General features: G+C 68.5%; 47 protein-coding genes and 9 pseudogenes (2 of these 56 cut by a window edge). 34 read left to right on the top strand and 22 right to left on the bottom strand.

The annotated features are described in order from the left end of the window. The 3 genes from AC3IYJ_RS01150 to AC3IYJ_RS01140 form a co-directional block, all read left to right on the top strand. Positions 1–845, top strand: partial view of an APC family permease gene (locus AC3IYJ_RS01150; protein ID WP_489399450.1) — the 3' portion only. It extends 568 nt beyond the left edge of the window; only the last 845 of its 1,413 coding nucleotides appear in the window; its start codon lies off the left edge, out of view; it ends in the stop codon at positions 843–845. 188 nt (positions 846–1,033) lie between these two features. Continuing rightward, a complete protein-coding gene (locus AC3IYJ_RS01145) occupies positions 1,034–1,987 on the top strand; it encodes a hypothetical protein (protein WP_489399449.1) in 954 nt (317 codons plus the stop codon). Between the two features lie 251 nt (positions 1,988–2,238). Then, a complete protein-coding gene (locus AC3IYJ_RS01140) occupies positions 2,239–3,393 on the top strand; it encodes a N(5)-(carboxyethyl)ornithine synthase (protein WP_489399448.1) in 1,155 nt (384 codons plus the stop codon). Between the two features lie 773 nt (positions 3,394–4,166). On the opposite strand, the gene AC3IYJ_RS01135 is transcribed toward AC3IYJ_RS01140, so the two are convergent. Then, positions 4,167–4,526, bottom strand: coding sequence for a hypothetical protein (locus tag AC3IYJ_RS01135; protein ID WP_489399447.1), 360 nt, complete (start codon positions 4,524–4,526; stop codon positions 4,167–4,169). Positions 4,527–5,724: 1,198 nt separating this feature from the next. On the opposite strand from AC3IYJ_RS01135, the gene AC3IYJ_RS01130 reads away from it, so the two are divergent. The 3 genes from AC3IYJ_RS01130 to AC3IYJ_RS01120 all read left to right on the top strand — a co-directional run bounded on the left by AC3IYJ_RS01130 (position 5,725) and on the right by AC3IYJ_RS01120 (position 8,406). Next, the gene (locus AC3IYJ_RS01130; protein ID WP_489399446.1) at positions 5,725–5,892 is read left to right on the top strand and encodes a hypothetical protein; all 168 of its coding nucleotides are present in this window, start codon (positions 5,725–5,727) and stop codon (positions 5,890–5,892) included. A gap of 988 nt (positions 5,893–6,880) precedes the next feature. Continuing rightward, complete coding sequence (locus AC3IYJ_RS01125) at positions 6,881–7,585, top strand: PP2C family protein-serine/threonine phosphatase (protein WP_489399445.1); 705 nt, start codon at positions 6,881–6,883, stop codon at positions 7,583–7,585. A gap of 152 nt (positions 7,586–7,737) precedes the next feature. Further along, on the top strand, positions 7,738–8,406 hold the full coding sequence (locus AC3IYJ_RS01120) for a hypothetical protein (protein ID WP_489399444.1): 669 nt from the start codon (positions 7,738–7,740) through the stop codon (positions 8,404–8,406). 23 nt (positions 8,407–8,429) lie between these two features. Here AC3IYJ_RS01120 and AC3IYJ_RS01115 read toward each other — a convergent pair. The 3 genes and pseudogenes from AC3IYJ_RS01115 to AC3IYJ_RS01105 all read right to left on the bottom strand — a co-directional run. Further along, positions 8,430–8,546 (bottom strand): annotated as a pseudogene (locus tag AC3IYJ_RS01115) (IS21-like element helper ATPase IstB); the annotation flags it as partial. Positions 8,547–8,772: 226 nt separating this feature from the next. Then, positions 8,773–9,117 (bottom strand): annotated as a pseudogene (locus AC3IYJ_RS01110) (hypothetical protein); the annotation flags it as partial. Between the two features lie 214 nt (positions 9,118–9,331). After that, entirely contained in the window at positions 9,332–9,811 is a 480-nt protein-coding gene (locus AC3IYJ_RS01105; protein WP_489399443.1) for a MarR family transcriptional regulator, read from the bottom strand. 58 nt (positions 9,812–9,869) lie between these two features. Here AC3IYJ_RS01105 and AC3IYJ_RS01100 point away from each other — a divergent pair, with 58 nt between their 5' ends. The 6 genes from AC3IYJ_RS01100 to AC3IYJ_RS01075 all read left to right on the top strand — a co-directional run bounded on the left by AC3IYJ_RS01100 (position 9,870) and on the right by AC3IYJ_RS01075 (position 16,156). Further along, positions 9,870–11,069 (top strand): FAD-dependent monooxygenase, encoded by a 1,200-nt coding sequence (locus AC3IYJ_RS01100; protein WP_489399442.1) that lies wholly within the window; start codon positions 9,870–9,872, stop codon positions 11,067–11,069. 635 nt (positions 11,070–11,704) lie between these two features. After that, positions 11,705–12,163, top strand: coding sequence for a hypothetical protein (locus AC3IYJ_RS01095; RefSeq protein WP_489399441.1), 459 nt, complete (start codon positions 11,705–11,707; stop codon positions 12,161–12,163). A gap of 21 nt (positions 12,164–12,184) precedes the next feature. Further along, positions 12,185–12,637, top strand: coding sequence for a hypothetical protein (locus tag AC3IYJ_RS01090; protein ID WP_489399440.1), 453 nt, complete (start codon positions 12,185–12,187; stop codon positions 12,635–12,637). Between the two features lie 324 nt (positions 12,638–12,961). Next, entirely contained in the window at positions 12,962–13,804 is an 843-nt protein-coding gene (locus AC3IYJ_RS01085; protein WP_489399439.1) for a patatin-like phospholipase family protein, read from the top strand. Positions 13,805–14,188: 384 nt separating this feature from the next. Continuing rightward, positions 14,189–15,391: a cytochrome P450 family protein gene (locus AC3IYJ_RS01080; RefSeq protein ID WP_489399438.1), complete on the top strand. Its 1,203-nt coding sequence runs from the start codon at positions 14,189–14,191 to the stop codon at positions 15,389–15,391. 93 nt (positions 15,392–15,484) lie between these two features. After that, positions 15,485–16,156: a TetR/AcrR family transcriptional regulator gene (locus AC3IYJ_RS01075; RefSeq protein ID WP_489399437.1), complete on the top strand. Its 672-nt coding sequence runs from the start codon at positions 15,485–15,487 to the stop codon at positions 16,154–16,156. A 43-nt stretch (positions 16,157–16,199) separates the two neighbouring features. On the opposite strand, the gene AC3IYJ_RS01070 is transcribed toward AC3IYJ_RS01075, so the two are convergent. After that, positions 16,200–16,367: a hypothetical protein gene (locus AC3IYJ_RS01070; RefSeq protein ID WP_489399436.1), complete on the bottom strand. Its 168-nt coding sequence runs from the start codon at positions 16,365–16,367 to the stop codon at positions 16,200–16,202. A gap of 582 nt (positions 16,368–16,949) precedes the next feature. On the opposite strand from AC3IYJ_RS01070, the gene AC3IYJ_RS01065 reads away from it, so the two are divergent. After that, positions 16,950–17,597, top strand: coding sequence for a nucleoside/nucleotide kinase family protein (locus tag AC3IYJ_RS01065; RefSeq protein ID WP_489399435.1), 648 nt, complete (start codon positions 16,950–16,952; stop codon positions 17,595–17,597). Between the two features lie 214 nt (positions 17,598–17,811). Here AC3IYJ_RS01065 and AC3IYJ_RS01060 read toward each other — a convergent pair whose 3' ends face one another. Continuing rightward, complete coding sequence (locus AC3IYJ_RS01060; RefSeq protein WP_489399434.1) at positions 17,812–19,173, bottom strand: hypothetical protein; 1,362 nt, start codon at positions 19,171–19,173, stop codon at positions 17,812–17,814. Positions 19,174–20,822: 1,649 nt separating this feature from the next. On the opposite strand from AC3IYJ_RS01060, the gene AC3IYJ_RS01055 reads away from it, so the two are divergent. Continuing rightward, positions 20,823–21,098, top strand: a complete 276-nt coding sequence (locus tag AC3IYJ_RS01055; RefSeq protein WP_489399433.1) for a hypothetical protein — start codon at positions 20,823–20,825, stop codon at positions 21,096–21,098. Positions 21,099–22,230: 1,132 nt separating this feature from the next. Further along, on the top strand, positions 22,231–23,703 hold the full coding sequence (locus AC3IYJ_RS01050; RefSeq protein ID WP_489399432.1) for a sialidase family protein: 1,473 nt from the start codon (positions 22,231–22,233) through the stop codon (positions 23,701–23,703). Positions 23,704–23,765: 62 nt separating this feature from the next. Here the strand turns inward: AC3IYJ_RS01050 and AC3IYJ_RS01045 are convergent, their stop codons facing one another. Further along, positions 23,766–23,981 (bottom strand): three-helix bundle dimerization domain-containing protein, encoded by a 216-nt coding sequence (locus AC3IYJ_RS01045; protein WP_489399431.1) that lies wholly within the window; start codon positions 23,979–23,981, stop codon positions 23,766–23,768. A gap of 379 nt (positions 23,982–24,360) precedes the next feature. On the opposite strand from AC3IYJ_RS01045, the gene AC3IYJ_RS01040 reads away from it, so the two are divergent. Together AC3IYJ_RS01040 and AC3IYJ_RS01035 are read left to right on the top strand one after the other, a co-directional pair. After that, a complete protein-coding gene (locus AC3IYJ_RS01040) occupies positions 24,361–24,738 on the top strand; it encodes a hypothetical protein (protein WP_489399430.1) in 378 nt (125 codons plus the stop codon). A gap of 58 nt (positions 24,739–24,796) precedes the next feature. Continuing rightward, positions 24,797–24,940, top strand: a pseudogene (locus tag AC3IYJ_RS01035) (SpoIIE family protein phosphatase); the annotation flags it as partial. Positions 24,941–25,142: 202 nt separating this feature from the next. Here AC3IYJ_RS01035 and AC3IYJ_RS01030 read toward each other — a convergent pair. Continuing rightward, positions 25,143–25,352, bottom strand: a complete 210-nt coding sequence (locus AC3IYJ_RS01030; RefSeq protein ID WP_489399429.1) for a ferredoxin — start codon at positions 25,350–25,352, stop codon at positions 25,143–25,145. Between the two features lie 78 nt (positions 25,353–25,430). Between AC3IYJ_RS01030 and AC3IYJ_RS01025 the strand changes: the two are divergent. Next, positions 25,431–25,931: pseudogene (locus tag AC3IYJ_RS01025) on the top strand (aldehyde dehydrogenase family protein); the annotation flags it as partial. 283 nt (positions 25,932–26,214) lie between these two features. On the opposite strand, the gene AC3IYJ_RS01020 reads toward AC3IYJ_RS01025, so the two are convergent. After that, complete coding sequence (locus AC3IYJ_RS01020) at positions 26,215–27,039, bottom strand: 2OG-Fe dioxygenase family protein (protein ID WP_489399428.1); 825 nt, start codon at positions 27,037–27,039, stop codon at positions 26,215–26,217. A gap of 769 nt (positions 27,040–27,808) precedes the next feature. Next, positions 27,809–28,759 (bottom strand): hypothetical protein, encoded by a 951-nt coding sequence (locus AC3IYJ_RS01015; RefSeq protein WP_489399427.1) that lies wholly within the window; start codon positions 28,757–28,759, stop codon positions 27,809–27,811. 520 nt (positions 28,760–29,279) lie between these two features. Between AC3IYJ_RS01015 and AC3IYJ_RS01010 the strand changes: the two are divergent. The 6 genes and pseudogenes from AC3IYJ_RS01010 to AC3IYJ_RS00985 form a co-directional block, all read left to right on the top strand. Then, positions 29,280–29,516 (top strand): annotated as a pseudogene (locus tag AC3IYJ_RS01010) (transposase); the annotation flags it as partial. Positions 29,517–31,145: 1,629 nt separating this feature from the next. Beyond that, positions 31,146–31,595, top strand: a complete 450-nt coding sequence (locus AC3IYJ_RS01005) for a hypothetical protein (protein ID WP_489399426.1) — start codon at positions 31,146–31,148, stop codon at positions 31,593–31,595. A 471-nt stretch (positions 31,596–32,066) separates the two neighbouring features. Next, positions 32,067–32,839: pseudogene (locus AC3IYJ_RS01000) on the top strand (IS630 family transposase); the annotation flags it as partial. 417 nt (positions 32,840–33,256) lie between these two features. Then, the gene (locus AC3IYJ_RS00995; protein WP_489399425.1) at positions 33,257–33,457 is read left to right on the top strand and encodes a DUF5988 family protein; all 201 of its coding nucleotides are present in this window, start codon (positions 33,257–33,259) and stop codon (positions 33,455–33,457) included. Between the two features lie 211 nt (positions 33,458–33,668). Then, positions 33,669–37,577: an acyltransferase domain-containing protein gene (locus tag AC3IYJ_RS00990; protein WP_489399424.1), complete on the top strand. Its 3,909-nt coding sequence runs from the start codon at positions 33,669–33,671 to the stop codon at positions 37,575–37,577. An 8-nt stretch (positions 37,578–37,585) separates the two neighbouring features. Next, a complete protein-coding gene (locus tag AC3IYJ_RS00985) occupies positions 37,586–38,143 on the top strand; it encodes a carboxymuconolactone decarboxylase family protein (RefSeq protein WP_489399423.1) in 558 nt (185 codons plus the stop codon). 402 nt (positions 38,144–38,545) lie between these two features. Here the strand turns inward: AC3IYJ_RS00985 and AC3IYJ_RS00980 are convergent, their stop codons facing one another. Together AC3IYJ_RS00980 and AC3IYJ_RS00975 are read right to left on the bottom strand one after the other, a co-directional pair. Next, on the bottom strand, positions 38,546–39,547 hold the full coding sequence (locus tag AC3IYJ_RS00980) for a thiamine pyrophosphate-dependent enzyme (protein ID WP_489399422.1): 1,002 nt from the start codon (positions 39,545–39,547) through the stop codon (positions 38,546–38,548). 42 nt (positions 39,548–39,589) lie between these two features. Next, complete coding sequence (locus AC3IYJ_RS00975) at positions 39,590–40,288, bottom strand: thiamine pyrophosphate-binding protein (RefSeq protein WP_489399421.1); 699 nt, start codon at positions 40,286–40,288, stop codon at positions 39,590–39,592. 336 nt (positions 40,289–40,624) lie between these two features. On the opposite strand from AC3IYJ_RS00975, the gene AC3IYJ_RS00970 reads away from it, so the two are divergent. Then, entirely contained in the window at positions 40,625–41,050 is a 426-nt protein-coding gene (locus tag AC3IYJ_RS00970) for an IS3 family transposase (protein WP_489399420.1), read from the top strand. Positions 41,051–41,154: 104 nt separating this feature from the next. On the opposite strand, the gene AC3IYJ_RS00965 is transcribed toward AC3IYJ_RS00970, so the two are convergent. Both AC3IYJ_RS00965 and AC3IYJ_RS00960 read right to left on the bottom strand, forming a co-directional pair. Then, a complete protein-coding gene (locus tag AC3IYJ_RS00965; RefSeq protein ID WP_489399419.1) occupies positions 41,155–42,108 on the bottom strand; it encodes a hypothetical protein in 954 nt (317 codons plus the stop codon). Beyond that, positions 42,108–42,494, bottom strand: a complete 387-nt coding sequence (locus AC3IYJ_RS00960; RefSeq protein WP_489399418.1) for a hypothetical protein — start codon at positions 42,492–42,494, stop codon at positions 42,108–42,110. Before AC3IYJ_RS00960 ends, AC3IYJ_RS00965 begins: the two co-directional genes overlap by 1 nt. Before the next feature lie 99 nt (positions 42,495–42,593). Between AC3IYJ_RS00960 and AC3IYJ_RS00955 the strand changes: the two genes are divergently transcribed. Then, positions 42,594–45,452, top strand: a complete 2,859-nt coding sequence (locus tag AC3IYJ_RS00955) for a CHAT domain-containing protein (protein ID WP_489399417.1) — start codon at positions 42,594–42,596, stop codon at positions 45,450–45,452. On the opposite strand, the gene AC3IYJ_RS00950 is transcribed toward AC3IYJ_RS00955, so the two are convergent. Further along, positions 45,431–45,799 (bottom strand): IS3 family transposase, encoded by a 369-nt coding sequence (locus AC3IYJ_RS00950; RefSeq protein ID WP_489399416.1) that lies wholly within the window; start codon positions 45,797–45,799, stop codon positions 45,431–45,433. The two genes, AC3IYJ_RS00955 and AC3IYJ_RS00950, sit on opposite strands and share 22 nt — an antisense overlap. Beyond that, positions 45,796–46,050, bottom strand: a complete 255-nt coding sequence (locus tag AC3IYJ_RS00945; protein WP_489399415.1) for a hypothetical protein — start codon at positions 46,048–46,050, stop codon at positions 45,796–45,798. Before AC3IYJ_RS00945 ends, AC3IYJ_RS00950 begins: the two co-directional genes overlap by 4 nt. A gap of 501 nt (positions 46,051–46,551) precedes the next feature. Between AC3IYJ_RS00945 and AC3IYJ_RS00940 the strand changes: the two genes are divergently transcribed. From AC3IYJ_RS00940 to AC3IYJ_RS00925, 4 genes are all read left to right on the top strand, one after another. Continuing rightward, complete coding sequence (locus AC3IYJ_RS00940) at positions 46,552–47,232, top strand: hypothetical protein (RefSeq protein WP_489399414.1); 681 nt, start codon at positions 46,552–46,554, stop codon at positions 47,230–47,232. Further along, positions 47,229–48,038: a Tn3 family transposase gene (locus tag AC3IYJ_RS00935; RefSeq protein WP_489399413.1), complete on the top strand. Its 810-nt coding sequence runs from the start codon at positions 47,229–47,231 to the stop codon at positions 48,036–48,038. The genes AC3IYJ_RS00940 and AC3IYJ_RS00935 overlap by 4 nt, the downstream gene beginning before the upstream one ends. Positions 48,039–48,103: 65 nt before the next feature. After that, positions 48,104–48,895, top strand: a complete 792-nt coding sequence (locus tag AC3IYJ_RS00930; RefSeq protein ID WP_489399412.1) for a transporter substrate-binding domain-containing protein — start codon at positions 48,104–48,106, stop codon at positions 48,893–48,895. A gap of 227 nt (positions 48,896–49,122) precedes the next feature. Continuing rightward, entirely contained in the window at positions 49,123–49,401 is a 279-nt protein-coding gene (locus tag AC3IYJ_RS00925; RefSeq protein ID WP_489399411.1) for a hypothetical protein, read from the top strand. A 221-nt stretch (positions 49,402–49,622) separates the two neighbouring features. Here the strand turns inward: AC3IYJ_RS00925 and AC3IYJ_RS00920 are convergent, their stop codons facing one another. Beyond that, positions 49,623–49,883, bottom strand: a complete 261-nt coding sequence (locus AC3IYJ_RS00920; protein WP_489399410.1) for a DUF6225 family protein — start codon at positions 49,881–49,883, stop codon at positions 49,623–49,625. Between the two features lie 375 nt (positions 49,884–50,258). Between AC3IYJ_RS00920 and AC3IYJ_RS00915 the strand changes: the two genes are divergently transcribed. Then, positions 50,259–51,074, top strand: coding sequence for a hypothetical protein (locus tag AC3IYJ_RS00915; protein WP_489399409.1), 816 nt, complete (start codon positions 50,259–50,261; stop codon positions 51,072–51,074). A 233-nt stretch (positions 51,075–51,307) separates the two neighbouring features. On the opposite strand, the gene AC3IYJ_RS00910 is transcribed toward AC3IYJ_RS00915, so the two are convergent. Then, on the bottom strand, positions 51,308–52,999 hold the full coding sequence (locus tag AC3IYJ_RS00910) for an ISAzo13 family transposase (RefSeq protein WP_489399408.1): 1,692 nt from the start codon (positions 52,997–52,999) through the stop codon (positions 51,308–51,310). A 1,116-nt stretch (positions 53,000–54,115) separates the two neighbouring features. Here AC3IYJ_RS00910 and AC3IYJ_RS00905 point away from each other — a divergent pair. Beyond that, complete coding sequence (locus AC3IYJ_RS00905) at positions 54,116–55,390, top strand: protein-glutamine gamma-glutamyltransferase (RefSeq protein ID WP_489399407.1); 1,275 nt, start codon at positions 54,116–54,118, stop codon at positions 55,388–55,390. Here the strand turns inward: AC3IYJ_RS00905 and AC3IYJ_RS00900 are convergent. Further along, positions 55,329–55,685: an IS110 family transposase gene (locus AC3IYJ_RS00900; RefSeq protein ID WP_489402647.1), complete on the bottom strand. Its 357-nt coding sequence runs from the start codon at positions 55,683–55,685 to the stop codon at positions 55,329–55,331. The two genes, AC3IYJ_RS00905 and AC3IYJ_RS00900, sit on opposite strands and share 62 nt — an antisense overlap. 136 nt (positions 55,686–55,821) lie before the next feature. Next, positions 55,822–56,129: pseudogene (locus AC3IYJ_RS00895) on the bottom strand (ATP-binding protein); the annotation flags it as partial. Here AC3IYJ_RS00895 and AC3IYJ_RS00890 point away from each other — a divergent pair. After that, positions 56,103–56,189, top strand: a pseudogene (locus tag AC3IYJ_RS00890) (IS5/IS1182 family transposase); the annotation flags it as partial. The pseudogenes AC3IYJ_RS00895 and AC3IYJ_RS00890 sit on opposite strands and share 27 nt — an antisense overlap. A gap of 123 nt (positions 56,190–56,312) precedes the next feature. Here AC3IYJ_RS00890 and AC3IYJ_RS00885 read toward each other — a convergent pair. Further along, complete coding sequence (locus tag AC3IYJ_RS00885; protein ID WP_489399406.1) at positions 56,313–56,567, bottom strand: hypothetical protein; 255 nt, start codon at positions 56,565–56,567, stop codon at positions 56,313–56,315. Between the two features lie 453 nt (positions 56,568–57,020). Here AC3IYJ_RS00885 and AC3IYJ_RS00880 point away from each other — a divergent pair, with 453 nt between their 5' ends. Further along, the gene (locus AC3IYJ_RS00880) at positions 57,021–57,395 is read left to right on the top strand and encodes a hypothetical protein (protein ID WP_489403078.1); all 375 of its coding nucleotides are present in this window, start codon (positions 57,021–57,023) and stop codon (positions 57,393–57,395) included. 68 nt (positions 57,396–57,463) lie between these two features. On the opposite strand, the pseudogene AC3IYJ_RS00875 reads toward AC3IYJ_RS00880, so the two are convergent. Next, positions 57,464–57,671 (bottom strand): annotated as a pseudogene (locus tag AC3IYJ_RS00875) (transposase) (its annotated part continues 53 nt past the right edge of the window); the annotation flags it as partial.

The following is a 57,671-nucleotide window of genomic DNA, read 5'->3' as shown; positions in this document are numbered from 1 at the left end:
TCTCGTTCTCCTGGTTCGGCTTCGGCCACTTCGACGGCTCGCACGGCTTCGTCGCCGGCGCGCTGATCGCGGGCGTCAGCTACTGGGGCTGGGACGTCGCCAGCAATCTCAACGAGGAGACCCGCACCAGTCGCCGTTCCTTCGGCCTTGGCGGCCTGATCGGCGTCGCGCTGTCGTTCGCGATCTTCGTCGTCTTCACCATCGCCACCAACATCCTCATCGGTGCGGACGCGGTACGGGAGAACCCGGACGGCTTTCTCTCCGTGCTCGGCGACGCCGTCTGGCCGGGCTGGGGCGGCCGACTGCTCGTCCTCGCCGTCATGCTGTCCATGATCGCCACCCTGGAGACGAGCCTCCTCCAGGCGACCCGCACGCTCTTCGCCATGGGCCGCGACCGCACGATGCCCGCCGTGTTCGGACGCATTCACCGCGACTGGCAGACGCCCTCCGTCGCCACGGCCACCGTGGCGGCCGTGGCGCTCCTCCTCGTCATCGTCTCCGCCACGGCCGGCTCCGGCGCGCAGTTCGTACGGGACGCCGTCAGCGGCATCGGCCTGCACATCGCCTTCTACTACGCCCTCGCCGCCCTGTCGGCCGTGGTCGCCCATCGCCGGGTGCTGTTCAGGTCTGCGGGCACCTTCTTCTTCGTCGGACTGTGGCCGCTCGGCGGAGCTCTGTTCATGATCTGGATCTTCGTCATGTCGATTCCGGAACTGACCGGCAGTGCCCTCACCATCGGCCCCGGGGCGCTCGCGCTGGGCCTGATCCCGATGACCTTCTCCCGGCGGCAGGGCGTCTCGTACTTCCGGCCCAGGCCGCTGGATCCCGAACAGGACGCCTTCTAGGAGGAACAGGGCGCCGGACCGCTCACCGGACCCGGCCTCGCGGCGGAGGAACGGCGGGACGACGTGCTCACCGACTTCTGACGGCACGAAGAGCACGTGCGCCGGCATCCGGCATCCGGCGCCCGGCACCAGCTCCCAGGCCCGCGCCGGCGCGGGCGTCGTCCACCCCACCGATCCGAGGATTGTCCATGGCACCCTGGCCGCGCCGCCGCCGTTCCGGAGCACCGGTCTACGACCAGGCGTTCGGCGACCGAAGCCTGGAACAGTGCCGCCAGGACATGGTGATGGGCCGCTGGGAAGGGGCCCGCGATCTCCTGGCCGAGCACCCGACGGGCGACTGGGACCGGCGCGCCCACCGCATCCGCCTGCTCGCGGACGCGGCGGCGAGTCGGCGCACCGTGGACGTCTGGTACGCCGCCGACCCCACCGATCCGAACGCGGCCGTACTGCGCGCGGAGACCGAGGTGATGCGGACGTTCGCCGCGGCGCGCAGCGGGGCGATGCCCGCCAACGACAGCCTGGACCAGGTGGCCGGGCTCTGTCTGCGGGCCGCCGAGCTGGCACCCGAGGACCCGTACCCGTACGTTTCCCTCGTGACGCTCGCCCGGCTCTACGACCGTGGCGACCCGAACATGGGCCGCTGGTGGAAGGAACTCCGCGCTCGCGACCCCTACCACCGCGAAGCCCATCACCAGGCGCTGCGCTACCTCTCCCCGCGCTGGCACGGATCGAACGGCGAGGCCAACAACTTCGCCTGGGACGTGGCCGTCTACGCCCCGCCCGGTTCACCGCTCGTGGTGCTGCCGCAGGTGGCGCGGGCGGAGCAGTACCGCCACCAGGTGGAGGCGGAGGGGCGCACGGCGATCGGCCTGGCCTACCACTGGAGCGGAGACCGGGCACGCTGGGACCTGCGCAACGCGCTGGACAGCTGGATCGCCATGCGCACGGTGTCCTACGCCCAGGACGTCGCCGACCTGAACTACCTGGCCCATGGCCTGGTCCACGCGGGCATGGAGGCGCAGGCGCCGGCCGTCTTCGCCCTTCTGGACAACCGGGCCACGCGGATCCCGTGGTCGTACAGCGGCGACGCGGAGAGCCTCTTCAGTCGCTGGCGGGACCGGACACTCGGCGCGTCGAGCTAGCGCGTTCGCGAACTGGGCGGCGTACTCCTCGCAGGGCGGGACGTGAGCGTGCCGTCGGGCGCCGCGGGATCGCCGACGGGATCCCGGAGACGTCGTCGGTCACGCACCAGCCCGGACCGGCATTCCCCCCACCTGCGAGCTGAAGACGCCGGGATTGGGTGTCCACCAGGGCGGTCGGCCCGGAGGAGTACTGCCGACGAGACCCCCTGTGCTCCGGCGTGTGCTAGACAGGTAATAATCAAAGGGGCATTTTGCAGCAGCTCAAGCTCGGAATCATGTCGCAGACCCGCAAAGAGAACGAGTACCGTCTGCCGATCCACCCAGCGCACTTCGAACGCATCGATGCCGACCTTCAGCCCAACATCTATCTGCAGACCGGTTACGGCGATCACTTCGGTGTTTCGGACGATCAGCTTGCTCCGTGGGTCGCCGGTTTCCGCTCGCGCGAGGATCTGATCACAGAGTGTGACGTCATTCTGCTGGCCAAACCGCTGCACGAAGATCTGGCGGACCTGCGGGACGGGCAGGTGCTGTGGGGGTGGCCGCACTGCGTGCAGGACGAAAAGGTCGCGCAGGCCGCCATCGACCGAAGGCTCACGTTGATCGCCTTCGAAGCGATGAACCACTGGACCCGGGACGGCGGGTTTAGTCTGCACGTCTTTCACAAGAACAACGAATTGGCCGGCTACTCGTCGGTGCTGCACGCCATGCAGCTGACCGGGGCGACCGGTGACTACGGGCGCCGGCGGCGCGCGGTAGTGATCGGCTTCGGCGCCACCGCCCGTGGCGCGGTAACCGCGCTCAGCGCACTGGGCGTTCACGATGTGGATGTACTGACTGCCCGCGGGATCGCCGCCGTCAGCTCACCGATCCACTCGGCACGGATCGTGCACTTCGACCACGACGAGGCCGACGACACCCTCGACCCGCGGCGCAGCATTGTGCTCACCGAGGACGGCCCGGAGCCACTGGCCGACTTCCTCGCGGGGCACGACATCATCGTCAACTGCGTGCTCCAGGACACCGCGGCGCCGCTGATGTTCCTGATAGAGGAGGACCTGCCGAAGCTCCTGCCCGGCACCCTCGTCATCGATGTCTCCTGCGACGAGGGCATGGGTTTCGCCTGGGCTCGGCCCACCACCTTCAACGCGCCGATGTTCACCGTCGGTGACCAGGTCCACTACTACGCCGTGGATCACAGCCCCTCCTACCTGTGGGACGCGGCCACCTGGGAGAACAGCGAGGCGCTGATCCCGTTCCTGCGGTCGGTCCTGGAAGGGCCGGCCGGCTGGGACGGCGACCCCACCATTCGCCGCGCGATCGAGATCCGCAGCGGCACGGTTCAGAACCCAGCAGTCCTGGCCTTTCAGCAGCGCGCCGCACAGTACCCGCACGCGCTGCTCTGAACCGGTGCCACCTGGTCGACGGCACAGCCATACCGGGTCCACCGTCGACCCGAAGCCCCGGCCTTCCGCCCGCCGCGTCCCGTACCTCGTCGACTTTTTGGACCTTGCGTCGCTCGGTCTTCAGGTCGGTGCGGTACCGGAGGATCTTCACCGCGTGGACGACGTGTGGGAAGTCCAGGCCGGGGCCGGGGCCGGGGCTGGTGACGGTGAACGTACGGACCGAGCGGGTGATGCATCGGCCGTGCCCGGCCTCGCGGTCGTAGCGGCGGGCGGTCACCTCCTTCCGCGGTGTTGTGGCAGCGCGACCGAGAGGAATTTCCGTACAGAGAAGGGGAGTTGATAGGTCACTCGGACTCCGGGTCGCAATGCACGAGTTTCCGGCCGCCGAGGATCTGGACGCCGTCGGCGTCTCGGCGCCGCCAGCCGGGTCGGCGACGTCGGCCAGCCGGTGGGCGGCCTGCGCGAGTGCGTCCGTACTGGCGTGCGGCGGGGCGAGGTCGGCGAGGAGTGCGTCGCGTGAGGCGGAGAGACGCGCGGCGGCCTCGATGGCGAGCCGGGTCTTGGCGATGCCGCCGGGCCCGGGCAGAGCCACCAGCCGGGGCGTCCCGAGCAACTCGTGGACGGCGGTCAGGGGTTCGGGCCGGCTGATCAGCGGGTCCGCTGTGCGGGCAGACCGGGGGCGACGGTCGACGGTGCCACCTGAAGGGCACGGCGGGGCCGCGCGGTGGGTCGGTGTGGAAGGCGGCGGAGTCCGGGCCGCGAGGTCTGTGGTCTCACCTGGTTGGACGTAGTGCGAACCGGTGTGCCCGGTCCCGCATGGTTTCCTGCACCAGGAGGTTGTACTCACAGCGCATCTCTTCGAGCTCTTGCGTGGTGGCGGCGTGGGCTTCGCGCTCGGCGGTCAGTTTCCGGCTCGCCCGGCGGATGCCGGCGGTCCGGCGGATGGCGGTGGTCTGGCGATCGTGGGGATCGCGCCGTCGGCGGATCGTCAGAAGACCGAAGAGTCCGACCAGCACAACGAGGGAACCGGTGACGGCTTGGGGGGTCCACTCGTGGTCGCGTAGGGCGGCACCGTAGAAGGCGCCCAGGCAAAGTGCTGCGGCCGTGCTGATCGCGGGGGTACGTCTGAGCACGCGTTATCCCTTCACTGTGGCACCCCCTGCGCTGGCCCGTCCGTCTTGCTGGTGCTGAAGTCGGATCGCGGTCTCGATCTGGCTGAGGAGCATGGAGCGGATCAAGGGTTCCTTGATGCCCCATGACTCAATCGCGTTTTCGGGTGTGAGTGGGTGAGGTTGTGAGGGTAGCGCCCCATTGTCGTGTTCGGGCCAGCAATTGGGTGAAATCACGTTTCCCTCAACGAGCAACCGGCGTACGTCTGTTCTCACCGCACTGGCGATTGCCTCGTATTGCGAGGGGAGGGGGAGGGTCTTGCCCGTGAGCATGCGCCCGACGGCCGAGAGGCTCATGCCGGTGTCACGGGCGAGTGCTGCTCGCCCAGTTCCTCCGGGTGTCAAGTCGTAGCCCGCCGCGACGGCGAGTTCGGCCACCAGGACGCCGAAGCGCGCCGGGGCCATTTGGGTGATGTCCGAGCTCCGCATGCCTGCAAAGCTAGCGCGTCCGAACCGTCCCTGTGCTCGCCATGCACGCGTTCATTCTCCCAGGTGGCGTCCCCCTCCTCGGCCATGGAACCCACAGGGGCACCGGGGGACCGAGCTGCATATGCCAGAACGAAGTGCGCGGATCAGCTTTACAGCTGATGTGCAGGCATGCATAGTCACTGCGCATGCATGCATGCGCACTGTGTGTATGCGGCTCGGAAAGGGGAGATGAACGCCCATGAATCAGAAGTGGTGGCCAATAGCCCGGGTTGGGCACGTGCCCTGGACCCGGTCGGTCCCCGTGGCCGACGGTGCCCGGCCTGTCCGTACGACGGGCCGGGCACCATCACCGTTCTCATGCCCGCTGCAGGGCTGGAGCAGCGAGTCGGAAGCCCTCCTGGAACACCTCGGGCTGCGAAGCGAGGTCCCCGTGACCGCCCGCAATGACCGCTGGAGATGCCAGTGACGATGCATTTCCAGCTGGTGATGAAGGTGGCAATGGCCTCCACCTTCATTGCCCTGATCATCTGTATCACTGTCGGCCGCTGCGACTCCGGGGACAACAGTTGACTTTGACCATGCTGCTCAGGGCGACGAAGTGCTCCACCCTTCGGGCCTGTTCTGTGTCACCGCACCTGCTTCCCGGCGCTCGCGATCTCGGAGAGGGCGGTGTCGGCCGGTGCCGGCACGGACTCAGCGCTGACGCCGCAGCCAGACAGAGCAGTGGCGAGGCGTGAGAGACATCCTGTACCTGGCGCCCATCATGACTGCCGAGGTCGCCGTAGTTGTCGCCGCGCTCGCCGCGCTGTTGGAGTTCGCGTTTCGCTGGCGGTGCCTCGCACGCAGCCGCGTGGAGCGGTTCGCCGCCCTGCTGGAGGCTGCCCAGACCGAAAAGGACTGACCGGGTACGAGCCTCGGGAGCAGCGGCCTGACCGGCTGGAGCAGGAAAGCACAGCCGGGACGATCAAGGGTTGTACCTACGAATTCAGCGCAACTGGGAGACAGGTTCGTGACGAGAAAGAGGGCGTTCGCCTCCTTGGCGGCGTGTGTCATTGCCATGGCGGCCGTGACCGGCTGCATCAAGGTCGGTGCCGAACCCGGTGCGACGCCGCCCGCCGTGTCGGGCGTCGGGGCTGTCTCGACCGGTCCTCCGGTGGCAACACCGGCGGTCTCGCCTTGAAAGGATCAGACTCCTTCGTGACCAGTGGGACTCGCGAGAAACGAGCCCTGGCATAAAGCCTGATGTGAGACAGACCCACCGAAGCGCTCAACGAGGTTGCGTCCTGCGAAGTGGTGTACGGGGTTCGACCTGATCCGGGGTTCGCTCCGGCGTCGGGGTGGCGCCCGAATGGACCTTGACCCGGATTCTGAACACGTCAAATTCAGCGAAAGCCCTGTTTGCGTATTGCCCGGATTGGCGCTGTCATGTTGAGCGTCGATGGTGTGGGCATGTCAGCGGATTCTGCGGTGAGATGGTCGCGAGGGGTCTCGCCGGCGACGGATTCTGCGCCTCATTCAGGATGTGGGACATGGGATTTCCTGTCGTGGACCTGGAATTGCCCACAACCCGGCAGTGCCATCGGGCCGGCGGGAGCCGTCGTTCTCGGTGAGGCCGTGGCGTCACGGTCGCGGCTGACACGCCGGGAGATCCAGCTGCCGCATGAGGTCACCACGAGCTTGGGTCCACAGAGAAGACCGATTCAAGCACGCCGAACAGGCCGACACCCGGGGGGCCGCGTGGGCGGGATACCACGCCATCGGCACCGCCGCCGGCGCCGTGGAACGCGCCTTCCGTCTCGCGACCGTCTGAACGGCTCCCAGCCGGTCAGAACCTCCCAAGGGGGCGGGAGAACCCTCCCGCCCCGCCCAAACCCCAGGCAGGAGCCACCATGACCACCCACAGCACAGCCCAGCTCATCGGCGGCCGTTCCCACCAGTGCGACGCCACCGCCACCTACACCCACCAGGGCCGCCGCGCGTACGCCCTCCTTGACGGCATCGGCAGCACCGACCAAGTCCGGGCCTGGACGCTCGCAGCCGCGCGTCGACTGGCTCGCGCGGCCGCCCGTACCGGGGCCCTGGAAGGCCTGCGGCGGGTCCACGCCGAACGGGCCACCGACCTGGCCGAGCGGGGATGGCGTGCGGAGTACCTGCCCAAGGCCGTGGCCGTTGTGGCCGTGGCCGAGCCGGGCAAGCCGCTTGAGGTGGCCTGGTGCGGTGACGCCCGCGCCTACCTCCTCCCAACCCTCGGCGCCCGACCGCAGCGCCTGACGAAGGATCACAACATGCGGCAAGTGCTCCTCGACCTGGACCAGGAGCCCGGACCGTACGCCCGCAACCGGGTCACGTCCTGCCTCGGCGACACGAGCGCCCACGCCCCGTTGGGATCGGTCACGGCCCCGGGCAGCGGCAGGCTCGTACTGGCCAGTGACGGCGCCTACGAACCCCTCGAAGACGCCGGACTCTCCATGAGCGACTACCTGATGGGCTGCCCCAACAAGGCCGCCCGGACCCTGGTAACGGCCGCTGTCGCGCACGCCGACGATCGGCCGGACAACGCCACCGTATTGATCGCGGATCTCACCGAGGGTTGAGCATCGGATCCGAAGAGCCGAAGAGCGTTTGTTGACGGGCTCGGAGAACGGTTGCCGGCTGACGGGCCGGGGAGTGTCGCCGAGAACCGAGAGCACCGTGGCGTGTCGGGGGCGCTCGGGGTGGTGTCAGTGGCTTCCGCTTGTATTGCCCTGTGACCGTCTACGAACTGATCGCGCAGCTGCCTGTCCCCGAGATCGTCCGTGCCCGCTCGAAGGCTATGGCGATGTTGGATGCCGTCCTGAGCCCGGAGTGGGAGTCTCGGTACTACTCGTATGACAGGCAGTGGGCGCCGTCTGAGGAGTTGGCCTCGATGAAGGACGGAAGCGGCAATGACTACGTCATCGTCTTCTCCGAGCCCGGGGTCTATGCCCAGGCGACCTACCACGAGTCACCGATCAACGCCTACCGGGTGTCGCCCCCGGCCCCGTGGCCAGGTCTGTTCGACTCGCTGCCGCAGACCTTGCGGTCCTTCGCCCAGGAGGTCGCCTTCCTCGATCCCAACGGTGTTCAGCGGGCCACCGTGTGCTTGTGGCGCGAGGGCGCGGACTCCGATTGGAAGTGCGGCGACGTCCAGGTCCCGAACGAGGACGAGGACGACGCAGACGGTGCTGAGTTGCTGTTCGGGCTCCTGCTGGACGGTAGCGCCGAGGCCTATCTGGAGTTCGCCGAGGACTACTACGAGGCGGTACCGCCCCTGGAAGCAGTCCAGCACATCTATGACCTCAAGCTGCTGACGCAGGAAGTCGTCTCGGCTTTGAACCCCGCGGTTCGGCTCGAGGACCTCGCCGATGACATCGCTCAGATCGGCTATCCGGTGTAGCTGCGGCTGTCGCGCGCCGGTCAGCCGGCTGCTTGCTGTTCGGAGCGGCGACGGGCCCGGTCGTCGCACTCGTCGAGGAGGAGTTCGGCGAGTAAGCCGAGGTAGGACATCTGCTTGCGTTCGGCTGTCGCGGCGACCTCCATGCCGGGCGGCTTCCTCACGGCCGTCATGGACCCACAGCACCCACCCCGTATCCGGGCGCCCTGCAGCGCTGGCGCGGAAGGTCCCGGACCGGCAGGCCCGCGCGCACGAAGGACAGGCCCGGGCCCGTGCTGCCGTCGCAGGGGCGCCAGAACACTTCTTTGAGCACGTCGACTTCGCATACGTCGCCGCTGAGTACGAGGGGGAAGGCCTTCTCCCGTACGGTTCCCATACGTTCTGGATGCTCGGGTCGGCAAGGGTGCAAAGCACTGGCCACAGGGCGCTGAGCAGATCGGCGTTCAGCTTTCGGCACAGGTCTTCGCGGGTGCCTTCGGTGAGGACTGTCCGGTACAGGCCCATGCGCTGTCGGGGCTGGTCCAGGTCGAAGGCCCGCGAAGGCCCGTAGTCCGGACCGCACGATGTGCAGTGGGAGCTCGACGCCCCCCTGCGTGGGCTCGGTCAGCTCGAGGGACCAGTCGGCAGCCGGCGGGCGAACTTCGCCCGGTACAGGACCGCATCGTCAAAATATGGCATCGGGGACGGACGCGGCGCCGAGTATGCCCCCGCCATGCGCTGTGCTGCTTCCCCGCCTCTCCGATTGTTCGCGAGCTCAAGTGGTCAGCGCATCACTGCTGTTCAGGAAGTCGGCGTCGACCTCCGCCGGACTGCGGGGCTCTGCGGTCTGTGTGCTCTCCGGGCGGCGCTTTCAGGGGGTGGCGCGGCGGTTGCCCGCACTGCGCCGCCGGCCCCGGCTCTGGCTCGCGCACAGGGCGTCGTCCCCGGGTCAGGGCATCTGCTTCGTGGCCTCGGCCTGCCTGCGTGCGGCCTCGCGGGTGAACGACGCCACCGTCTCCAGCTGCTCGTCCGTGTACTGCTCGCACAGGTCGCGCAGTGAGCCGACGAGCCCGGCGAAGTAGTGCATGTGGCGGGTGGCGAACTCCTCGTTGAAGCGCAGCACCACCTTGCGTCCATCCTGGGGGTGCGGGTCCTTGCGCAGGGCGTCCTTGTCCTCCAGGCGCCCGATGAGCGCGGTCACGGAGGCGGGCTTGAGGTTCAGGTGGCGGGCGAGGTCGCCCGCCGTCATCGGGCCGAGCCGGGCCACCAGGTCCAGGGCCTTGGTGTCGGTGGCGCTCAGGCCCTGCCGGGAGGCGAGCGCGCTGTGGAAGAGCACCGCCGCGGTGGACAGCTCACGCCCCGCGAGCAGGACCTCCTCGACCAGCCCCTCCCGCCCGCCCGGCCGCTGATTTTCCTCGCTGCTTGTCACCACGGCATCGTAGCTCTACTATTTAGTTAGATTGATCTAAATAACTCATTGTAGTTCCATGACTGAAGAAGGTGCACTCAACGTGAAGGCATTGATCATCGGTGGTGGCATAGCCGGACCGGCCGCCGCCATGGCGCTGCACAAGGCCGGCATCGACTCCACCGTCTACGAGGCGCATCCCGACGGGGCCGACGGCGTCGGGGTGTTCCTGACGCTGGGCTCGAACGGCATCGACGCCCTGCGCACCATCGGCGCCGACGCCCCGGCCGTCGCCGCCGGCTTCGCGACTCCGGCGATCGACATGGTCTCCACCACCGGCAAGGCCCTGGGGCAGGTGCGCACCAGCCGTCTGGACGGCGACATCACCAGCCGCACCCTCAAGCGCGCCGACCTCTACGCTGCTGTGCGCGACGAGGCGCTGCGCCGCGGCATCCGCATCGAGCAGGGCAAGCGCCTGGTCGACGCAGCCGACACCGGTGACGGTGTGCGCGCGGTGTTCGCTGACGGCAGCGAAGCGCACGGGGATCTGCTGATCGGCTGCGACGGCCTGCACTCCACCGTCCGCGCTCTCATCGACCCGGCGGCCCCCGCCCCCGCCTACTCGGGGCTGATCGGGCTCGGCGGTTACACCCGGGGCGTTCCCGTGGACAGCGCGCCGGGCACCTACCGGATGGTCTTCGGGAAGCGTGCCTTCTTCGGCTACGTGCCGGCGCCCGGCGGCGAGGTCTGGTGGTTCGCGAACCTGCCGCGCCCCCGGGAGCCCGCCCGCGGCGAGGTGGAAACCGTCGGCTCGCAGGAGTGGCGCAGCCGGCTCACCGAGCTCTTCGCCGATGACGCGGGCCCCGCGGCCGCGCTCATCCGGGCGAGCCAGGAGATCACCCCGGCCAGCCCGATGCACGCGATGCCGGCGCTCCCGGCCTGGCGGCGCGGCCGGATGATCGTCATCGGCGACGCCGCCCACGCCCCCTCCCCGACCTCGGGGCAGGGTGCCTCGCTGTCCATCGAGGACGCCGTCGAGTTGGCGAAGGCGTTGCGCGACCAGCCCAGCGTCGAGGACGCCTTCACCGCGTACGAGGCCCTGCGGCGCCCGCGCGTGGAACGGATCGTGAAGCAGGCCGCCCGGATCAACAACAACAAGGCCGCCGGCCCCGCCGGGCGGATCATCCGGGACCTGCTCATGCCGCTGCTCCTGCCGCGCCTGGCCAACGGCGAGCAGTCACGCCAGACCTACGGCCACCACATCGACTGGGCCGCGTAACACCGCCCCGGCGAGCCGGGGACGTCCCGGACGCGGAGCACACGCGCAGCCACGCCGGGGCGGCGCCCCGTGCCGAACGGCCTGATGCCCGCGCCCCGGCCGGGCGGCTCCAGCCTCACCCGGCGTTCCTCGGGGCGGGTGAGCACCACACGGTGTTGGTTGGACATGTCGAGGAAGCTGGAGGCGCAGACGATCGCCTCGACGGATTGGGACGGCGCACGGTCATTGCTGGGCGAGCAGCTTGCAGGTCAGGCGCCCCAGGGTTGTGAACCCCGCGATGAGTGTCCCTGCGAAGGACATTCCCGAGATCGGCAGGGCCCCGTTACTGTCCACCCCTACTGCCAGCAGCCATAGCACCGCACATGCCGCCCCGAGGGTCAGCAGCAGCGCGATCCTGGCGGGGCGCGCCAGCCCAGGGCTGGCTGCCATGCACCCGAAGCCGAGGAGGGCGCCGGGGACGGCAGGTGCTCGGGACGCATGCCGCCAGAGGCCAGTGTGCTGCCGAACTGGTCGTCTGCTTCAACGAGCACCTCCGCGTGTTTCCCTGGGGTCACCGGCTCGTGGAGTGTGTGGGTCGCGTCGAACGGCCGAGGGAGCTGTCGGGGTCTACCCGGCAGCCGGTTTACGCTCCCGGCATGCAGCGCAACGATGTCACGAGGGACGATGGCACGTGGGTGGGCCTGTCCCTGGACGTACGGGACCCTGACCGGCCGGGACTGTGCGTGTTCAGCACCGGGCCGCGCCTCCTGCTCTCCCAGCTGTCGCGGCCTGTGCTGCTCGCCGTGGTCGACGAGCAGCTCCAAGGCGTGGACTTCTGGCGCACCGACGAGTACCGCTCCGTCGTCCCGCCGTTGCGCGCCGATGTGGGGCGCGCCCTGGCGGGCAGCCCGCGACGGTGGGCTCACCGCTTTGCGCAGTACCTCATCGACTCACCGGACAGCCCGTTGCATGAGGGCCGATGGCTGCTCTCGTGCGACAGTCCGCTCCGGCGCTGGCGCCACACCGGCACCTCGCATGCCGAGTACTGGAACTCGATGCTCGTCGACGGCTGTCCGGACGGCTACATCGACTGGTTCCTCCATTCCCATTCGTGAGAGGTCCTTCCGCTGCGGCCGATGCCCGATGCAGATGACAGTCGGGTCAAGGCGTACCGCAAGCAGGCCCGTGAAGGAACGCTCCCACCCGTCCTGTTGTGGTGGGTCAGTGGCCTGGACTGTCATCTGATCCTGGACGGTCACGCACGGCTCGCCGCGGCGATCGCCGAATCCGTCGAGCCTCCGCTGCTGCAGTTGCACCGCCTGGTGCCGCGCGATGACCTGGCCGTGAGCATCGATCGGGCCGTGAGCTCCTACGAGGACGAACTGACACGCTTCGCCGAACTCCGCGCCGTCCACGGCCCCACCGTCCCGGACGGCGCCGCCACCGCCGGCCCGCGGCTCGTCCGTCTTCTTCACGACCTGAACACCGCGGAACAGCCGACCTGGTCCTGGCCCCTGCCCGGCGGAGAGGGCCAGTGGCATCGCATGGCACGCGAGGTGACAGCCGGCCAGGGCTGGCCCCGTATCTGAGTCCCGCCAAAATCCTCCCGCTGACCACTACGTCCGGGTGTACCGCCGCACCGCCACGAGCGCGCACGCGGGGATGCCGGGCCACCTCTCCCAGACGCGAACTTGCACGCGTGCGGGCGCTCTGGGGCAAGCCGCCATCACGGGGTGGCCCGTAGCCGAGTTGGTCAGTCCCGCCCTGGTGGGCCGGGAGCAGTACCCGCCATGGCGGGAGCGGGACAATCCGAGCGCCAAAGAAAGTGGGGACTGGTCCCCGCTTTCCGTGTTACCGTCCTCCCGTCAGGGAAACGGGGAATGCTCCCCGCTTTATACTGAGGAGTGGCGATCATGATCAACACGGCGTTGGTGCTCGGTGGCGGGGGAGCGGTCGGACTCGCGTGGACGGTCGGGATGCTGGCCGGGCTGGCCGAGGAGGGCCTCGACCTCTCCGGCGCCGACGTGACGATCGGAACCTCTGCCGGCTCCGTGATCGGTGCACGGCTCACCTCCGGCGTCCGCATCGAGGAGATGTACCGCGAAGAACTCGACGGAGCCCCGGAGATCGACGTCACCGTCACGCTGCGTCAGACGGTCCGCTTCCTCTGGGCCGCCCTCGGGTCGCGCGATCCGCAGCGATCCGCTCAGCGTCTCGGACGGGCTGCCCTGGCCTCCCGTACCGTCCCCGAATCGGACGTCCACAAGGCGGTCGCCGTGCTCCTGGCCGGTGTATCCGACTGGCCCGCCGCGGCGGACCTGAGGGTGACCGCGGTCGACGCCGCCGACGGAGAGCTGGTCGCCTTCGATTCCGCCTCACCCGTCACCCTCCCCGAGGCGGTGGCGGCGAGCTGCGCCGTACCCGTGGTCTGGCCGCCCGTATCGGCGGCCGGACGCCGATGGATGGACGGAGGCAGTCGCTCGACGGCCAATGTGCATCTCGCCCGCGGTGCCGGGCGCGTCGTCGCCATCACTCCGATCGCCGAATCCGTCGGCCCGCACCCGAGTGCCACCGAGCAGGGGGCGGAACTCGCCGCGGACGGGGCGCTGGTGGCGGTCCTCACCCCGGACCGTGCGGCACGCAAGGTCTTCGGCCGCAACATGCTCGACCAGACCCGCCGGACAGCCGCCGCCCGGGCCGGCCGTATCCAGGCGGCCTCGTGCGCGGACGCCGTCCGCGCGGTATGGGCCGCTTGACGTACTGAACGGTGTCCGTCTCCGACGGGCGGGCGACCTCCCTCGCAGTCACCCAAGCGGCCCCATTCGCCGCACCTCCCGAAGCCCACCTCATGGAGCGCGGCGGCACGCGCCGACAACTCGTAAGGGCCCAAGGCGCCGGCGCACATGTCACCTTGCCGAAGTCCGCCTGACCGGTCGGAGCCGCCTGACCGGTCGGAGCCGCCGGGGCGGCCGGAGCTGCCGCATCGCGCCGCCCGCCGGGCCCACCCGCGTGCCCCACCCCCCTTCCGCCCCCGACAGAGGACCGGCCTCGCTCCAGGGACAACCCCCGTTCCGTGAAGCGACGCCGGCCAACCGAACCGGGGATCCTTCCCCGTCCCGCCCGAAAGCAAAGGACCTGCCATGCCCGCCCCGACTCTCGACCAACTCGCCCCCATCGGCACGGACTTCACCGCCGACCCCTACCCCGTCTACGCCGCCCTGCGCGAGAAGGGCCGCGTGCACCGTGTCCACATTCCCGGGAGCGGTGACGTCTGGCTCGTTCTCGGCCGCGACGAGGTGCGCGCCGCGCTGACGGACCCCCGGCTGCGCAACGACATACGTCACTCCGCGACGTGGGATAGCGACGGCGGCAACGCCATCGGGCTGAACATGCTGCAGACCGACGCGCCCCAGCACACCCGCCTGCGCACTCTGGTCGCCCGCGAGTTCACCGCCGGGCGGATCGAGACGATGCGGCCCCGCGTGCAGCAGATCGCCGACGGCCTCCTCGACGCACTCCCGTCCGTCGGCGTCACCGATCTGGTCGCCGACTACGCCCTGCCGCTGCCGCTGACCGTCATCTGCGAGCTGCTCGGAGTTCCCGTCGGGGACCAGCACCTCTTCCACACCTGGTCGACCGAGCTCGTCGCGCCGTCATCGCCCACCGCGGCGGGTGCCGCCGCCGGTGAGATGAGCGCGTACTTCGCCGCGCTCATCGCCGCCAAGGCCGGTGATCCCGGCCCGGATCTGATGAGTGCTTTGGTCCGGGCCTCCGCCGCACAGGACGGACTCTCCGCCGAGGAACTGCTCGGCATGGCCTTCCTGCTGCTCGTCGCAGGGCACGAGACCACCGTCAACCTCATCTCGGGCGGTGTCCTGAACCTGCTGCGCCACCCCGACCAGCTCGCCGCGCTGCGGGCGGATCCCGGCCTCCTCGACGGCGCCGTCGAGGAGATGCTCCGCCACGACGCTCCCGTCACCGCCGCGGCCTTCCGGTTTGCCGCGGAACCCGTGGAGATCGCGGGCCTCCGCATCGCGGCCGGCGACAGCGTGATGCTCTCCCTGGCCGCAGCCTCCCGCGACCCCGAACACTTCTCCGATCCCGACCGCTTCGACATCCGCCGTACCGCCCGCGGCCACCTCGCCTTCGGCCACGGCATCCACCACTGCCTGGGTGCGCCGCTCGCCCGCCTCGAAGGGCGGATCGCCGTGGAGACGCTGCTGCGCCGGCTGCCGGACCTCAACCTGGCCGTCGATCCCGACTCCCTCGTACGCCGCCCGGGAACCATGCTCAGGGGCCTCGTCGCCCTACCGGTGGGCTGGTCGCAGCGGCTCCCGGCATGACGCCGCCACCGATGGCACTAGCATCCGTACGGGACCACGGCCCCCCGCCACCGGGGTGCGCACGTGGGCACGAGCAACACAAGGAGCGAGAGCGTGACCCCTGGCACCGAACGGCCCGCGCCGGTACGGCGTGACGCGCGGCGCAACCGCGAGCTGCTGCTGGCCGCCGCGCGCAAGGCCTTCGCCGCCCAGGGCCTGGACGCTCCCCTCGACGAGATCGCCCGCCGGGCCGGCGTCGGGAACGCCACCCTGTACCGGCACTTCCCCACTCGCGCCGCCCTGATCGACGCGGTGTTCCAGGACGCGTTCCAGGGAACGGTCGCAGCCGGGGAAGAAGCCCGCGGTGCGGCCGACGCATGGGAGGGGCTGGCCCGCTACCTGGAGGCGGTCTTCACGGTGCTGGCCGCGGACCGCGGCATCAACGATCTGATGACCGCCCCAGTCGAGGGCGTGACCTCCCTCGACGCCGTCCACGTCCACAATCACCAGACGATGGCCCTGCTGGTGGACCGTGCCCAGAGGGACGGAGCGATGCGTCCCGATGTCACGGTCGAGGACCTGCTCATGAGTCTGGCCACGCTGGGCCGTTCCGTCCCCTCCCTCGAAGCCGCGGGCCCGCCGCATGCCTGGCGACGGCAACTGGCCCTGTTCCTGGACGGCTTGCGCGCCGGGACACGCCCTGCATCGGCCCTGCCCGCGCCGAGCCTCACCGCGGAGCAATTGGCGGCCGTCCTCCTCGACCTCGGTCCGCACCGTTCGCCCTGAGCCGTCCGCCGCCTGCAGGCGCTCGGGGCCCTCGGCGAGATGTTCAGCGTGTACCGCGTCCGAGGAGAGCGAGATCGGCTGCCTGCGCGAGATCCCAGGCATGGATGAGCGGTTCGATGACGGCCGTGTCGAGCACCGCCTCAACGGTGATGTCGCCATGGTGCGACGGAACCACCGCGGCTGGATCGACAGCACCGAGCAGGCTGTCCATGACCGCAAGGGCCGGTGGCGCATCGACGGTCCACTCGGCGCTGTCGAGCAGCCGGTGGCGCGCGTACTCCTGAGCGGGCCCCCGTCCAGACGGCGACAACGATGCTGAGCGCGGGGGCACCAGCCCAACCGTGACCTCGTAGCCACTGGGCGACCGAGTGGAAGAACTCCCGGCTGGAGGCCGCGATGCGAGGTGCGTCGCGGGGAGCGGTCCGGTGGCGCCAGCAGGAAGGTGGCAAGTCATGGATGCTCAGCCATCCACGCCGGATGGCGGTGAACGACCTCTTCGATGCCGGCCCGCAGTCCGAGCTTGGGCGTCAGCACCGCCAGGAGCTCGGCCTGATGCTGTTCGAGCCCCTGCAGGTAGACCGCCTCTGCCAGATCCTGCTTGTTGGGAAGTGGTGGAAGAAGCTGCCGTTGCTGACGTCGGCCTGCTTGCGGACCTGCTCCACCCTCGTCCGCTGCACCCCCGCTCCAGAAAGCACTCCAGCGCTGCCGTCTTACCCCCGGAGTGCTGTCGGGGTTGTCCGGGTCTTGCCGATGACCGGTGAGTGCCGGCGGGCGGCTGGGGGAGGATGCCTGTGTGCAGGTATCTGAGTTGATCGTGAGGGCGGCGGGGCTGGCCGAGCCGGGCACCCGGCGGATTCTGGGCATTGCCGGGCCGCCCGGGGCTGGGAAGTCGACCTTGGCGGCGTGGATCGCGGAAGCGCTCGGGCCGGAGCGGGCCGTGGTGGTGCCCATGGACGGGTTCCACCTCGCCCAAGCCGAGTTGGACAGGCTGGGGCGAGCCGACCGGAAGGGCGCCCCGGACACCTTCGACGTGGCCGGGTACGTGTCCCTGCTCCGCCGAGTCCGGGCACCCGGCGGACCCGCCGTGTACGCGCCGGTTTTCGACCGCTCTCTGGAGGAGCCGATCGCGGGCAGTGTCCGGGTCGCTCAGGATGTGCCGCTGGTGATCACGGAGGGGAATTATCTGCTCCACGATGCCCCGGAGTGGGCACCGGTACGGCCGCTTTTGGACGAGGTCTGGTACCTGGCCCCGGATGAGGCCCTGCGCGTACGGCGCCTGGTTGACCGGCACGTGAGCCATGGCAAGGATCCGGCGTTCGCGCGTGCGTGGGTGGCCCGCTCGGACGAGTCGAACGCCCGCCTCGTCGCCCGGGGCCGCCACCGCGCCGACCTCGTCCTCGACGCCGGTTGGCACCCGGGGGGCGACGGGACGGCGCCGTAAGGTCCGTCGGTCAGGCCGGTCCTTCGCCCGCCGGTCACTGGGCCGTCTCTTCCGGACCTTGCCCGATAGCCGGCTGGGTCACCGGGCACCTGAGCTCCGACCTCACCGACGACCCTGCCCTGGACGGCACCCTGCCCGCCTGCACCACCCCACCACCGCCCTGCCCCTACTCCTGGTCATCGACTACGCCGAGATCTGGGGGCTTCAGCACTGGTCAGTAGTGGGATTGCCGTTGAGTGCAGCGCAGGACCAGGACCGCGTGAGCCAGGTGGGTCAGCTTCTGCCGGAACTCTCCGAGCGATCGGGCATCGAGGATTCGTACGGCCTCCTGCTGCGCCAGCGCAGACTTCTGTTGTTCCGTCAGTTGCTTGAACTCCTCGTCGTCCCCTGCGCGCAGTCGCCGCAGCACCCCCTTCCCATCGCTCAGTTCGCGCAGTGCGTTGAGGATGGCTTCTGCGTCCGACGGGAGCACGCCGTCGTCGCGCTGGAGAAGTTCGTCGGCCGCGCTCGTCATGCGGTTGACGTATTTCGAGCTCTGGTAAAGGGCCTTGCCCAGGTCGTCGTTGTAGTGGTGCAGGTCCTTGAGAGCGTCGCCGAACTGCTCGTTGAACGACTGCCCGTAATCCGATCCGACCAGGTCGTCAGCGGTGATCTGCTTGGCCTGCAGACGGTGGACGATGTCGAAGACCGGACCGGCCGCATGGTACGCCTCCACGGCGTAGACCTTGGCGCGGGCGTTGAGTTCGGCGATGCTCGGCTTGGAGCGCCAGCCCTCGCCACCGGGGCCGGACTCATGAGCGAGGAAGGAGCGGGCCAGGTTCTGGGCGCCGCGCATGTGGATGCCGTAGAGCACGTTGCGGGCGCGCATGACGGCGTTCTCGTCGTGCTCCTCCAGTTGCCTGACGAGTTGCTCGTCGTCCATGGCCACGTCTGCGGTGTCGTATCCCTGCATACGCAGCACTCGGGCCACATCGCGGACGTAGGCACAGTAGAGCCGGTCCGCCGAGCCGAAGAGGAGCTCCGTCCGGCGTGCCTGCAGGAACCGGTCGGCTACCTTCCGGCCCGCACCGCTCTGCGGGGCCATGACGGAGTCGGTGACGGCCCGGAAGAAGGTCTGCCATTCCTCTGCCGACATGAAACGCCGGATCTTGGCGAGCGAGGCAACTTCCTGGACGCGCTGCCAGCCGGGGAGAACGGTGGGGCGGCCGCCGCGCATCTGCCACGAGGCGTCGTCTGTCATGTGGTTGCTCTTCGGGGGCTCGACCAGGTCGACGTACACATTGGTATCGAAGGTGACCCCGGATTCGGTGCCCCACACGTCGCGCATGATCTTGTTGAATTCGGCCAGGACCCGCCAGGTCCCTTGGCCGCCGAGGACGGCGACGTCGTAGTCGGAGGTTTCGTTGACGCTTCCCGGAGCCGCGGTGCGGGCTCCTTCGTGGCCCTCCAGAAGCGCCTTGAGGACCGTGTCTACGTACTCCCGCCGGAAGGCGGAGAGTTGCAGCATCGGCGCTCCAGGGCGGCCCACGTGGGCAGCCTTCGCGTTGACCCAGTTATTGCCCACGTCGGCCAGCATGCTCAGCTCATTCCCATGGCTCGCCGCCCAGCGGGCTAATTGCGCATGCTCCAGTGCACGCGACCCTTGCCCGGCGCGACCGGACACCGGGCTGCGCTGGCTGCCCCGGGACACGGGGGCTGGCGCCTGCTGTGGAGTGGATCTGGCCACGCTCTCGAATCTCACCGGGCTCCCCAGCTTCCTTCGGCTCAGACCTGCGGATCGGGTATCCGCAGGTCATCACGTCTATAAGAATTCCGAAGCCATGGATATCAACAAGGGTAAAAAATAAGCAAATCGGGTGCCTCGAGCCCCGACCAGGCGAGATGTTTCGTTACATCGCAGCGCTTTTCAGCCCCGGTCTGGAGTGGAAGATCACTCCAGGTTCCTCCCTGAATATTCATCCCGCCCCGAGATGTGCCTGCGTGTGTGCCTCGCTGACGACGTGCGCCTTGGCTGGGCAGTCCGTCGGCAATTTTTCCCGAGGGAGTCCGAGCCGGGACCAGGGCCATGCGGTTCCGTACCAGTGCCCGGTGGCTGTGCCTGGCCCGGGCGCCCGCCCCTGGCACCACGTGCTCCTCCAGTGCCACCACCCCAGCCCCTCCCGGATTCCTGGTCTGCAACAGCAAGCGGATCAAGAAGCTGGCAGCCGGCACCAGGGGCGAACGTCCCAAGAACCCAGGTCTGAAGGGCAATCCCTACGCGATCACTCCCGACGCTCTGAACCGACGCACCGGCGGTGCCGGCGGCGCTACGTGGCCGTGCTCGTTCGGGAGCGCCCCGCGGCGCCTGGCTGCGGGGCGCCTTGTGGGGTTTAGTCGACTTGCTCCCCGTCGTACATACCGCCCTTGCAGTAGTTGCCCGCATCATTGATCGCGGGCGTTCCGCCGCCCTGCCTGCACTCAGAAGGGGTGACGACGGATGGCGCACTCAGTGCCTGTGCGGTGGCGGCGCCTGTGAGGCCAACTCCGGCGAGGGCTACCGTCGCGAACGCGGCGGCTAGGATTCGTCGAATGCGCATTTGGTTTCCCTTTCACGGATTGTCTCGGTTGGGGTACTAGTCAGCTTCTCACTCATGTGGGTGGCGCGTCCTGTTGGGCCACCCGGGTCGCAGTGCTGGCGGGGGCGGGGCGCGGCAGTGACGCGACTCCGGCCGGACGGGGTGCTCTCCTCGTCGTTCCGGAGGGGTGACATCCGCCACCGGCCGCGTGCCAGGATCCGTTTTGACCTGCGGGAATGGGCCCTTACGAGCTCATGCCGGCTAACCATGGCGACAACGGGCAATCAGCCGTCAGCCCTCGGCATGGACAACTGAGGCATGAGCCGACAGTGCAGTCCCACGCTGATGGACGCGCTTGAGCATGGCTTGCTGGGGAGAGGCGCTGTCCCGGGTGCCCAGGACGGGCGGGGGAGAGGATGCGACGCTGGAGGGAGGGGCCCGTGAGTGGAGGTCCGAGTACGTCCCATCCGGTCCGCGACCCGCTCCTTCCGGCCCGGCGGTCATGTCCCGGCGCGGCTCGGGAAGCGACGCAGAACCGTGCGGTCGGATTGTGAGCCCGCCGGCCCGGGGAGGGGCATCGCTCACTGAGCGTCGCCAGGTGGTCCTATCGCGTAGATCCGGCCCGCCGGGACCAGGACCGCGCGACCAATCCGGAAGGCAGGTGCGTCCCATGCGCACGTCGACCCGTATCGCCGGTGCCCTCACCGGCCTGACCCTCGCCCTCGGCGGTGCGGTCCTCGCCGCTCCCGTGGTCCGGGCGGACATTCCCGCCTGCACACAGATGGCCGAACTGGCCGGTGCCACCGATTCCGGCTCCGTCGCGGCGGCTTGTAGCCGTGGCGTGGCAGGAGACCTGCAGAGTTGTGTGACTGGACTGACCGGGGCCGGCGTGGCGGGCGGCGCCGCGACCGGTGCCTGCCGGGCGGCTGCCCACGAACCGCGTTAGAGGGCCGCGAGAGGGCAGCCTCCGCTGGCACCGGTCGCAGGCAGGCATGCCCCGTCTCCTCCTCACCCCCCGGACTGCCCGGACTGCCCGGCCCAAGGCGGCCCCGGCGGGCGGTCTCGACGTCGAGGTAGACGCGGGCCCGCGTCTACCTATGCGCACGCGGCGTACCGATGCGGCCGGTCGAGGCCGGTGACGTCGTGCCTCTCCGGGGCCGGGCAGTCACTGCCCGGGAGCGGCGCCCAGCCTCGCCTCGCGGGCCTCATGCGGAGCGCCCATGCTGAGTGAAGAGGGCGCCGTCGTCTTGAGACTTGTCCTTCCCGAAGGCGAACGAAGGCGCCTGAGAGGAGGAGGAAGTCATGCGCATGCGAAGAATTCTGGGCCTGGCCCTGGCCGCGGCAACCCTTGTCGGCGTGAGCGCCGTCGGCGCCGTCAGCGCGGGGGCCGCCTCGTCTCCGAACATTTCCAGAGACGACTGCACGGCCGCCAGCGGACAGATCGTTGGACGCCCCTACGGCGGCTACGTTTGCACGCTGCCTGACGGGACCTCGCAGCCGATCACTTGACCGGTCGGCGCACGGCTGGGCAACCAGTCCGGCCGGTGCACCCGGCGCGGTGCGTACGGGGCCACGGCCCCCGGTCCACTGTTGGCTGGATCGCCCGCGCCCGTCTCGACACCGCGGCACTCGCGAGGATGGACGCCGACCGTCTCGAAGCCAGGGCCACCACCTCTTCGAGACGGTCCGCGCAGTCCTGATTTCGAATTTCCCCTGACTCATACCCACCCAGCCCTGGAAGACGTCCAGCAGGTCATCCCGTCCGAGCCAAGGCCACCCCCCGCTGCCATCTCCAACTGGCGCGCGGTCCACGGCCCTCCCGGGACCTGTGAGACGGTGCCGCAACAGCACGACCAAGGAGCCGACCGCCGCGGTGCACCCGCCGGTCGGCTCCGCCGTGCTCCTCGACGTCTCCGGGGATGACTCCGTCGTTCAGCCCATCAAGGGCACCGGCCGCAACGCCGAAACGGACCAAGTGGAGTCGCCCAACCCTCGCGTTCCGGTACGCCTCCGCGCCCCAGGCCGCCCTGATGACGGCGGTCCCGCGTCCCAGCCGACAGGCCCGGAGGAGATCCCGCATGCGCGTCTGCCTGCCCCTGACCGCCGTCACCACTGCCGCGCTCCTGCTCGTCACGGTCACCGGAGCGGCTCCCGCCGCAGCGGATCGGAACCCCGACGACACACAACCGGTCAAGGTGTCCCACGGCGACCCGTACGCGGAGTGCACCATCGGAGCAAGGTCCCCCGACAGCATCGTCTACCCGGCGACCGAGGTCGAACCGTACCTGTCCGTCGATCCGCGCGACCCGAAACGCATCGTCACCGTGTTCCAGCAGGACCGCTGGAACGACGGCGGCGCCCGTGGCCTGGCGGCCGGCTGGACCACGGACGGCCACAACTTCCACACGAGTACGCTGCCGTTCAGCCTGTGCGCCCCCGGTGGTGCGGACTACGAACGGACCAGCGACCCCTGGGTGAGCACCGGACCGGACGGCACCGTCTACGCGAGCGGCGAGGGCGTCGACTTCGTCAAGAGCACTCGCACCGCCCTCCTTGCCGCCACGTCCCGCGACGGCGGCCGCACTTGGCAGAACCTCGCCACCACGCACGTCGACGAGCAGCCGTTCTTCAACGACAAGCCCTCACTCACCGCCGACCCGATCCGTAAGGGCACCGCCTACCAGGTCTGGAACCGCCTCGACAACGACCCACCAGGCCCCAGCTCCCTCGACGGTCCCGGCTACATCTCCCTGACCCGCGACGGCGGCCGCACCTGGAGCGGGGCCCGGCCGTTCGTCGACACCAGCACCGTGCCCAACACCCAGACCATCGGCCATCTGATCGTCGCCGACCGGCACATCGGCACCCTGTACGACTTCTTCGACCGGATCACCTACTCCGACGACCTGAGCACCGTCGTCGAAGCTCGCTACGAGGTGACCACCTCGACCGACGCCGGAGACAGCTGGAGCGCCCCGGTCACCGTGGCCCGGGACACCTCCGTACCGGAGGTCGACCCGAACGACCCCACCAAACTGCTGCGCGCCGCAGCCACCCTGCCCAGCCCGGCCGTCGATGCGAAGACGGGCACGCTCTACATGGCGTACGAGGGCTCGGACTTCTCCGGCGGCAGGTTCGACTCCGTCCAGCTGGTGCGCTCCACCGACGGCGGACGCACCTGGGGAGCCCCGGAGCTGATCAGCCCGAAGGGCGTGCCGGCCTTCTCCCCGTCGATCGCGGTCGACGAGCGGGGCACGGTCGCCCTCACCTACTACGACCTGCGCTTCCTCGAGCCGGGCGACACCACCACCCTGCCCACGGCCTACCAGCTGGCCACCCTGCCGCAGGGAAACTCGAAGCGCCGGAGCGAGCGACGCATCTCCCGGATCTTCGACTGGCTGCAGGCACCGTTCGCCGGGGGCTACTTCCTCGGCGACTACCAAGGCCTGGTCGCGGACGGCAAGGGAGTACGGGCGGTGCTCACCGAGACCAACTCCGACGCACCACAGAACCGTACGGACGTGCACACCAGCAGTCTCCGCACCCACTGACCGACGCGGACGCCGTCGGCCGGCCGGATCGCCGACGGCTTTGCGGAGCAGACTGGAATCCGTCAGGCACGACGATCCGTCCGCTTGACCGGGGGCAGCAGGTCCTTGGCCCTGCGCTCCATCAAGACCGGCAAGTAGGTACGCACACGTGCATACCTGAACTCGTTGTACGCGGTCCGAACCGAGCTTTCCACCAGTCCGGCGTCCAGCTCCGGGTGGGCCTTCATCAGCCGCTCCACGACGTGGCGGATGGTGTGGGCATCCTCCGACTCCGCCATCACGCACCTCAGTCTTCCTCCGGTGACCTTCTTGCTCAGTCTCGCGGGGCGGCCCTCGCCCCCGAAAGTCGATCTTTCGCCGCTCTGCGCGGCCATCGGCAGTGCCCCCACGGCTGGAACCAGCCGCGCCCGTCCGGCGATCGGTAGCGGCCGAGTGCCCGGCTCACCGTGTCGAGGCGTCACTGCCGGCGCAGGAGCCGCCCGTGTCGGCACGCTGACCCGCAAGCTGATGGGACGACAGCCGGCGCGGCCCGGGCCCATCGAGCAGCTGGGCGCGGGTCACTACTTCGACTGAGCGGCGTTGGCGGCCGGAACCCGTACCGGCTGATGGAATGCCCTCCACGGCAGGTCGATGGTGACGGGCGGGCGAGGGAGGAACGTGTCGGAGCACGACGGGCTGGAGGTGCGACTGCGCTCCATGGAAGAGGCCCTGGAGCAGATCGGAACGTCCTTCGATGAACGGGAGACCTGCCGTGAGCTGGCCGGATTCCTCATCCGGATGCTCTCCGACGCCGTGGCGGTGGACCTGACCGGCGATGGCGCCCGTACCGAACGCGTCGCGCACGAGATGGCCACGCTGCACTTCGCGGCGCGCCTGGTGGGCATCCACCTGAGAAGCGCCCGACGGCTCGCCGCAACCGAGAAGACCGCGCTCGATCTGCAGCGTGCGCTCGTCGCCGAACCGGGTCGGCCCCCCGAACCTGGAGATCGCCAGCCGCTACCTGCCCGTCGGAGCACGGGCCCTGGTCGGCGGTGACTGGTTCGAGACGATCCGCCTTCACTTCGGCCGCACCCTCCTGGCGGTCGGCGACGTGATGGGTCACGGCCTCGATGCCGCCGTGGACATGAATGCCTACCGCTCCGTCCTGCGCGAGGTCGCCTCCACCGATCTCGCCCCGCACAGGGTACTGCGCCAGCTGGACGCCCTGTCCGCATCGGACGAGAGCCGCAGGCCCGCCACCTGTCTGCTCGTGCGGATCGATCCCGCACGCGGAACGGCCGTCTACTCCAGCGCCGCCCGCCGTCCTCGCCGCCGGCCTGCGCCCCCGGCCGCCGCACCGCGCCGAGGACGGCGTACCGGGGGCCCGGGCGCGGGGGGTTGCCGCGGTCGAAGGCGGCCAGTCCGTGTCCTGAAAGGGCGTAGCAGCCAGGGGCCTCGGGTCACTCCTCCACCACCTGGAAGGCCCGCTCGGGGCAGTTCGCCACTGCCTGCCGGAGAGCGTCGGTCATCTCGGTACGACGGCTCTTCGCCTCGGGGACGTAGGCGTAGCCCTCGTCGTCGAAGTCGACGCTCTCCGGGAGGAAGGTGAGACAGCGCGCGTGCCCCTGGCAGTGCTGGGAGTCGATCCGGATCCGGTAGATCGCACTCACCGTCCGATCCGGAGGGTGAGCGGGCCCAGACCGTGCCAGGGCTCCGTCGGGTCGGTGCGGGAGAAGTCCGGCACGGCGCGAAAACTGCGTACGGGCCCTCCCGGTGAGCCGGACGCCGACTTCGGGCCCCTGAACAACGCGGCCCAACTCGCCTCGGTGCAGGGCCTGCCGGCCCGCCTGCCCGCCCATGCCGAGATCGTCACCGGTGGCGCCCGCATCGGGCGGCCCGGCTTCTTCCACGAACCGACCGTCGTGGCCGGGGTGCGCCAGGACGACGAGATCGTGCAGGAGGAGATCTTCGGCCCCGTGGTGACCGTCCAGCCGTTCACCGACGAGGAGCAGGCCCTGAGCCTGGCCAACGACGTCCGCTTCGGCCTCGCCGACAGCGTCTGGACCTCGGACCACGACCGAGCCATGCGGGCGACCCGTCGCCTGCACACCGGCATCGTCTGGGTGAACACCCACGGCACCACCGTCTCCGAGATGCCGCACGGAGGCGTCAAACACTCCGGCTACGGCAGCGACCTCTCCCTGTCCGGCCTCCTGGACTACACCCAGGCCAAACACGTCATGCTGTGATCCACGGCCGTTCGACCCCCGTGGTTCGGATCATCTCCCAGCCATGGTGTGGAGGGAATCCCCGCCAACGGGCAGCCACCGGGCATTCCCTCGGCCCGAAGTGGCATGAGCCGTAAAATCCAAGGGATTTCCCGGAAGCACACCCGTGCGGCGAAGGATGCTCGGGAAGGTCGCCACCGCGGCCGCGCTGTGCGGGCCGCACCTGGGCATAGGCACTGAGCGGGACGGCGAGGAGTTCGGGCACCGTGACGACCCTGGACGGGGAGGGGGCGGGGCGTCGATGTCACAGTTGGGGGACGTACGGGGCGATGCCGATGATGAGGATGGACCGTTCGCCCGGTCCGGGCTCGGAGCCTGCTCGGACCGGGCCGACGTAGTGGCTGACCTTGTGGTCGTGGACGGCGTACCCGTCCAGTGGGTCGGTGAGGGTGAAGTCGGCGTGGATGTCCGTCCAGGGGTCCTCGGGCCGGAGGCCCGCGCTGCCCGGTGTGGCGATGACGTTCTGCCCGCCGGTGACGTTGGTACGGCTGATGAGGTGGGCGAAAGTGAACGTGCTGGCCGAACCTCCGTCCTGGTGCAGGCAGTCCGGGGAGGAAACGGCCATTTCGCCGGGATGTTCGACGCCGAGCCTGATCAGGTGGACACCGGCCCACAGCGGCCGTCTCCCCAGATTCTTCAGCGACAGCACCTGGTCGATGTCCCAGCGCAGGAGTCGCAGCAGCAGCGCGTTGCCGTGCAGCGCCTCGGGGATGGCGGGGAGCACGCGCCGTGTCCGTGGGTTCGCGGGGTCATCATCGCCCTGGGAGAAGTCGGTGACCGTGCCGTGTACGGGGTCGGGGGTGCCGGGAATCCAGGACAGTTCGTCCTTCCACGGCAGGTACACGGCATGGGAGTACCGGCGGAACCGATTCGTTCCGGGCGCGTACGGGTCGGGCGGCAGCGCCGCGAAGACCTCCCGGATCCCTGCCAAGTCCTTCGCCGTGGAGCCGGCCAGGACGATTCCGAGTTGCTCGGCGCCGTAGCGGCCGAACCCGCGCTCGCGCAGACCGTCCGGCCCGTCACCTCCACCGGCATCAGAGTGCGACCGCCGCCGGGCATCAGTCTCCACGTGTTCCTCCCACAAGGTCACCACCCGGAGCGTGGCGCCCGCGGCTCGTGCCGACCTTACGCACCCCTGGGCCGCCCCGATCCGCCCGGTGGACATCGTGCAGGCCGTGGGCCGGACCCTGAACCCCACCCGGACACTCCGGGCCCTCGAAGCACACCTCGCCCTGGTCGAAGCGGGCGTCGAACAGAAGACACACGCCGAAGCCCCGGACGTCAACACCAGCACCCTGAGCCAGCGCTCAAGTGTGCCCGAACCAACATCGACGCCGCCGACCGCTTTCCCCAGCACCAGCCTTGCCCGAGCGGCAGGCCGGCATTGGCATTCCCGCTTCCGCCCCGGGTAAGCCGCGTTCGGCGGTGCTCACCCAGGGTCGGGTGGCGTCCGACGTGAGTTGCGGGCACTACATGGTGGCGCTGTCCGGGTTGCAGTCCTCGTTCTCGTCGACCGTCCGGCACGGCCTCGTCCGCGGTGGTGGACCGGCAGGGTCCGGGGGTGGCTGGCTCCGGCCCTGGTCCATGAGGGTGGAGCGGCTGGTTGCCGCGGCCGGCTTGTCGAAGCCCTCGGGTGCGTCGATGACGAGGCCCGGATCTTCCCGGTCCGCATCCGCCTGGGGTGTATCGACTCAGAGTCCGATCCGGCCTGGGACGATCGGACCTTCCTCGCCACGGCGCTCCAGCAGAGGTCCATGGTGCCCCGGGTTCCAGCTGCGAATCGGTCCATGACTACGCCGGCTACGTCGAGCCTATGGGTCCGCACTGCCCCTGACGGATCACCATCCTCGGTCGTAGATTGCCCGCAGCCACGGTTCCCTGACGGCGGGCATCCGCGCGAGCGTGTAGCGGAACGCCTCCCTGGACGGCTGGAGCGGGTACCACGGGTACGGCGGCAGCGGGTCGTCCCGCTCCACGCCTGCCGGAAGCCCGCCGACCACCGGCAGTCGGGTCCGGTGTGGCGGGAAGGCGAACTCGGCCCAGAGCGCGGCATCCACAGGTACCGGCACCGACCCGGCGCGCGGCCGCCACATGCCTCCGGTCTGCGGATGGACCGGCACCAGCACCAGGTCGGCGGTCGGCTCGCCGAACGCCGGCCCAGCCAGGTCCAACCGCTTCGCACCTTCCCCGGCGGGCAGCAGCGCGCCAAGTGCCCGGCCTAGGAGTTCCGCGACCGGCCCGGGCGCCACCTCGACCGGCGCGCCCCCGGCGGCAACCACCACCTGGGCGAGGGCCACGCCCGCCGGGATGTCCTGGTACTTGCTCAGCCGGTGCCACAGCGCGCCGCCGGCCAGCATCTCCGCCCAACCCATGACCGGTTGCTCCGGCGGGCCAGGCAGCCGCACCACTGCCTGCGGGACGAGCCGGACGACCTGCCAGCACCCGCAGTCGTCGATCCTCGTTCCCACCGGCAGATCGCAGCCCAGGCAGGCAAGGTTCGGCCCGTCCCTCCCGTCGATCCCCATGCAGTAGCCATCGGCCCGTTCGAGGATCAGCCCGGTGTTGCGCATGTCGCCGGGCGCGAGGAGAACAGTGTCCGGCGGCCCGTCGGACAGCGCGCCGAACGGCGTGAAGCGCCCCCGTCCCGCGGCCTCGCGAGCCCCGACCTCGTCCCACTGCCGCCACGGTGGCCCGTACGGTGCGGGGTCGATGGCGTAGGACCCGGCCTCCAGCAGTGGCGGGTGCAGCTGCTCCCAGTGGGCGTCGGCGAGGTGGATCGGCAACTCCACCTCCGACACCGCCGCCGTCAGAACCGCACCGCAGCCCGCACATCCGAACACCGCCAAGCCGTCCCCTCCCGCTGCCGAAGCTCCTGCAACCCACCAAGCAGGCGGACCGGGGAGCAAGGGGTTTTCGGACGACGCATGACGCGCGCCTTCCCAACAGACTCGTCCGATCAAGTTGACTGACCGCCACGGTGCGACCTGCACGAATGCTGTGCACCCTCTCGCCCTGGCGGACACTGGCCCTTGGGAGTGCCCGCTCGGTGCTCGCGGGCCCCAGCAAGAACAGACAGAGCAATGAGCAACCGCACGCACAGTGATCACGCCAGTCACGGGGACCGACCACCCCGTCCGCAAGGCACCTCACATGCCCGCGAAGGCCGCAGGCTCCCGTCTGCGAGCTCCCACTCCCAAGAATCTGCGAACCCGTCCACTTCGGACGTGGATTCGGTGGCGGCGGAGTTGTACGGACGTTTGCCGTCGGAGTTCAACTGTGGCCCGGGCTGACGCCGACGTCGCCGAACAGGCGGATCGCGCGCACTCATCCCGCGCGATCCGAAATTACCTCCGCCGACGCGGAATCCGCGCAGTCGTTCCCCAGCCCTCCGACCAGATCGGCCACCGTCTGCGGCAAGGCCGCGCCGGCAGTCGACCACCGGCTTTCGACGCCGAGGCATACAGGCAACGCAACGCGGTCGAGCGATGCTTCAACCGGCTGAAGCAGTGGCGCGGCCCGGCCTTGCGAACGGATAACGGAGCCATCTGCCCACCATTGAGAGGGTTGGTGGCGGCAGCGATGTCCTTGATGACTTGCCGTTCCACGGCGTCACGGACCCAGCGCCCTTCCTGCGCTTCTTTGATGGCGGCCTCCCACCACTTCCACCCGCCGTCGAGTCGGTCCTCGAATATGTCCATGTGGACAGGGTTCCATGCGCGATGCCGCAAGCATTCAGGGGGCGCCGATCAGCGGATCTACTCATCAAGGAGACAGGCTCTTGGTGGCCTGGGCGGGCATCGAATCGAAGGGAGGGGCCAGGACCACCCGGGTTTGGTCTCCGCCACCGCTGCTCCGAGCCTCGAACCACAGCGTCACCTACCCGGCCGGCCCGGCGCCGCGAATGCGGCCAGGATGCCCTTTCCTGTCGGGCCCCGGGGTGGGCCGGTTGGTTCTCTCATTCAGCCCAGCCCTCGGTGCTGGAGCGGGACTCGTAGGAGTAGCGGGTATCGCGGTCCCATTCTTCTCCGGTGATGCGTTTGTATGCGCGGTCCGGTGTGTAGAGCAGGGGCCCGGCCCAGACGAGGTCGGTGGCGTAAGGAGCGAAGGCAGCAGGGTCCTGGAGGACCCTGTCGAATTCTGTGCGTCCGGCGGCGACGACCGAGGAACGGGTGTAGAGGAAGGCGTCTCCGCCCAGGTCGTGCCCTTGCGGTCCAGCCGGTAGAGCGCCCGTGACAGTTGTTCCGCAAAGCCGATGACCAGCGAAAACGGGGACTGGGCAAGCCGCTCGGTCAGCATGGCTGCAAGGAGTTCGGCGTCCGGGTCAGGTTCCCTGGGCCTGATACGCCCCAGGCGACCACGCGCGGTGATGCCAGGACCGACCTCACCGAGTCCAGTTGTGGAAGCGCGCCCGCTTGGGCCCGCACGCGCCGTCGGCGAGGGCCTTGTCGGAGCGCAGCTGCACGGCGGCGTCGACCTCGGCCTTCGGCGCATTCATGGGATGTAGGACCCGGCGTAGACGACACACGACGAGTCGTAGACCGGCCACAGCACCCACGACCCGAACGCGACGACGGCGGACGTCACTGTGAGCACGGCTGCGACTCGGCGGCGTGGCGTGGAGAGAAGACGGAATATCACCAGCGGATGGTACGGAATGGCGCACAGACAGCGGACGACCGGGGCCCGCCCCGGGGACCGATCAAGGGTCGGCACCATGAGGTCGGCACCCCACCCCGCTGGAATCCTTGACGTCAGAGCACCATCAGCACTCTCTGCAAGGTGCACGTATCGGCATTTGCGGTCTGTCACCCCGGAATGTGCGACAGAGGCGTTCATGGGGCTGGACTGTCCCGGACCGAAAGGTTGCGGTGGAGCGAGGGGCGCCGGGTGGGTACAGACATACAAGGGGTAAGCAGTGCAGACGACGCCTCGCCTGTGTGACCGTCCGGATGACCTGGCCGGTCAGCCTGCTACACGCTGCATGTGCCGACTGACACCGCCGCCAAATCCGGGAAAGGCTGATGAGGACAAGGGGCGGGGCATCGGCGCGAATCGAACCGCTTACCATTAAAGGACGAAACCATGCGATCAAAATTCTTATTAACTGGTGCTGCTGCCGCGGTACTCGTAGGCCTTGCAACACCGGCCAACGCGGCGTCCTCAGGGGACACCACGGTGACGTTCTCCGTGCCGTCCGGCGCCCTGTCGATCACCGTGCCGGTCTCGGCCAGCTTTTCTCCCGTGGCTCCGGGAAACACGGCCAGCGGAACACTGGGAACCGTTACCGTGACTGACAGCCGTGCACTTCTCAGTGCTTCATGGACCACATCGGTGACCTCAACCGACTTCAAGACCGGCAGCGGGACGGCAGCTGAGACCATCACCAAGAACAGCGCTTCCTACTGGTCCGGCCCTGGGGGGCCTTCCCAGGGGAACGGCACTTTCACTCCGGGACAGGCAACCGCCGCCGCGAAGCAGTCGTTGTCGACATCGGTAACTGCCTACAGCCTGTCCGGCAACGTTGGTAACAACTCCGCGATCTGGACACCCACCCTGGTCGTTTCCGTGCCGTCCTCGGCCGTCGCCGGAACGTACACCGGGACGGTGACGCACTCGGTCGCCTAAAGCAAGCCCGGGACCGGATAGAGCCGCTGGCGTCGGCCGATCCGGTCCTGGGCTGGCGGCGGGCCGACCACGGTGGGGGTACCAGCCGGGTTCGTGACACCGAACACGCTCAGCTGCACAGGGGAGGAGGAACAGCGCGCCCCAGACGCTGACCGGCGCGGGCACGTTGAGATCCGGAGCCGGCGGGCACTGTCACGCGGCCGGGGCCCGCCCGGTTGTTGAATCCCCTGTGGGAGCGGTGTTCGACCGAGGGCATCACCTCAGGGGCGGGCCGTTCCCGAGGCAGTACCACCGGGCCGCCCAAGCATCAGGCCCCGGTCGGTGATGGCCGGTCAGCGATCGGCCGCGCTTGCCCCGGGTCCCAAGGAACGGCGGCCGGGGGAGCGAGGTACCGGGGGCTCCTCGGGCACCGTGCCGGAGTCCTCGGCAGGCTCAGCGGCGCGGCGGGCCCGACGGGCAGGCGGCTGCGGTGCAAGGCTCGTCCAGGCAGACGAGGACACCGTTCGTGACGTGATCCATTGCTTCAACGAGATCGGGCTCGCATGCCTGAACCCTCGGTGGGCGGGAGGCCGTCCCCGCCTGCTCGCCCTGACGGCGAGGACTTCGTCATCCAGACGGCCACCGCCCGCTCGCCCCAGGTTGGCAAGCCCTTCACCCACTGGTCGATCCGCAAGGTCGCCGATCGCCTGCGCCGCACCATAGCCAGGCCCGTCCGGATCGGCCGCGAAGCCCTGCGGTGCTTACTCGCCCGCCGCGGGATCACCTTCCAGCGCACGAAGACCTGGAAGGAGTCCCCGGACCCGGACTTCGACGCCAGGCTGGACCGGATCGAGTACGCGATCAACGAACGGCCGGACCGCACGTTCGCGTTCGACGAGTTCGGCCCGCTGGGCATCCGACCCCCTGCCGGCTCCTGCTGGGCTGAGAAGAGCCACCCCGACCGCCTCCCCGTGACCTACCGCCGCACCCATGGAATCACCTACTTCCACGGCTGCTACTCGGTCGGCGATGACCAGATGTGGGGGATCAACCGGCGCCGCAAGGGCATCGACCACACCTGGGCCGCGTTGAGAACGATCCGTGCGGCCCGCCCGGACGGCGCCCCGATCTACGTCATCTTGGACAACCTCTCCGCCCACCTGAACTGGAGAATCCGCCGGTGGGCGGCGAAGAACAAGGTCGAGCTGTGCTTCACCCCGACCTACGCGTCCTGGGCCAACCCGATCGAAGCCCATTTCGGTCCGCGTCAAAGCGGATCAAGCCCAGGAGTAGGGCCTGTGCCAGTGTGGAAAACAGGTCATCGAACCGTGCTGCGTACGCCTCCAACGGACCCGGCGCGGGCGGACACGGCACGCGACGGGTCATCACAACCTCCAGTAGCAAGAGCAAAGTTCCTCTGCTGCTGGCCTACTACGACCCTGCCCCGCCGTCAACAAACCACCGCTGGATGACATCGCCGAAAAGTTCACAAGAGCACAAGGTTGCGCGGTATGCACCGCATTCCATGCCTTGGCCCCCTGTTCAGATCGGGGTAGCAGGCTGTGCAGTGTCCCTACCCGGTGCGCCGACTTAGGCAGAGTGTCCGCCCGCCGGGGTGCCATCCGCTATGACCGCCCCGGTGCCACTGGATCGCCGGGCGGGTGAGTTCCAGGAGGCGCGCTTTGATCACTGTCGTCTTGACCGACGGACCGCCGGAGCTGTGGGGCCCGCGCGAGGTGGTGCCTGGCGTGGGGCTGGAAAAGGTGGCGGTTGCCTACTACGGGCGGCACGAGCATTTCGAGGCCACCGGCGTGAAGCGGGAGGTGGCCGGCGCGCTGCTGCCCGTCTATCGGTGGATCTACAGCACAGCCATAGCCGAGTAGACCGTACGCGGGTGAGAAGGGCCTGCTCGACACTCAGGGCGACGGCAGGGCACATTCACGCTGACCGGTGACGCACGCTGGAATCGATGGCGTTCAAGGTCGGCGGGGGCGGGTGTTCTGGGCGGGGCTGCTCCATAGTGGGTGAAACCCGGGCGACTCGGCAGATTTACAGCCACTCTTCACAGATTCGGGGGGAACGGCCATCAACGGAATGATCGGGGACGGGAGCGGGTTCACGGACAGCATCTGGCTGCCCCGTCCGCCGCGGCCCGGAGCACGGGTGCGGCTGTTCTGCTTCCCGTGCTCGGGGGGCGATGCATCGCAGTACCGGGAGTGGACGTCCGGGCTCCCCGACTGGCTGGACGTGCTGCCAGTTCGGCTGCCGGGGCGGGCGGAGCGCGCTGGGGAGGCCATACCAGGCTCGATGACTGAGCTGGTCCGAGCGGTGGCCGAGGGGCTCGGGCCGTACCTACGAGCGCCGTTCGCATTCTTCGGGCACAGCATGGGCGGGCTGCTTGCCTACGAGCTCGCCCTCCGGCTGCAGTCCGAGGGCGGTCCCGTGCCTACCGCGCTGCTCGTCGCGGGGGCCGCACCGCCGCACCTGCCCATGGCTGTGCCTCCGCCCGGCTGCAGTGATGACGAACTACTGGACGTGGCGTTCGCCCTCGGCGGCATCCCCCGGGAACTGCTCACAGACGACAGCTTCACAGCGATGCTGCTCCCGCCCCTGCGCGCAGACACCTCACTCCTGGCCGTGTACGAGCACCAGGGCGCAGTCCCATTGTCGTGCAGGGTGTCGGCATTCTGCGGAGCGAACGATCCGATCGTGCGCCCGGGCGACGTTCGGCGTTGGCGGGAGCTGACCGAGAACCCGGTGCCGGTGCACGAGCTGCCCGGCGGCCACTTCTTCGTACACACCGCACGCGACCGCCTCACGGCGCTGATCGCTGACGAACTGCGTCTCCTCGTCCCTTCCGAGAAGGAACCGGCAGACGAACCTGACGTGGCGGCCGAACCGGTGGCGATCGTCGGCATCGGCTGCCGGTTCCCCGGGGCCGACGGGCCCGAGGAATTCTGGCGGCTCCTGTCGGACGGCGTGGACGCGGTGACCAGAATCCCGGCGGAGCGCTTCGACGCCCGGGCGTATCCCGGCGTGCCACCGTGGGGCGGATTCGTAGACGGCGTAGAGGAGTTCGACGCCGCCTTCTTCGGCATCTCGCCCCGTGAGGCCGAACGCATGGATCCCCGGCACCGGCTGCTGCTGGAGGTCGCGTGGGAGGCGCTGGAGGACGCCGGAGTACCGCCCGGCACCGGGCGGGGAACACACGCCGGCGTCTTCGTCGGGCACACTGGACCTGAAGACTACTGGGAACTGCAGACCAGGCACCGCTCCCCGGACCTGTACACCATGACCGGCAGCGGACTGAGCGCCTTCCTGGCCGGCCGGCTGTCCTACGCGCTGGACCTGCGCGGGCCGAGCCTGGTGGTGGACGGCGCCTGCTCGGCCTCGCTGACCGCCGTGCACCTGGCCTGCCAGAGTCTGCGCACCGGCGAGTGCGATCTCGCGGTCGCCGCGGGCGTCAACCTCGTGCTGCTCCCGGAGCCCGCCCTCGCCTACACCCAGGCCCGGATGCTCGCCGAGCAAGGACGGTGCCGTTTCGGGGACGCGGACGCGGAGGGGTTCGTACGCAGTGACGGCGTCGGAGTCGTCGTACTGAAGCCCCTGAGACGGGCACAGAAAGACAGGGACCGCATCTACGCGGTGATCGCCGCAAGTGCCGTCAACAACGACGGGCAGAGCGGAGGCTACCTCGTCACGCCCTCCCAGCAGGGTCAGGAGCAGATGCTGCGCGATGCGCTGCACCGGGCAGAGGTGAAACCGTCGGACGTGGATTACGTCGAGGCCCACGGGACGGGGACGACGGTCGGTGACGCCGTGGAACTGCGGGCGCTAGCCTCCGTGCTGGGAGAAGGCCGGGCCGCCGACCGGCCGTGCTGTGTAGGCTCGGTGAAGACCAACATCGGGCACTGCGAGGCCACCGCCGGGATCGCCGGACTGATCAAGACGACGCTGATGCTCCACCACCGGCGGATCGTCGCGAGCCTCCATTTGTGCACCCCGAATCCGGCCCTGGACTGGGACGGCCTCCCGCTGCGGATCGCCACCACCGCGGGACTCTGGCCGGGTGACGCGGAGCGGGCTGTGGCAGGTGTGAGCTCGTTCGGCCTGTCCGGCAGCAACGCCCACGCCGTCCTCTTCTCGGCCCCGCCCCCGCTCCCGGCCCCTTTCCGGCCGCCCGCGAGCGGTGCGCCGCTGGTCCTGCCACTCTCGGCCCGCTCTCCGGCCGCGCTGACGGAGCTGGCCGCCCGTTACGCGGACCGGCTGGATGAGGCGGCCCGTGCCGAGGCGGCGGTGGTGTGCGCGGGTGCGGCCCTGCGGCGGGCCCATCATCCCTACCGGCTGGCCGTCCGGGGCAAGGACGGCAGGGAACTGGCAAGGGCGCTGCGCGACGGTGACCTGCCCGCCGAGCCGGTGCGAGAGGCACGGCGCGTGGCGTTCGTGTTCCCTGGCCAGGGCTCCCAGTGGATCGGCATGGGCCGCGAACTGTCCCGTGTTTCACCGGTGTTCCGCGCCGCGCTGGAGGAGTGCGAGGCTGTCATCGCGGCGGAGACGGGCTGGTCTCTGACCGGACTGCTCCACGACGACGACGCGAACCGCTGGCAGGACTCGGCCGTCATCCAGCCCGCGATCTGGGCGATGCAGGTGGCGCTGGCCCGGCAGTGGCAGGCATGGGGCGTCCGGCCGGACGTGCTGATCGGTCACAGCATGGGCGAAGTCGCGGCCGCCCACCTGGACGGGGCCCTGAGCCTGGCGGACGCCGCCCGCATCATATGCCGTCGCAGCGCCCTGGCCGGGCAGACCGACGGTGACGGGGCCATGGCAGTCGTTGCCCTGCCCGCCGGGGAAGCCGAGGCCGAGATCGCGCCGTACGGCCAACAGCTCAGCGTCGCCGCCCACAACAGCCCGCGCTCCACCGTGCTGTCGGGGGAGCGGGACACACTGGTCCGGCTCCTGGCCGCGCTGCAGGAGCGTGGAGTCCTGTGCCGACAGGTCCAGGTCGACTTCGCCTCGCACAGCCCCCACATGGACGCACTGCGCGAGCCGCTTCTCGAGGCCCTCGGCGGACTGGGCACCCGGCCCGCCGGATCGTCCTTCCGTTCCACCGTGCCAGGGGCCACCGCCGCGGGCCGCCTCCTGGACGCCGCCTACTGGGCGGACAACATGCGCCAACCGGTACTGTTCGCCGAGACCGTGACCACGGTCGCATCCCAACAGCCCACCGTCTTCGTGGAGATCAGCCCCCATCCGGTGCTGCTCGTGCCCCTGCGCGACTGCCTGGGCGAGGACAGTGCCCCGGACGGCGTCCTGCCAACCCTGCACCGCGACCACCCCGGCCTGTCCGCCTTCGCAGACACCCTCGCCCGGCTCCACACCATGGGAGCCGGTATCGACTGGGACACCCTGTACCCCGGCCCGCACCCGGCAACGGACCTGCCCCGGTACGCGTGGCAACGCCAGCGCTTCCCCCTACCGGCCCCTTCCCCCACCGGCCGGGAAACGGAATCCCAGCCTGTGCTCCCGGCCACCGTGCACCGGCCGGAGGCGGGCCTGCGGCTCGACATCCGCCAGGACGACGAGGGCTGGCACCTGACCGTCAACGGCACGGCCGCCACCTCGCTGTGGATCGGCACGGACCACGGGCAGCAGCCCCAGCCGCCCTCCACCGTGCAGCCCCGCCCCCACCCCGCCCCGATCCTCCCCGGCCAGAAGACCCCGGGCGCCACCGCTGACCCGGCACAAACACCCACCGTCCGGCAGGAGATCCTCCGGGAACTCTCCGAAGTCCTCGGTCTCACAGCCGACCGAATTGCCCACCGCCAGCCTCTGCGGAACCTCGGCCTCGACTCCCTGATGGCCACCGAGGTACGCGCCCGGCTCATGCGGCACTGGCCCGTCGACATCCCCCTGGGCCTGCTGCTGGGCAGCGCCACCGTAGAAGCCCTCACCGACGCCGTCATCACCGCTCTACCTCCCGGTCACCCGGCCACAGAACAGTAGGAGCTGCCGTGCCCCGCATTCCCTACCCCGACGAGCGGCTACTCCCGGACACCGTCCAGGCCGCCCTCGACACCCTGCCGGTACGCCTCAACATCACCCTGATGACGTCCCACGCCACCACGGCCCTGCCCCCCTTCATGGACCTGGCCCGCACCATCCTTCGAGATCTCGAACTCAGCCCACGCCACCGGGAGATGCTGATCCTCCTCGTCGCCGACCACACCGAAAGCGCCTACGAACGCACCCAGCACCTCCCCATCGCCAGGGCGGCTGGTGTGACCGAGCAGGACCTCACCCTCCTACGCCGCACCAACGTCCCACCAGGCGGCGACTGGGACGAGCCGGACTCCGCTCTGATCGAGGCCGGGGAGGAGCTCCTGGAGCGAGCCACCCTCAAGGAGGTCACAGTCGACCGCCTCCAATGCCACTTCTCCCACCGGGAGATCGTCGAGGCGATCTTGGTCATCGGCTTCTACCGCATGGTCTCCGGGCTGCTCAACGGCCTGGCCGTGGACATCGACCCACAAGGCCCCGCCCTCGCACCCTGGGCCGGAGGGCAGGGCTGATTCCAACACCGTGACTTTGTTGGTGATCTTGCGAGGGGTATGGGTGCCGGGCCGTCCGGGAATCCGGCGGATTCGCGCCGGTCCCGCTGCCGCCGAACAGGAGCATTCCGCCATGCCACAACACCCTGGCCCGCGGCGCCCCGGACCGGCAGCAGGCTTCACCGTCCAAGGGCGCGGGGCGTACGCGGTGACTGTGGCGGCCTTCCCACCCGCACGCCGCGGGCGCGGTGTCTGCCTCCGGGTGCCGACGGACCGCATACGGGCGCGGATGGGCCGGCCGCGCCTCGAGGCCGCGACCGGATCAGCGTCGAGGGCGGGCTGCTACTCCCCAGTGGAGTGCTGGTGCCGTCGTAGACCAGCCAGCCGCGGAACCCTTCCAGCGGATCAATGTCGGAGCGGACCTCACACATGCCGTTTCCCCTCCGGAAGGTGATCAATGACCGACCGGAAGTACTGGACGCGTGGGTTGCGGCCGAGTCGTTGCGCTGTGTCAACGGGGACAGAAACCAGCACGGATGTTCCGCCTGGGACGCGACAGTCGGCCAGGATCGCGTCGAGGTTCGATAGGTCGGGGGCCAGTCGCCATGCACGCCAGCCGGCCGCGCGGGCCGTGGTGACGAAGTCTAGTCGAGGGAGCGCGCTGTGGTATCGCTCAACAGGGACATCCGGTACGACCAGGGAGTAGCCCTGTTCGATGATTCCGAAGCCGCCGTTATCGATGATGAACAGGTTGACTCCCAGGTCGGCGACGTCAGCCAGCGTGCCGCCGTAGAGCCGGAAGCAGCCGTCGCCGGAGAAGCAGAACACGTCCCGGTCCGGGGCGGCGATCCGGGCACCGACGGCATGCCCGAACGCGCTGCCCATGGTGGATGGCTGGTGGGCGCTGAAGACCTGGGCGTGCGGGCTGGGTCGCTGGGTAACGAATTGGCGATCCTTATAGGTCAGGCACACGTCGTCGAACACCAGAGTGCCTGGCCGCCAGGTGTCGTGAAGGGCGAGTAGAAGCCCGGCAAGATCCACCGTGTCCGGATCGCGCTGCTCAGGCGCCCGGAGATCGTTCAGCTGGTCCGGCGCAAACGGTGAAATCAGTGAAGGCGAGGGCTGCCGCTCCAGGTGCGGCAGCAAGGCCGTAAGCATGTCGCCGAGGTGGCAAAGAACGCGCCGGTAGGTCCCTGCGCAACGGTGGGCGAACCCACCACCCCGGCTACCGTAAGGGCGTTCCCAGCCGGTGAAATGCATCACCGCACCCGCACCGACCGGCTCCAAGCCCAATACGTACTCACCTGGATCGAGCCCGAGCGCGATCACGACGTCGTCGGAGCCGAGGTCACGCCACAGTTCCAGCGCCCGGTCATTACCGCCGAACGAGACGCAGCCGTACGAGTACGGGCTGCTCGCGGACACCGCGGAAGCACCGTTCTGCGACCACACCGTGGCAGCCCCCAGTCATGCCGCCAGGCGTTCGGTGAGCACGGCAACGCCGGTGTGTCGCGCTGCTTCCTCGCCCACGAACAGTACGACCCGGCGGCCCGCGACCAGGGACCGCAGCTCGTGGGCCAGGCTCTCCGGAGCGGGCATCGGCGGGTCCCCACGGACGACTTCTGCCAGGGGCAGGTCGTCGGCTGCCTGCGCGGTGAGGGCCTCCGGGGTGACGGCCAGGGCGACGGGGCGCGACACAGCCAGAAATCCGCGCGCCTGCTCCAGTCGGTCGTTGATGTCGCGGACGTCTTCGATCAGCAGACACGCGTCGCCGAGCTCGGCGCGGAGCTGGGCGACGATGCCCATGCCCTCGGGCGTCGTGTCCTGGAGCGGGGAAAGGCCGCTGGCGCTGAGCGAGTTTATTCCCACGACGTACACGGCAGGCACGTTGTGCATCTTCGCGTCGCTGATCCCGCACGAGGCCAGCTTCGTGGCAGCGCCGGTTGTGGTGAGCACAGCCGCAACTTGACCCGTGGCCAAGTAGTGGCCGATCGGTAGAAATCCGGCGACGAACTCACTGACCGTGAACAGATGAGGCTCCGTTCCCTGGGCGCGGAACGGTTCGAGCTTCGTCGTGAGATTGACAATGCTGCCCCCAGTGACCCCCGCATAACAAGTCACGCCCATGTCCCGGAGCAGAGAAATGATCCGCTCGCTACCCTCCATGACACTCCTCAATCCCCGGTCGCAAGGCGTCCGCGATGCACACACCTTCAGCCACTCCATCGGTGCGAACAATGAGGGCCTGTGCCACTCCAGTCTCAATCTGCCCTGGTGCAGAACTCGCCATGACAACCTCCCTTTCCGTTGCGTTGCCACAACCAGGCGACCCGCGGCCTCCCATAACCTTCATATGTCGGGCTCTGCCGTTTCACCCTCGCCCGGCCGACTGAACGGCTCTGTCACGTTTTCAGTGGCGAGGAACTGGGTGCGGGCGGCTAGGGCGAGCCGGCCTGGGGGCGGCGTGCCGAGGGGCCGACCGAGCCGCCCGCGCCATTGGAGGTGGAGAACGCAGCTCTGCGGAAGAAGATCCGGGAGCTGGAGGAAGAACGCGAGATTCTTCGGAAAGCGGCGAAGTATTTCGCCGGGGGAGACGTGCTGGTGAACCGCTTCCAGTTCGTCGTCGACCACCAGCGCCGTCACGGCGTGAAGCGGCTGTGCGACATCCTGGGCGTCGCCCGATCCGGCTTCTACTACTGGCGCCGGACGGCCGCGGAGCGGGCAGGCCGGCAAGCGGCAGATGACCGCCTCGCCGACCGGATGCGGGCCGTGCACCGGGAATCGGACAGCACCTACGGGGCCCCGCGGATCAGCGCCGAGCTCCGTGAGGGCAGTGGGGAGGCGGTCAAGCACAAACGTGTCGCCAGGACCATGCGGGCGTCCGGAATCCAAGACCGCCAAAAGATCACCAACAGGCACCCGCCATGATCACCGCCCACGGCAGCCCGTGTACAGCTTTCACGGAACCCGCGCCCGAGCCGGCATTTCATGGCCGCTGACAATTTCACCGGTTCACTGGAAACACCCAGACCTCACGGTGAAACATCGAGGTCAGGGTCCAATACCGGGAGGTTCGACTCTAGTAGGTCGTTGAGTGTGCCGCCGACATCTTGTGACAGTGGTCCGCTGTGCTCTATTCCCAGGGACCTGAGCAGTTCCATGGTGCGGAGCCGGACCGTCGCTTCGATGAGTTGGGCGTAGTCTTCCGCGGCGGCGCGCGCCCGGCCCCGAGCGGTCAGGACGAGCAGGAGGCTGATACCTGCCGCAGGCCACCAGATGGCGGCCAGCGGTGCGTACAGGAGGGACCACGCGGCCAGGGCGGTGGAGGCGGTGAGTTCCCGGCGGGTGCTGGACAGCTCGGCACGGTCGGCGTCGGGGAGGGTGAGCCACAGATGGGGCCACAGGACAGCGAGGTCCATGTGGTGGTCGCGGCGGACGCGGGTGGTGGTGGCACGGACCCGGTCGCCCACCCACGTTGGCCGGGAGGGACGTTCCAGCGCGATCTGCTCCAGGGAGCGGCGCGCCTCGTGGAGGGCTTCGGGGTCGTACGGCCTTCGCAGTGCCGCCGCACGGGCGGCCGCCCTTCGGTGCCCGTCGAGGACTTGCCGGGCAGCGTCCCAACGTCGGCGTCGAGCGGCCACTTGGGTGCCGGCGAAGTATCGCAGCGGATTGGGCCAGGTGTCCCAGTCCGCGGCGAGCACGAGGCGTTCGATGCCGGCGCCCAGCGTGCGGGCGGTGATGCCGACGGCGGCTGAGGCCGCGAGTGCTCCCGCGAGCAGGACGACCTGCCCGCCGAACGAGCGGATCGCCGGAGCGCCGGCCCAGGCGGTGAGTTGGTGGGTCAGTCGAGCGAGGTCGAACGTGTGGGCTTGACCGAGGATGTGGGCAGCCTGGGCGACTGCCAGGTAGAGGGCGCCCGGCAGAGCCAGCAGGGTGAGCCAGCGTTCGACGAGCTGTTCGCCCAGCCGGGCCAGGAACTCCGGCATCAGCCGATCACGTCCCGGCGCAGGGGCTCGCCGCTGACCTCGCACCGCGGAGTCATGCCCGAGGCGGGGAAGGCGAATCGGGCACAGGGGTAGTGCGTTCCCTGCGGGCACAGGAGCACCGGCTCCTGGCGTGCGTACCGGTCGGAGCCGGCCAGGTCGGCGATGCCTCGCGATCGGCCGAAGACGCCCAAGGCATCGCCGGCGATGCGCAGCGCCCGGTGCAGGTCGGTCAAGGACCGGCGCGGGTCTCCGCCGGCCCGCAGCACGCTGATGACGGCGTCGAGCGGGTCCGAGCCCGGCCCGGAGGTCAGGACTTCGCGAAGCTGGAGTTGATGCCGGCACACGTACTCCACAGCGTCAGCGATCTCTGCGGTCGACCGTTCCACTGCCCCCACACCGTCCCGTCTGTTCCTCGAACCACCCACCCCTGCGGCGGGTGCGATCGTATGCTGAGCCGCATCGGGGCGGGAAGTACTGGAGAAGCTGTGGAATCACTCGAAGTGGTCATGGCCTGTATCAGTGAGGTCGCCGAGACCGAGAGCGTCGACCCAGTGTTCGGGCGCGGTGCGCTCAAACACGCCCGGCGCTTGGCGGCGAGCCTGGACACCCATCCCGACCGAGGCCTGGCGCGGTATCTCCTGGGGTGGTTCCACTGGTATCGCGCCCAGGGGCTTCCCGAGGGTCAGGACGAGGAGGATCTGGAACTCGCGCGGGACTTCCTCCTCCACCACTTCATCGTCGACGGTTCCGGGGTAATTCCGGATCCTCTGGCGACGACCATCGCCTTCATGGCGGTGCCGAGCGCGCTTGCACACCACCGCCGCACCCTGCTCGCGCCCGACAAGTTGTCTGTGGAGGTGGCAGTCCGGCTGTGGACGGGCATCGTCGAGGCACTGGAAGCGGACGACTCCATGAGGGCGCTCTGCTTGATCAGTCTCAGCACGATGCTGCAGATCCGGAGCAGGTTGGGGGGCGGTATCGAGGACGTGGACGAGGCTGTCCGCCTGGGCCGCGAGGCGGTCGCGCTCAGTCCTGGCACGGCCATGGCCGGGGCACTGTCCACGCTCGCGACCGCGTTGCGCGACAGGTACGGCTTCGCGCGTGCCATCGGCGATCTGGACGAAGCCGTTGAGACGGGTCGGCGGACGATCGAGACCGCTCACCCGGACGAGGAGGACATGCCCGGATATCTGTCGAACCTGTGCACGATATTGATCCTCCGTCACGGCCACACCGCCGACTCGGCGGACTTGGACGATGCGATCCGGCTCGGCCGCCGAGCCGTCGCCCTCACCGGGGACGGCAACCCCGATCTTGCCGCACGGTTGTCGAACCTCAGCCTCGCACTCCAGAACCGCTTCGCGGGGACCACGGCCTCCGCGGGCCTTGACGAGGCCGTCAAGGCCGGCCGGCGTTCGGTCGCCGCCACCCCCGAAAACCACCGCGAGTGGACCACCCGGCTGTCGGTCCTCGGAACGGCGCTGCGCCACCGCTGCGAAGCCGACGGCGACATCGCGGACGGCGACGAGGCGGTCCGCGTCTCGGCCAGGGTCCTGGAGGCCACCGTCGAAAGCGACGCGGCATGGGCGACGAACCACCAGAATCTGGGTCTCGCGCTGGTGGCCCGGTACAAACTGTCCGGCGATCTCGACGACGCGTTCCAAGCCGCGGACTCGTTCGCCGCCGCGGTGGCGGCCCCGACCGCCCCGCCGCACCACCGAATCAAGTTCGCCGGCAGTGCGGCCAGGTTGCTCGCCCTGATCGATCCGTCCCGGGCAGCCGACATCCTGGAACAGGCCGTGCGTCTGCTGCCCGAGGTCGCACCGCGCCGCCTCGTACGCTCCGACCAGCAGTACGCGCTCGTCGCCGTCGCCGGACTGGCCGGAGATGCCGCGGCCCTGGCGCTGGACGACACCTCGGCCCAGCCGGACCGGCGTGCCCAGCGCGCCCTGTCCCTGCTGGAGAGTGGGCGCACGATCATGATCGGGCAACTCCTCGACGGCCGCGGCAGTCTGGACGGCCTGCCCCGCGACCTCGCCACCCGGTTCACCTCACTGCGGGAAGCACTCGAAAGAAGCCAGGGCGCCGATCCGTTGTCCGCCCTCCTGCCCGGTGGGGAGGGATCCAACGACGATCGGGTCGACCTGGCCCGTGAAATGGCCGCCACTCTCGCCGAGATCCGCGCGCAGAACGGTTTCACCTCGTTTGGACTACCGCCCGGCCTCGAGGAGCTCCTGCCCGAAGCCGCCCACGGCCCCGTGGTCACCATCAATGTCGCAGAGCGCCGCAGCGACGCACTCCTGCTCACCACCGCCGGCGTCGCGGCCCTTCCGCTCCCCGGCCTGAACCCCGGGACGCTCACCGCCCGGATCGAAGCCTTCCACGCGGCACTGAAGGCGACCACCGATCCCGATCAGGACCGGGCGGCCGCCCAGACTGTGCTGACCGGGACGCTGGAATGGCTGTGGGAGACCGTCGCCGAACCAGTCCTCAACGAACTGGGATACCGCGCGGCCTCCCCGGACGGCTCCGCGCTCCCTCGTATGTCGTGGGCCCCCGGCGGGCTGCTGAGTCTGCTGCCGCTGCACGCCGCCGGCCGCTACGACGAGCGGGGCGTCCGTGACGGGCAGTCGATCATGGACCGTGTCGTCTTCTCCTACACACCGACGATCCGGGCCCTGAGCCACACCCGCAAGCGCCAGATGACGCCGCCCGACCGTCAGAGCTCGCTGATCGTCTCCATGCCGACCACGCCGGGACTGCCCGGACTCGCGCCGCTCGCCCACGTTCCCGCCGAGGTCAAGATGCTGACCTCGCGACTGCCGGACCCGGTAGTGCTGACCGGGTCCACGGACACCGCCCCGACCCGAGACCGGGTCCTGGAAGAGTTGTCCCGACACGCGATCGCGCACTTCGCCTGCCACGGTGCGAACGACCCCGCCGACCCATCCCGGAGCCGGCTGATCCTGCACGACCACCAGCAGTTCCCCTTCACCGTCGCCGCCTTGGCGCCGATCGACCTCCGCCAGGCGCGACTCGCCTACCTGTCCGCCTGCGAGACGGCGCTGAACACCGCCACCGGACTGCTCGACGAGGCGATCCATCTGACCTCGGCCTTCCAAGTGGCCGGCTACTCCCACGTAGTCGGCACGCTGTGGGCCATCGACGACGAGGTCTCCACCGAGATCGCCGAGGACTTCTACACCAGGTTGCGCGCCGCCCGCCCCGACGGGATCGATTTCACGGCGGCCGCGCAGGCGTTGAATAGCGCGATCCGGACCCAGCGGGATCGCTTTCCCCGGACGCCATCACTGTGGGCGGCTCACATCCACGTCGGCCCGTGACGACCGCCTCTGGTCCGTGGTCTGTAGAACATCTCGATGTATCGGACGATCGCCCGGTGAGCATGTGCGCGTGTGGGGAGGGAGGTTCGGTGCGCGAGCTCGTTCTTCAGGGCGACGAAGAACGATTCGGCCATAGCATTGTCCCGGAAGACCCCGGTACGGCCGACTGATGCCCTGAGTCCCAACGAACCAAGTTTCCACCGGAGTTCCCGAGAAGTGTATTGACTGCCGCGATCCGAGTGAAAAACATGCAGCCGTCGGCGAGGCGGGTGTTCCGTGCCGCTATATCGACCGCGTCCGATATGAGCGAGGTATTTCATGTGGTCGGCCATCGCCCAGCCGATCACAGCCCTGGTGTGGCAGTCAATAACCGTCGCGAGATAGATGAACCCCCGGCCCAGGTGTGGATGTACGTGATTTCGTTGACCAGTTTGCGGCCGGGTGCATCTGCAGTGAAGTCGCGGGTCATCAGGTCGGCTGTGGACGGTGCCGTGTTGTCGGTGACCGTGGTCAGCCGCCAGGGCCGTGGCCGGTACGGCACCAGGCTCAGCTCGCGCATTAGGGCGCGGACCAGCTCCGGCGCGGCCCGCACGTTCATCCTCGTCAGGCGGCGTGGACACGCCGATAGCGCGCTTCCTCGTCGGCATGCTCCTGCCTGTACCGGCTGACCCAGGTACCCAGAGTTCCCTCGTTCACCTGGACTTCTCGTGCGACCTAGGCTATCGGCCGGGACTCCACGACCACCATCTTCACTGCCTCGTCCCTGAATTCGGGACTGAACTTCCCACGCTTTGGTGCCACGTGCTCTCTCCGCCTTTCCGGACTTCGATCCGATCGGGGACCCCTGTCCGAGAACTTCGAGGCGGCTCGGGACGTTTGGCCCTGTCGGCGTCGGTCAGTTTCTTGATTGGCTCTTTGCGGTTGAAGGATGGCTGGTCGGGAGGAGATGGGTGTGGCGTCAATGGAGCGGAACCGCGCACCTGCGGTTCTAGCGGTTGGCGTCGGAACGCGAGCTCGCGGACTTCTACACCTTGAATTCGGACGGGACTGCGTGGGTTCAGGGCTGCGCACGGCTGGGATTTTTCCCGCTGCTGGAGATGTGCCACTCACGGTGCGGGCACGTGTACAGGCTGGCCTGGAGTTGTCGGGATCCTCCACTCTGGACCGGCTGGCCGCGAAGATCGGCACCCGGGTGAACGGGGAGATGCGCGGGCATCGTTTCCGGATGGGCGAGGCGGCCCCGGCCCGGATGAGGAGTCTCAAGGAGGTCGCCGACGGGAAGCAGCGCAACGCGGCCGATGTACCGAAGGAGCCGGGACGGCGGGCGACGCGGTTGCGTTTATCTGAGCACGCCCTGCGCATGGAGCGCCTCGCGGGGCTGGGCGATGCCGGCTGGTGGGTGGGCAAAGTACCGCTGTCGAGGTTTGCGTCGCTGGCTGCGCAGGCGCGGGTGTTGTCGGTCGGCGAGAAGATGAAGGATCTAGCGGAGCTGAAGCGGACCGCCATGCTCGTCTGCCCACTCGTGGAGGTGCGCACTCGGGCCCGGGATGAGTTCGTGACGACGCTGTGCACGCGGATGGCGCAACATCTGAAGCGGGCAGGGGTGGAGTTGGCGGAGACCGGCAAGCGGCAAGCTGCAAAAGGGATGACCGAGCAGCTGATCATTGCCTATCGCGGTGTCCTGGCCGCGCTGCGCGACCCTGCCGGAGACGGCCATGATGGCACCGTTGGGGCGGAGTCCTGCGACGACGGCCTCGGCAGAAGAGGGCGCGAGAGGTGATCGAGCTGGTGGATCTGTTCGATGCCCACCTCGCCGGCATCGAGGCTCTGGCCGCGCATCGCGGGAACAACTGGATCCCGCTGGCGGAACGCTTCTTACGGGTGGACCGGCCGACCCTGTTCGAACTCGTCGACCAGGCCGCGGTTCACATGCGCGGCGCGGTCTCGGCACACGAGTTCGGGGCGATCGTCAAGCGGCACTTCACCCCGAGGTACCTGAGCCGTACCCGTGCGGGTGTCATCGACGCCTCCATGCTGCTGGACGTCGTCACTGTCTGGGGCGACGGTTCCGTGGCGGCGGTGGATGGCACGATGATGGACACCGTCATCGACAATCTTCTCGCCGCCACGTTTATCCGGTACGACGGATACGGCGGGATCGCCCATAGCCCTGTCGCCGACACCTGCATCGCGCACTTCGCAGGATGTGTGCCCTGCGATGTCTGGGAAGCCGTCCACCTGATCGACTCACTCCTCACCAACGAATCCAGTGGCAAGCCCGGCCCAGTCCACGCGGACGCGCAGGGCAGGTTGTTCCCAATGCTCGGACTCGCCGACATGCCCGGCATCGATCTGCTGCCACGGATCCGGAACAACCTCTCGCGCAGGAACCGGGATCTACCGCGCGTTCAAGGAACTCGCCCGCGCCGTGCGCACCATCGTGCTCCTGCGCTACCTCTCCGACCTCGCGCGGGAACAGGTCACCCGGGCCCGCAAGGCCGAGGCCTACGACGGCTTCACCACCGACCGCCTCCACGTCCTACCCACCGCCTTCGACCCGGCCTCAGTCTCGTGGACGGCCAGTGACGCTGCCATGGCCGATCCTTTAGGTTAAATGTCCAATTCACCCCTACGTAAGGAGTGTCCGCCCCATGGCTGCCCTCAAATTTCTGTCCCGTTCGGTTGTCGTCTCGTCCGTTCTGGCCGTCGCCGGCACGGTTGGCGCGGCGGCGCCCGCACATAGTTCACAAGCCGAAGATCCGCAATCGCAGCTGAAAGTCTGCACCACAGGTGATTACATGCCCCTGACCTACCGAGACAAGCGAAGCGGGGAGTACAGCGGCTTCGACATCGACATGGCCAGGAGCCTATCCGAGCACCTGGGACGCAAGGCCCAATTCGTGCAGACGAGTTGGCCGACTCTGATGCAGGATCTGCTCACCCCGGGGAAGTGCGACATCACCATGGGCGGCGTGTCTGCAACGGCCGCCCGACGGGAGAAGGCCGACCTGACCGCCGCGTATCTTTTCGACGGCAAGGCCCCGGTCGTCAGGTCGGGTGAGGAGAGTAAGTATCAGACGCTCGACCAGATCGACCGGAAGGACGTCCGCGTCATCGTGAACCCTGGCGGTACCAATGAGCAGTTCGTAAAGGACCACCTCCCGCACGCGACCGTCATCACCTGGCCGGACAATGTGACCATTTTCGACGAGATCAAGTCGGGACATGCGGATGTGATGATCACGGATGCTCTGGAAGGGAGGTACCAAGCCAAAACCCACCCCGAACTGACAGCCGTGAACCCAGACAGGCCTTTCACCAGGTCTGAGAAGGTGTACATGCTTCCTAAAGGAAGTCCCCTCACTTCACGAACCAACTCATGGCTCACTGAGATAAACAAGGACGGTACCTTCGACGAGCTCTACACCAAGTGGCTGAAGTGACAGGCTGACCATCAACGGTTCCGGGGCTGCCGCCCTTTCGGGTTGGGCACCTTGAGCGTCCCCGGTGTCGACCGGGGTCTGAGTGCGGATGCGCCCCATGCGCCCCTCTTTCACCAGCACATGCCGTGTCACAGAGCGCACGGCGCGTCGTCTACGCCTACGGTCGGAAATGACAGCTGGTGGATCGGGTCGGAAGGTGACGGGCTATGCGGGTGGCAAGGCGTGCGGTGAAGGTTGTGGGGGCGTGTGCGGCGGCCGCGGTTCTGGCACTGGCAGCCCCCGGTACGGCCCAGGCGGCCCAGGGGGTGCTGCTCATCGACGGCGCGGCGCACGGCGATCCGAGCGGCTGTTTCCCGCTGGGGGACTTCGCCCCGTCGGAGGTGATGAACTACACGGACAGTACGGCCTGGGTGTGGTCCGGACCGAACTGCGACGGCCGGGTGACACACCCGGTCCTCCCCGGCCGGACCGCCATCGGGCACGGCCTGAGCCTCTACATCGAGTAGGCCCACCCAGCCCAGCTCAGCGCCGGGAGCGTCCACGCGGACGATGATTCGGCCGAGTTCGCCGCCGTCAACCGCACCCCACGGCATCCCTGCGTCGAGTCCACCTGGGTGGACTCGACGCAGGTGGGGAGGCCAGCACTGCGTTCACTGCTCGCCGGGATCCGGGCTCCAGGGTGGCGGCTTTCCGCCGCTCCACTCGATTGGTCCCGGCTGTGTCGGGTTCAGTCCATGTCGAGGTAGTAGACGCCTGCTTTGGCGTCGGCGAACAGCGTGAACTGGACCTGTGGCGGGACGCTGCTGTCCTCGCTGTCCAGTTCTACGGGTTCGGCGTTGACGAGGATGAATTCGCCGTACCCGTCGAAGTTGCCCGGTTCGTCGGCGACGCCGATGTGGATGGGGGTGTCGTCGGCGACTTCGGTGAGCGCGGTACGCAGGCGTCCCGCGGTCCAGATGTGCGGGGCGTGCTCGAAAGTGTCAGCCATGATCCGAGGCTAGATCCGGGAGCGGACGGTTCCCAGCATGGCGCGCCGGGGTTCGCTGAGCCGCCCGGCCGCTCCTGGCGCGGTGGGCTGCCGGGTTTGCCGGCCCCCGTCGGGCGGTTCGCGGACCATCCCAGGGTTGGGACCGGGCCGTAGCGGCACCACCCGGGAGCCGAACTACGGCGTCGGCCAGCCGACCGCCGGCTCGTCGTCCAACGGGCACTTGAGCTGCCTGACCGCCCGAACAGGCCCAGACCCGACTCAGCCGTCGATCGGCGGCACGGTCCGAGGGGCGATCGCACTCCAGCCGACCTGGCCTGTGGCGCGTCTCCGCACGCGTGCGACCATGCTGTTCGCCGACATGGCAAGGAGGGGTGGATGGCTGGCGTATGGGTGGCGGTCTGTCTGCCGGCCGAGGCCGCGGACGACATCGAAAGGGCGCTTGCAGAGGCCCTCGCGCCTTTCTACCTGGACACGGAAGACAATCCAATCGGCCGCGGCATGTGGGATAAATACTGCATCCAGGGCGGGAGTAATGGCATGGGTTTCGCCGTTGCCCCCGGACACATGAACGATCCGAGGCTCATCCACGACGACCCCAGATACGACGGCGCGCCCCGCCCCAGCGCTCCGGGCGTCTGCGCCGGAGGACCGCGTGCCCTGCTCGATTTCTCGCAGCCGCACCTTGTCTCCGAGCGTGCGGTCGCCGCGTCCTGGGACCTGTGGCACAGGCTGTCCGCCGTACACCCTCCGGCGATTCCTCTCGCGGTCTTCGTGGACCGTTGGCGGAACGATCCGGACGCATTCCCCGGTGACCGGTGGGGAGACGAGATGCTCGCCGCTTACCGGGCCCAGCCGCTGATTGGAGCCTACCTCGACCATCCCTTCAGTCTCGACATGGGGCATCTGGGCTTCTTGGGCCCTCACGATCCCCAGGAGCGCCCTGTCATCAGCTACGACGGAAGCCGTGCCGCGTACATCCGTGATCTTGCTTCGCCGAACCCGCGGGATACGGACGTGCTCACGTTGGACGGTTGGTGGTTGGAGGGCGGCACCAAAGCCGTCCACGCCTCCTGCGAGCCTGACCTTTGCCCTCACGACCCTCCGAAGCCCGCCGTATGGCCGGGCAGCGAGGCGTACCTTGCGGACCTTCCCGGCAGCACAATCCTCGTCCGGCTTCACTGCCATGCCTGACGTCACTCACGGTGCATGTTTGATGTCGGTGATCTTCGGTGTGCAGTATTCGAAGGTCGCGCAATGATCCGGTCAGCCAGGCTACTGACGGGGGTGGCACGGGAGCACCCCCATCGGCTACAAGTCGGGCACTCCGCACAGCCCGTAACTGGATGCTGTCCGTGGAGCCCTGCAAGATCACCAACAGCATCACATCTGTGAACCTGTTGTTTAGCGTTAGGGCGTGCAGATCTTTAACTCGTCGTTTTGACCTTGGTCTGGGTGGAGTCGGGAGCGAGGAACGTTGCGACGTCGGCTGGTGTGCGAAGGCGGGCGGTAGAGGGGGTGATGTGGTGACCGTGTGCTTCCAGGAGTGGTCGGACCTCCTGTTTCGCGCGGCTGATGGTCATGGCGGTGACGTCGAAGAGTTGGCCGAGTAGGTCCATGGTCGCGAGTTTCCGCAGGTGGAGCACGGTGGCCAGGACCCGGTCGGCTGGGGTGAGCTTGGCTTTGGCACCTGCGCCAGGGGCCATCAGACGCTCGTGACCGCGACGTGTTCGGAGCACTTGCTCGCGTTGAAGTTCCAGCGCTGGAGTCAGCGTGGCGATGAGCTCGCTGAGTTGTTGGCGGGTCATCCCGGTCAGTTCTGGGTCCTGCAGTGAACACCGTGTGAGGCGAGGCGGTCTGTTCGCCGGGGCCTGGACTGACGTGTTCTCGGTCGTCGCCGCGTCCATCGGATGCTGGGGGTGGAGGGTGTAGTTCCAGTCGCCGTGGAAGCGGTGCCGGGTGATCGGCAGGGCGGCGATCTCGTCGTCGCTGACCTGGATGCCGGTGGGGTAGGGGTTGGTGTCGAGTTCGGCGTGCACGGTCAGGCCGGTTTTGGTCGTGGTCGCCGCGATGCTCTCGACGATGACTTCGTGGCTGGTCAGCGGCCTTCCACGCCAGTTCATGGTGATGTGGGAGAACAGCCGGTGCTCGATCCGGTTCCACTTGGAAGTGCCGGGAGGCAGGTGGCAGACGGTGACCGTCATGCCGGCCTCGGCAGCAAACCTGGCAAGTTCGGTCTTCCAGGTGCGGGTGCGATAGCCGTTGGAGCCGCCCGCGTCGGCGGTGATCAGCAGTCGGCCGGCCGTCGGGTAGGTGGCCCGTCCGGTGGCGTTCCACCAACGGCGGATCGATTCGACGGCGAACGCGGCGGTGTCGTGGTCGGTGCCCACGTTGACCCAGCCGGTGTTCGCGGCGACGTCGTAGATGCCGTAGGGCACTGCTCTGCCCAGCTCGCGGTCGGGGAAGTCGTGGGTGTCGACTCGCACCGGCTCGCCTCTCGGCTCCCACTCACGGCCGTTGTTCTTGAATGGGCCGACCAGTTCCTTCTTCTTCGTGTCCACGCTGATCACAGGAGCCCCGCAGTCCTGATGGCCGCGGGCCTGCTCGTTGAGGTACTGGAACTGTGCGTCCCGGTCGGGGTGCTGCTTGCCTTCCAGCGTCTTGGCGTTGCTCTGCAGGCTGAAGCCCTCCTCGCGCAGGAGGTCGCCCACCGTGTCCGCGGAGATCCTGTGGCCCTGTCGGGTCAGCTGCTCAGCGAGCTTGCGCGTGGATTTGGTAGTCCAGCGCAGCGGCGACATGGGATCTCCGCGGACGTCGGGCTCGACCAGCGCAAGAAGTGCCTCCCGAACAGCCGGGTTCCGCTCGGCGACGCGTTTGCGTCCGGCACCGGGCCGGCGGACGCGTCCCAAGGGGGCCTCTCCGGAGCCGAGTTCCCGTACTCCGGCAGACACCGTGGCCTCACGGACACTGGCGGCACGAGCGACCGCTCGGATCCCGCCATGGCCGAGAGACTGGGCCTCCGCCCCTATCAGCAGGCGACGCTGCCGCTCATCCAGATGCGGCAAAATCACCGCGAACTTGGCTGCCAGCACGGCCCGTTGCCCTTTCAACCCGCTCATGCCAGACCAACGAACCACCGAGTGGAAAGCTACGAGTTAAAGATCTGCACGCCCTTAGCGTTCAGCCTGTGCGCCCTCCGCACCGATGGAGCTCCTCAACTCCGAACGTATGCCTCACAGGCGATCGACGGCGGCGCGGTCCGCACCCCCTCGACCCACCCTTCCCTTCCCGCCGCCGGTCAACCCGGCCGAACCCCAAGGCATCGAGGCGAAGAACTCCTCGAACCAGCCCCACCCCACACCTGCGGTCGGCGTCCCGATGGAGGCTGATGAGGCACTATCGGCCGTTTCCCGGTGAGGGAAGAGGGCGCGGTAGCCCTCATGGTCCGATGGGGCAGTCGAGCGGCCACTGCGGAGAGTGGCGGAGATCCGATGGTTCCCTCTGGGACAGTGGCTTCTTCGGTCGTGCCCCAAGCCCCGCTTGAGCGCCGCCGGCGATCGGCTCCGCCCCTGCGTTCTGGGCCTCGGTACCGGCCTCACTACAGATCGTGGCGCAGGGGTTGGGGGAAGGTCACGGCGTCGCATACGCGGATCCAACGGGCCCGGGTCGATGACCGGTTCACACCCTGTCTGACGGCGTGGCCGGATCTGTGGCCGGGGTGTTGTCGAGGCGCCGGCAGGGGAGCCATGATCCTTTCTCGTACAACCCGACTACCCATTCGGGGGGCTGAGAAGTGATGCGTAACTCCCTTCTGCGGGGCGGAGTCGGGAGGCCGACGGGCTCTGCGCCGAGGGCTCGGCGGGCGCCGCGGAGGAGAGACCGGGTCTGACACCGTCGGACGACGTCAGACTGGGTGGATGTTCTGAATCGGCTGTTGTTCAGCGCAGTGAAGCCTTACACCTCTGCTGTGCAACATCCTGCTCGCACAAGGTCGTTGACTCTGCGCAGTTCGGCAGGGTCGGCAAGAGTCACCGCCTCGGGGGTGTCACTCCTGCTCGTGTTTCCGGTCCCGGGCCGCGACCAGGGTCATCCGAGCGGCGACCGGCACGGCCAGCACGTCACTGCCGCACTGCACAGCCTTGACGCCCTCCTCTGTTGGGCATCGACGCTGCGCGCTCTCTCTGCACTGTGTTTGCTACGCGGCTTCTCGCGGGCTCCCCCTTCAATTCATCGTATTGGAGTTTTTGATCTTCATGTACAAACGCCCGAAATACCTCTCCCCCATCGTTGTGGGCATGGTGATGTGTACCGCTGGCTTCATACCATCGGCCAGCCACGCCGCCGACGGTTCGACCGTGGAGAAGTCAGGGTCCTACGCCGAAAACCACGGCCTGACCGCCGACGACATCAGGCGCATCAATGAATTGAACGTGAAGGCTTTGAACCTGGGGCAGCCCGGATCGCCCTCCGGATGGGCGTCGCCGAGCGCTGCCGACTCCTTCAGGGCTGCCGCGCTGGCCGACGACATTGAGACCCCACCGGCCGAGCCGCTGGACAAGATGCCCGATGCATACCGGGCCTACGGAGGCAGGGCCTCGACACCGGTCGGGAACTACATACGCAAGTGGCAGCAGGTCTACAGTCAGCGCGACGGCTGGTTACAGCAGATGACCGAAGAGCAGCGGGAACGGCTGGCTTACGGCTGCGTCGGCGTCACCTGGGTGAATTCTGGAACTTATCCGACGAACAAGCTGGGTTTCTCGTACTTCGACGATAAAAAATACAAGGAAACCCTAAAGAACACCAGCCCCCGCCCGGGTGAAACGCAGGCAGAATTCGAAGGGCGTGTAGCCAAACGGAGCTTCGATGAAGAGAAGGGCTTCAAGCGGGCTCGCGATGTAGCAGCCACCATGAACAAGGCCCTGGAAGGCTCCCGCGACGAGGGGGCCTACCTCACCAAGCTCAAGGCGGAGCTCTCCAAGAGCAACGACGCTCTGCTCAACGAGGACGGTCGCTCGAACTTCTACACGGCGCTGAGGAACACACCGTCGTTCAGGGACAGTGCCGGGGGCAACAACGACCCCTCCAAAATGAAGGCGGTCATCTACTCGAAGCACTTCTGGAGCGCGCAGGACCCGCGTACTTCCTCTGACAAGAGGAAGTACGGCGACCCCGACGGCTTCCGCCCCAGCCAGGCCACTGGTCTCGTCGACATGTCGAAGGACAGGAACACCTCGCGCAGCCCCGCCGAGCCCGGCGAAACCTACATCAACTTCGACTACGGATGGTTCGGCGACCAGAAGGAAGCCGCCGCGGACAAGACCATCTGGACCCACGCCAACCACTACCACTCGCCCAACGGTGACATGGGGCCCATGGATGTGTACGAGAGCAGGTTCCAGAACTGGGCCTCCGGATACACGGACTTCGACCGCGGGGCCTACATGGTCACCTTCGTGCCCAAGAGCTGGAGCACCGCGCCCGACAAGGTGATCCAGGGCTGGCAATAGCGACCGGGAGCCGGCCAGGCGGCCGGATTCTCGGCCGGTGAGGACAGGAGTGGCTCGGGCCCGCTCGCCCGAGCCACTCGTGCGCCGACCCGCATCCCCCTACACCGCGAGGCGGGGGCTTTCCTGTCGCTTGGGCTTCCCACCCCGCGGCCCGGACGATCTCGGTGCGCCGGCGGGTCAGGTCACGCAGCTCTCGGACTGCCCGCTCAGGGACGAAGGAGGCCATCACCATCCCGGACGCGCCGGCGCGGGCCAGGAACGCCGCGTCGTTCGGATCGGTCTTGCGGCCGCGGATGCCCTTGAGGTGGGCGGGGTTGGCCGCGGGTGGTGGCCTGTCGGTCTTCGGTGAGGCGGAACAGGCGCTAGCTTGGCCACGCGGTTGCGGAGACCGGACTGCTGTGGCCGGGCCGATGCTCCCGCCGCCCTCTCGGCGGACGACGCGCCGGGCCCCATTTGCTGGTCAGCCGTCCTGCCGCTTCAGAGGCTTTGAGGTTGCGGACCATGTCGTCGAGGCTGGTGAAGTAGATCGAGTAGCCAGCCCGGCAGGCCGCGACCGCCAGAGCGATCGCAATGTGGGTTTTGCCGACCCCGGGCGGCCCGAGCAGGGCCGCGTTGGCCTTGGCCTCGACGAAGGACAGGGTGGCGAGGTCCTTGACCTTGCGCGGGTCGAGTCCGGCTGGAACGAAGAGTCATACTCGTCCAGCGTCTTGTGGTGCGGCCGCAGGGCGGCGGAACGCAGGACACGCCTGACGAGACGCTGTTCGCCGCGATCGTCTACGTGCTGGTCAGCGGCTGCGCCCTCGCACGCGGACACGGTGGGCGCCCTGAACGTTCTACGGGCCGGGCTGGTCCGTCGCCAAGCCCATCCGGCATAGCGAGAAGCCCCCTTGTTTAGGAGGGGGAGGAGTCACGATGTCAGTGGCTATGCAGGAGAGCTTGATCCCGGTGTCCTCCACCTCCTTTCCAGCTGCAGCACGGTGCACGTCCGCAGCCAGGTGAGGTCCCGCAGGTGACGGACCGGCTCCGGCGGGACGAAAGGGGCCAGCAGCAGCACGCACTCGGTCGGCTGGCACAGCCGGGCGGCATCGTTGACATCGGTCTTGCGGCCCGGCACCGCCTTGGCGTCCCGGGCGGCCGCCAGGGCCCGCGACCTGTCGACGTCGATCCGGTCGGACACGAGCCGCGCGAAGACATGATGGGTGCCTGATGAGTGGCCGGCGCTGCGTAGGCGCTCCGGGGCTGTAGCACGTAGGGCGCACTTAGCGGGCGGCGTGCGCCCCCCAAGTGCGCTGATTGCTGCTTTATATCACGCGATATGCCTTGCTTCGGAGAGAGATGAGGCTCACCTTGAGAATCTAAGGCGCTAGATTCCGCGTGTTGCTCATTTATCCATATCAGCCCCTCGAAGATCACGTGGGGGGGGCGACACCAGGAAAACGCACGGCGTTTTGTCAAAATAGAGCGAAAGGGACGCTTCATTATGGGTAGACATGGCAGAAAATCGCTTGCAGTAGGGCTCGCCCTCGGGGTCTGTGCCCTGATGGCTAGTGGCTCTTCGGCTGAGGCCAGCAGCGGTAATGGTATTCCGCCGTCATGCAGTGGCACTGAGCACATCACGTACAATCCGGGATTGCGGTTGTTTTCACAGGATATTCACTACAGCGGAATCGACAGCTATACGTGCGACAATGGTCTCACGCTGACATTGAATTTCGATGGAGCGGCCGCACTTTCGTGCGCAAATCCGCTGAGCGCAGTCAGCGGCACTGCGCCCATGCAATGGGGTGACGGAGAAACCAGCACCTGGGAGTGGTCCACGACTGTGACCAATAGTGCCGGTGTGCAAATCATTACCACGACGGGGACCATCATCGCGGGCAAGTTCCAAGGGCACGAAGCCATCCAAGTTATTAGCGAGACGCCTCCGTTGTCGAATTTGCTGTCGTGCTTGAATTCACCGGGAGTCACATCTCAAAGCGGCATATCTGCGTTCCAGGTGGTGTGATTGGGGTTAAAGGCTGTCCCGTAAATGATCTCTGCGTGGGCCTCGGCTGTGGGCGGTCGAGATGCGAGGTGGGACCGGTTGGGTTCCTCTTTCCAGTCCGGGAGTTTGGCCTGGCCCCTACGCTTCCTGTGCGGGATGACCAGTCCGGTGCCCCGGTAGCCGCCGTCGGCGATCGTGTTGGTCTTGCCGGCGGCGGCCTTGGCACCGGATTCCTCTCAGCCGCGGGAGTCGTGGCGGTTGCCCGGCAGCGGCCGGCCGATCACCACGACGAGACGG

Source organism: Streptomyces sp. GL_140, from assembly GCF_057834465.1.
This window is presented reverse-complemented; position numbering and strand designations above follow the sequence as displayed.

Excerpts from the sequence above, each read along its gene's own strand:
- AC3IYJ_RS01145 (WP_489399449.1), top strand. The coding sequence starts at position 1,034 with ATGGCACCCTGGCCGCGCCGCCGCCGTTCCGGAGCACCGGTCTACGAC.
- AC3IYJ_RS01125 (WP_489399445.1), top strand. The coding sequence starts at position 6,881 with ATGACCACCCACAGCACAGCCCAGCTCATCGGCGGCCGTTCCCACCAG.
- AC3IYJ_RS01100 (WP_489399442.1), top strand. The coding sequence starts at position 9,870 with ATGACTGAAGAAGGTGCACTCAACGTGAAGGCATTGATCATCGGTGGT.
- AC3IYJ_RS01095 (WP_489399441.1), top strand. The coding sequence starts at position 11,705 with ATGCAGCGCAACGATGTCACGAGGGACGATGGCACGTGGGTGGGCCTG.
- AC3IYJ_RS01090 (WP_489399440.1), top strand. The coding sequence starts at position 12,185 with ATGCCCGATGCAGATGACAGTCGGGTCAAGGCGTACCGCAAGCAGGCC.
- AC3IYJ_RS01085 (WP_489399439.1), top strand. The coding sequence starts at position 12,962 with ATGATCAACACGGCGTTGGTGCTCGGTGGCGGGGGAGCGGTCGGACTC.
- AC3IYJ_RS01080 (WP_489399438.1), top strand. The coding sequence starts at position 14,189 with ATGCCCGCCCCGACTCTCGACCAACTCGCCCCCATCGGCACGGACTTC.
- AC3IYJ_RS01070 (WP_489399436.1), bottom strand. The coding sequence starts at position 16,367 with ATGGACAGCCTGCTCGGTGCTGTCGATCCAGCCGCGGTGGTTCCGTCG.
- AC3IYJ_RS01060 (WP_489399434.1), bottom strand. The coding sequence starts at position 19,173 with ATGCTGGCCGACGTGGGCAATAACTGGGTCAACGCGAAGGCTGCCCAC.
- AC3IYJ_RS01055 (WP_489399433.1), top strand. The coding sequence starts at position 20,823 with ATGCGCACGTCGACCCGTATCGCCGGTGCCCTCACCGGCCTGACCCTC.
- AC3IYJ_RS01050 (WP_489399432.1), top strand. The coding sequence starts at position 22,231 with ATGCGCGTCTGCCTGCCCCTGACCGCCGTCACCACTGCCGCGCTCCTG.
- AC3IYJ_RS01045 (WP_489399431.1), bottom strand. The coding sequence starts at position 23,981 with ATGGCGGAGTCGGAGGATGCCCACACCATCCGCCACGTCGTGGAGCGG.
- AC3IYJ_RS00990 (WP_489399424.1), top strand. The coding sequence starts at position 33,669 with ATGATCGGGGACGGGAGCGGGTTCACGGACAGCATCTGGCTGCCCCGT.
- AC3IYJ_RS00975 (WP_489399421.1), bottom strand. The coding sequence starts at position 40,288 with ATGGAGGGTAGCGAGCGGATCATTTCTCTGCTCCGGGACATGGGCGTG.
- AC3IYJ_RS00965 (WP_489399419.1), bottom strand. The coding sequence starts at position 42,108 with ATGCCGGAGTTCCTGGCCCGGCTGGGCGAACAGCTCGTCGAACGCTGG.
- AC3IYJ_RS00945 (WP_489399415.1), bottom strand. The coding sequence starts at position 46,050 with ATGAACGTGCGGGCCGCGCCGGAGCTGGTCCGCGCCCTAATGCGCGAG.
- AC3IYJ_RS00930 (WP_489399412.1), top strand. The coding sequence starts at position 48,104 with ATGGCTGCCCTCAAATTTCTGTCCCGTTCGGTTGTCGTCTCGTCCGTT.
- AC3IYJ_RS00920 (WP_489399410.1), bottom strand. The coding sequence starts at position 49,883 with ATGGCTGACACTTTCGAGCACGCCCCGCACATCTGGACCGCGGGACGC.
- AC3IYJ_RS00915 (WP_489399409.1), top strand. The coding sequence starts at position 50,259 with ATGGCTGGCGTATGGGTGGCGGTCTGTCTGCCGGCCGAGGCCGCGGAC.
- AC3IYJ_RS00910 (WP_489399408.1), bottom strand. The coding sequence starts at position 52,999 with ATGAGCGGGTTGAAAGGGCAACGGGCCGTGCTGGCAGCCAAGTTCGCG.